Source organism: Rhizobium sp. SSA_523, from assembly GCF_030435705.1.
In the GTDB taxonomy this organism is placed as follows: Bacteria; Pseudomonadota; Alphaproteobacteria; order Rhizobiales; family Rhizobiaceae; genus Neorhizobium.
In genome coordinates this window covers 3574739-3630824 of sequence record NZ_CP129382.1, presented here as the reverse complement: position 1 = coordinate 3630824, position 56086 = coordinate 3574739, and the positions used below count along the sequence as shown (strand labels likewise).

Here is a 56086-nt window from a genome sequence, read left to right as displayed (position 1 = left end):
TTCCAGGCATTCAGGGCGCTGGCATAATCGGGGAAGATGCCGACGATGTCGAGCGCGTTCAGATCCTTGAACTCGACGCCCTGCAGGCTCTCCAGCTCGCCGCCGAACACCAGGTGAAGAAGTTGCTTTTTACCGCTCTGTTCGGTCATGTTCAGCCTCGCCAAGGTTCGAAAAACTGTTTCGTTCCTGCTGCATTCCGCCTCAAAGGTCAACCCGCACGGACGCTGCCGATCAGGCTTTCCAGCACATGTTCGGCGCCGCCGCACAAAACACCGTGCTGCACGCTCTTGCGGTTATAGGTCGGGCGCTCGCCTTCAAGATCGACGAGACGTCCGCCGGCCTGCTGCAGGATGAGGTCGGCGGCGGCCAGGTCCCAGTCATGGCTGTTGCGCATGACGACCGTGCCGTCGATGCGGCCATCGGCGACCATTGCCAGGCGATAGGCGAGCGACGGCACGTGGCGGACGCGCTCCAGGCCCTTGCGGTCCGGCGCCGGAAGGCGGGCAAACATCTCCTCGGCCACCGCGATGCGGCGCACGGCGCCTTCGGCCGGCGCGGAGACGTGAATGGGGCTGCCGTTCTTGCAGGCCTCGCCGCCGGTTACGGCATAAAATTCCTCCGCAAGCGCCGGGGCACACAGCACGCCCGCCACCGGCTTGCCCTGATGCACCACCGCGACGCTCACGCACCAGGTCTTCTCGCCATTGATGAAGGCGCGTGTCCCGTCGATCGGATCGACCACGAAGACCGTCTCGCACTCCAGGCGAAGCGGGTCGTCATCCGTTTCTTCCGAGAGCCAGCCGTAATTGGGACGCGCCTTGAGAAGCAGTCCCTGCAACCGGTCATTGGCGGCAAAATCGGCCGCGCTGACCGGCGAGCGCCCCTCCTGCTTCCACCAGACCTCGGGCGAGCGGCCGAAATAGCCGAGCGCGATCGCGCCGGCATCCGCCGCCGCGTCGCGGATGATGGCGAGATCCGCCTGCCAGCGGGAAGGCTCGTGCACCGTCAAGATCAACGTCCCGCCAGCGTCATGCCTTCGATGGCAAGGGTCGGGGAAGCAATGCCGAACTTGCGGTCGATGTCGCTTGCCGGGGTGATGGCCATGAACATGTCCTTCAGGTTCGAGGCGATCGTCACTTCCGAGACCGGATAGGCCAGTTCGCCATTCTCGATCCAGAAGCCGGTCGCGCCGCGGCTGTATTCCCCGGTGATCATGTTGACGCCCTGGCCGATGAGCTCGGTGATGTAGAAGCCGGTGCCGACCGAACGGATCAGCTCTTCCGGCGCGATATCGCCCGGCTCCAGAGCCAGATTGGTGGATGCGGGACTGACCATGGTGCCGCCGCGCACGCCGCGTCCATTGGTTTCAAGGCCGAGCTCGCGCGCCGTGGAGGTGGAGAGGAACCAGTGCTTGAGGACACCGTCCTCGATCATCACCATCCGCTGCCCACGCACGCCCTCACCGTCGAAGGGACGGGACGAGGAACCGCGCACGATCAGCGGGTCGTCGGTAATGTGGAGACCGGATTTGAGAACCTGCTGGCCCATCTTGTCGCGCAGGAAGCTGGTCTTGCGGGCGACCGAGGCGCCGTTGATGGCCCCGGCAATATGGCCGACAAAGCCGCGCGCGATGCGGGGATCGAAGACCACTGTCACATTGCTGCCGGTATCCACCTGGCGCGGATTGACGCGCCGCACCGCCCTTTCCCCGGCGCGCCGGCCGATTTCCTCCGGGGCATCGAGATCGGCGGCATAGAGGCGGCTGTCGAAATCATAATCCCGCTCCATCTTCGTGCCGTCGCCGGCGATGACGCTGACCGACCGGCCGAAGCGGCTGGCCATGTAGCTGCCGGAAAAGCCGTGCGAGGTGACGAGCACCAAGCCGCCGACCCCTGCCGATGCGCCGGCGCCGGAGGAATTGGTGACGCCCTGCACCGCAAGCCCTGCCGCCTCGGTGGCCAGAGCCGCATCGGTCAGCGCCTCGGTGGAGATCTCGGTCGGATCATAAAGCTCGAGATCGGGATAGGTCTTCGCCAGATCCTTTTCGTCCGCCAGGCAGGCAAAGGGATCGTTTGGCGAGACGCGCGCCATGGCCACGGCGCGCTCGGCCAGCGCCTTCAGGTCGAAACCCGGATTGGCCGAGACGCTCGCCACCCTGTTTCCGACAAAGACGCGCAGCGAGAAATCGTCGCTTTCAGAGGCTTCGGTGCCCTCGACCTTGCCCAGCCGGACGCTGACGGAGCGGGAACGGGAGCGCACCACGACGGCATCGGCCTGGTCGGCGCCTGCCTGTCTGGCAAGGTCGATGAGCTGGCTGGCGCGGGACAGGAGATCTTCGGATTGGATTTCAGAGGACATTGGCGGGGCCTTTCATTCCCGAACCATGTATTGTGGACTATAGGAACCATCAAGGGTGCGGGCACGATTCTTGCCGTCGCTTGGGGATCTGTCGAAAAAACTGCGAGGCCGTATGACAACAAGCGATCCGCTGCTGAATGAAGCGCTGCTCCTTCTGGGCGCGGCCGTGCTGGCTGCGCCGGTCTTCAAGAAGCTCGGGCTTGGCACCGTGCTCGGCTATCTCGCCGCCGGCATCGCGATCGGACCCGTCTTCAGGCTGATCAACGATCCGCAGGAGGTTCTGCATGTCTCCGAACTCGGCGTCGTCTTCCTGCTGTTCATCATCGGGCTGGAGTTGAAGCCATCGCGTCTCTGGAAGATGCGCGGCGACATATTCGGGCTGGGCACGGCTCAGGTGGTGATATCGGGTCTTGCCCTGACCGGCCTTGCCTGGCTGGTCGGCCTTGCCTCCTGGCAGGGCAGCGTGATTGCCGGCTTCGGCCTGGCGCTCTCCTCGACGGCCTTTGCGCTGCAGCTCCTCTCCGACAATGGCGAATCCAACAGTGCCTATGGCCGCCGCTCCTTTTCCGTCTTGCTGTTCCAGGATCTTGCCATCGTGCCGCTCTTGGCGCTGGTCACGCTTCTGGGCGCCGGCGAGGCGCAGAGCAGCACCCTGCTTGCCGATTTCGCCAAGGCGGGCGCGGCCGTGGCGCTGCTGGTGGTGGCCGGCCGCTATCTGCTGACGCCGATGTTCCAGATCATTGCCCGCACCGGCGCGCGCGAGGTGATGCTGGCGGCAGCGCTGCTGGTGGTGCTCGGCTCGGCCATTCTCATGCAGCTTGCCGGCCTCTCCATGGCCATGGGAGCCTTCCTGGCCGGCGTCATGCTGGCGGAATCCTCCTATCGCCATGAACTGGAGGCGGATATCGAGCCGTTTCGCGGCCTGCTGCTCGCCATGTTCTTCATTGCCGTCGGGCTGTCTCTGCAGCTCGATGCCGTTCTCGACAATCTGGCGCTGGTGCTGATCGGCGTGCCCTGCTTCATGGTGGTGAAGGCCCTGATCCTCTACGCCCTCACCCGGCTGTGGGGCTCCAACCATGAAGATGCCGTCAGCACCGCCTCGCTCCTGCCCCAGGGCGGCGAATTCGGCTTCGTGCTGTTCACCACCGCCGCGACGGCCGGGCTTCTGACGCCGGCGACTGCCTCGCTTCTTATCGCAAGCGTCACGCTGTCCATGGCGCTGACGCCGCTGGGCACTGTTCTCACGCGGCGGCTCCTGGTGCGGGAGGAGCGGGAGGAACTGGCGGAGGATTTCGACGGCGCCGGCTCGGACGTGCTGATGGTGGGCTTTTCGCGCTTCGGACAGATCGCCGCGCAGATCCTGCTGGCGGGCGGCAGCGATGTGACGGTCATCGACGATTCCGCCGACCGCATCCGTCAGGCCTCGACCTTCGGCTTCCGCATCTATTTCGGCGACGGCACGCGTCGCGAGGTTCTGGTCGCGGCCGGCATAGAGCGGGCCAAGATCGTTGCCGTGTGCACCCACAGGCCCGAAATCACCGACCGTGTCGTCGATCTTATCCGCTCCGAGTTTCCGGAGGTGCGCCTGTTCGTGCGCTCCTATGACCGCGTCCACACGCTTTCGCTGCGGGCGCGGGAAGTGGAATACGAGCTGCGCGAGACACTGGAATCGGGCTTTCTGTTTGGCCGCAAAATGCTGGAGGGGCTCGGCATTCCGGAGGCACAGGCCAGCGAGATCGGCGACGATATCCGCAAGCGCGACGAGGAGCGGCTGCAGATCCAGGCGGCGAAGGGACTGGCGGCCGGCGCCCATATGCTGCATTCGCGCCCGGTCCGCCCCGAGCCGCTGACCAAGCCCAAGCGCACGCCTGTTCCCGATGCCATGGCCGACACCATGGAAGCCGCCCAGGAAGCCGACACGCTGTAGCCGGACGCAAAAGCGCTGTCGCAGTTTTGCTAGACCTGCTTGTCTTATGATTTTCTTGCTTCTTGGTGAGATAAAGAAGCGCCGGAGAGGACGGCCCTCCTCTTCCGGCGATGGGGGACGGATCGTGGACATGCAGGCCGCCAGTCTTGCGAATGCCGGGCCGAGCTAGAGTGTGATCGCCCCCATCTTTTCCAATCGTCCTGAACGGATACCCGAGCTTTGGGCTCGGATGACAAGCATGGGAGATCAGAAAAGATGACGGATATTACCATCGGCGCAGACATCTCGAAAGACCATATCGATCTGCACAGCCTGCCGGATGGCCAATCACTGAAGGTTGCCAATGACCGCAAGGGATTTGCCGCCATTGTCAGATGGATCGGCGCAAAGACAGTGGCACGCATTGTCTATGAACCCACCGGCCCTTATCACAAGGCCTTCGAGCGCTTCATGATGGTGCAAGGCTTGGCCTCTCCAAGGTCAATCCCCGCCTTGCAAGGCGCTTCGCGCAAGCCACTGGCAGACTTGCCAAAACAGACCGGATCGATGCTGGACTGCTGGCGCGTTACGGCGCGCTTCTTCAACCGCGCATTCTTGAGACCGACACGCAAATCCGCAATGATCTGAAAGAGTTGCATATCGCTCGTCTGGCCCTGATCAAGGACAGGACCGCCGCGAAGAACAGGTCGAAGACCCTGTCCAACCTGCTCTTGAAGAGACAAAATATCGACAGGCTTCGGCAGATCGAGCGGCAGATCAAGGCCGTGGATGAGGCCATCATGGCCTTGATTATCGAAGATACGACCCTGAAGGCCAGGTTCGATATCCTTGTCTCGATCCCCGGCATATCTCAGGTCACGGCCTTCACGCTTCTTATCGAGATGCCGGAACTGGGCGAATTGGAGGAGAAAACAGCCGCAGCCCTTTGCGGTCTTGCCCCCATGAGCCGCCAGTCCGGACGATGGACCGGACGCGCTTTCATCGCTGGCGGGAGGGCCATCGTTCGGCAGGCACTTTACATGCCAGCCCTCGTTGCCTGTCGTTTCAACCCGGACCTCAGTGCCAAATACGACCAGCTCAAAGCCGCCGGAAAACCACCGAAAGTCGCCATAACAGCAGTCATGCGAAAGCTCATCGTGCTGGCAAACGCTCTCCTGCGGAAAAATCGAAAATGGACGCCAAAACCCACTTGATCAAAACGGATACTCTAGAGCAGGCTGCCCAGGCTGCGCTTCAGTTCCTCCTTGACGCCTTCGGTCTCGGCCAGGATCTCCCGCACTTTCAGAAAATCCATGACGCCGAAGCGGCTGACCGGCGGCCGCAGGAAAAGCTGCGGCGAGTGCAGCTTGAGTTTCAGCGCAATACAGGCCTGCATCATCAGCTGGCTGGCGCCGAACATGCTTTCGATCCGGTTGGGCGGATGTGTGCCATCCCCTTCCGGCCCGCCGACGACATCGACGCCGATGACGATATCGGCGCCATCCGCCACATGCTCGTAAGGAATGGGATTGAAAATGCCGCCATCGACCATGATGCGGCCATTGATCCGCACCGGCATGAACAGGCCCGGAATGGCCGCCGAGGCGGCAATGGCAAGGCGCAATTCGCCCTCTTCGAGGATGGCCTCCGACTGGCCGTAATAATCGGTCACGGCGATCTTCAGAGGGATCTGCAGGTCCTCGAAGGTCTGCGGCACCTGCTGCGGCAGGAAGGCGGTGAGGATGCGTTCCAGGTTGAAATGACCCAGCCGGAAGCCGCCGACCGTATCGCGCATGCTTCCCGGACCAAGCGACCACAAACGGTTGAGGACGGCGGCCCGATTGCCGAGCGTTTCGATGGAGAAGGCGCGCATCTCCGCGCCTGTCATGCCCGCCGCCATGCCCGCACCGAAAATCGCGCCGATCGATGAGCCGGCAATGGCGACGGGGCGAATGCCCATTTCGTCCAGCGCCTCGATGATGGCGATATGGGCAATGCCGCGCGCACCGCCGCCGCCCAACGCAAGCGCGACCCGCGGCGCTGAACCCGCCGGCCTCTCGGAGGCGTCACGCGGGTCGGGCAGCGACAACCTCGTGTTCATGCGCAGGCTCCTTCGGGACGGCTTGTTCAGCTGGCTTATTCAGGTGGTTTGGTCAGGTGGATTTGGTCAGGTGAATTTGGTCAGGTTGGGCCCTGCTCAGGTCAATCTGTCCAGGCGGATCAGGTCAGCTTGGCTTGTAGCGGAAGAAGTCGACGCGCGTATCGCCGAAACGCCGCTGCTCCAGCGGCTGAAAGACCGTATCGAGAGACAGCGTCACATCGCTTCGCTCCTCCAGCACGACCAGTGCGCCGGCAAGAAGCCAGCCGCCCTCATGCGCAGCCTTCACCGCCGCCTCCCCCAGGCCCTGGCCATAGGGCGGATCGGCAAACAGGAAATGACAGGGCTCCATGGTGCCGACATCACCAAGACGGGTCGCGTCGCGCCGGAGAATGCGGGCACGGCCGTGCAGGCCGAGATGGTCGATATTCTCCCATAGCAGACCGCGGCCCTCTATGCTGTTTTCGACGAAAAGGGCGCTGCGGCAACCGCGCGACAGGGCCTCCAGCCCGACCGCGCCTGTGCCGGCGAAAAGATCGATGATGCGCGTTCCCTCGACCGCGTCCGGATAGACGTGGTTGATGATGTTGAACAGGCTCTCGCGCGTCCGGTCGATGGTCGGCCGGATCGCGTTGGATTTGGGCGTGGCCAGCGCGCGGCCACGAAACTCACCACCTACGATCCGCACGTCGCATCATCCTCTCGGTGTTCTGGAACGCGAGCCGCCGCCGCCCCTCGAACCAGAGCCGGAACCGGGACCGCGGCCGCCCGAAGGCTTGCCCCCGAAGGGGCGCCCGCCGGAGGGAGAGCCGCCCGAAGGACGGCCTTCGGATTTGCCGCCGGAACCCTTGCCACCGAAACCTTTGCCGCCGAAACCTTTGCCCGGCGTTGCGCCAGAGGGCTTCCCACCGGAGGGCTTTCCGCCAGACGGCTTTCCACCCGAGGGCTTTGCGCCAAACGGCTTGCTGCCGAAAGGTTTTGCACCCGGCCTGCCGCCGGAGGGCCTTTCGCCGAAACCGCCACGGCCGCCTTCCGAACGCGCCTCGTCGGAGCGGTTGCCCGAGGAGCGATCTCCATAAGAACGCTCACCGGAGGGACGGCTGAAGGCCCGTTCGGCCGCTTCCCGCGGAGAGCGACCGGGACCGGAGCCCGATCCGTAGGGCTTGGAACGTGGCCTGTCGCCATCCTCGCGCGGCCTGCGGTCGGCGCGCGGGCGGTCCGATGCGGGACGCTCGCTACGATCGCCCCGTGCCGGACGATCACCACGACCCCCCCTGTCGCTGCGATCGCCACGCGCCGGACGGTCGCCTCTGTCGCCACGGTCACCTCTGTCGCGCCGGCCGGAACCCTCCTGGTCCTCATCGCGCGGGCGACGCACCGGCGCTTCGGCGCGGATCCAGTCGCTATCGCCTTCGACGCGGTTGATCGGGATGCTGGAGGTGCGGCGCTCGGGCTCACCACCCTTGTTGAAAAGGCGCTCGGCCTCGGCCCGGGCCGATTTCTTGGTGCCGCCATCGGCCGTCGGCCGGGCGCCGGGCGCCATCCAGACATTGGCGGTGCGGGAAGTGCCGAGCGGCAGACGCTTCTTGGCCTTGTCGTCGCCAAATTTGCCGTCGCCGAATTTGCCCTCGCCCGGCTTGCCGCCGCGCTTTGCAAAATCCTTGCCACCGCGATCCTGATCGCGGCCCTGATCCTTGCCGCGCGGGCGATCGCGCCCACCATCGCGGCCTTCGCCGTCACGCTCGGGCCGGGTGTCGAGACGACCCTTCGGCCGCTCCTGACGCTCCTCGGCACCCCAGCCGCCCTCATCGCGCCGTCCACCGGCGGCCTTCGGCTGCGGCGCCTCATCGTCTGCAGGACCGCTGCTATAGATCGGCGCGTCGAAATTCGCCTTGGATTCCTCGATCAGGCGCGGACCAAGCTGGTCGCGCAGCATGCGGCCGCGCACTTCCACCACATGGCCTTCCGGCAGGTCGCCAAGCTGGAAGGGCCCGTAGGAAATGCGGATGAGGCGGTTGACCTCGAGGCCGAGCGCGCCGAGCACGTTCTTGATCTCGCGGTTCTTGCCCTCGCGAAGACCCATGGTGATCCACACATTGTGCCCCTGGGTGCGGTCCAGCGTCGCGTCGATGGCGCCGTAGAGAATGCCGTCGACGGCAATGCCGTCCTTTAGTTTGTCGAGATCCTCCTGGCTGACATCGCCATGCGCGCGGACGCGGTAACGCCGCAGCCATCCCGTGGTCGGCAGTTCCAGAACGCGCGACAGGCCGCCATCATTGGTCAGGAGGAGCAGGCCCTCCGTATTGATATCGAGCCGGCCGACCGACATGACCCGCGGCAATTCGCCGGGCAGGTTGTCGAAGACCGTCGGCCGTCCTTCGGGATCCGCATTCGTCGTCACCAGGCCCGCAGGCTTGTGGTAGAGCCACAGGCGGGTACGCTCGATGCCGCGGATCGGTTCGCCATCGACCTCGATCTTGTCGGCCAGGGTGGCATTGACCACCGGCGTGTCGAGAAGCTGACCGTTCAGCCGCACGCGGCCATCCATGATCATCCGCTCCACGTCGCGACGCGACGCGACGCCGGCCCGCGCCAGGATCTTCGAAATGCGCTCGGGCTTGCCCTCGGAAGCGGGCTCTGCCGCCACGGCCTGGGCGGCCGGCTTGCGCGGCGCCCTGGCGGCAGCCTCGAAGGTCTTCTGCGCGCCTTCCGGCCGCTTGGCTTTGCCTTCGGGGCGCTTGTCGCCGCCGTCCGGCCGCTTGGCTTTGCCGTCCGGGCGTTTGCCGGCTGTGGTCTTCTTCGTGTCGCGACCGAAGGTTTTCCCCGCGTCGCGCTTCGGCTTGTCTTTGAAGCTCATTTGTTGTTTGCCTGAGGCGTCTGCCGGCGGGACACGGCCCGGGCATCGCGGTTGACTTGAAGTTGCGCCTGGTCGCTGACGAGATCACCTGCGCGCGACAAGAGGGTTGGACAAGGGAGTTGCTTCGTTGCTACCACTTCGCGTCCGCCGGGTTAAGAGGAAAAAAGCGGGATGAGCGGCACAAATCCTTTCATGGTTGCTGCGCTGGAAGAGGCGCGCAAGGCGGCAGAGCGAGATGAAGTGCCGATCGGCGCCGTGGTCGTTGTCAACGGCGCCATCATTGCACGCGCCGGCAACATGACCCGGCAGACCCACGACGTGACGGCCCATGCGGAAATCGCCGCCATCCGCTATGCCTGCGAGGCACTGGGACAGGAGCGGCTGGCCGGGGCCGATCTCTATGTCACGCTGGAACCCTGCACCATGTGCGCCGCCGCAATTTCCTTTGCCCGTATCCGGCGTCTCTATTATGGCGCCAGCGATCCGAAAGGCGGCGCGGTGGAAAGCGGCGTGCGCTTCTTCAACCAGCCGACCTGCCATCATGCGCCGGATGTCTATTCCGGCATTGCCGAAACGGAGGCAGCCTCTCTTCTGCTGAGGTTTTTTCAAACCAGGCGACGGGACGGTGGCGGAATCGGGCAAGATTGACCGCCTTGCAGGCCCAATATACCGCTTCGGCCGCAGCTTGATCGGAGAGAATCGTGCCAGCCGGAGCATGAAGGGAACCGCAGGCACGGCTTTCCTCAAGCTCGGCCCGGCTTTCCCTGGCTTCTGATGATAGCGGCAGGACCTTACTTGAAGGGGTTCCACCAGGAGGAGGTGTTGCTGGCGGCGGAGGCAGCGGATTTCTTGCGCTCGCGTTCCTTCTTCAGCTCCGGTTCGCCGAGATCCGTCAGGGCCGCATTGTCGGCCAGACGATATTGCGTCGGCGGCTCGGTCAGCGTCCGGCGCTGGCCGCTGATGCCGGGGCTTTCGGCATTGGCGCGCGCCTTGCGGAAGGCTTCCCAGCGCTGGGTTTCCGTCATCGTCCCCGCTGTGCCATTGCCGGCAAGCAGCGGCGAGCGATAATTCGGGTTATTCCTGTTCTCTTCCGCTTCCAGACGCAGGCGCGCGCGCGTCTCTTCCGGAGATTCCACCCAGTTGGGATTGTTGTCGCGCCCGGCCAGCGAGGCCTGCGGCGGCGGCAGCGAGCTTTCTGCCGACTTGCTGACGACGAGCTTCGGCCGCGGATTGTAGCGCGTATCCTTGTTGGCGGCATCCTGCGAGAACGCCAGGGACTGGCCAAGGTCGTCGACCAGTTGCTCGCCCGCCGTCTTGCTCGTGCCATAGGTCGGGCTGGACACGCAGCCGGAGACGCCCGCTGCAACAGCAGTGACAACGCAGATGCCAAGACCTGCACGAATTCCCTGCATCGTCTTCATTCAACCCCTTCCAGCGGCGTCCTTCACAACGCCTGCGAGCCAAAACGCCTATGCGCCCGTGAGCCCGCACCATGATTGCGCGAGCCATGACGGAAAAATCCGGCCAATTTCAGGCAGACCACCAATTCCGGCAAGACTTACCGGATGACGCGCCAAAGCGCAATCATCCGGCCCATGCTTGTCAGGCGATCTGCGCCAGCTCCCGCAAGGCCTTGGCATCGCGCGCCGAGACATCGGGATAATCGGGATCGGAGCCGACATCCTTCGTGATCTTCCACGACCGGGCGCAGCGCGTGCCTTCGGCAAGCTTCGGCTCCACCGCGACCCTGGCCGCGTCCTCCAGACGGAAGGCCTCTGCGGGGCCCTCGCCGGCCACCACAGAAATATCCGACGTGATGCAGATTTCGGCGAAATCCAGCCCTTCCAGCGCCTTCATGAGGTCCGGATCCGCCACATGCACGATCGGTGCGGCCTCCAGGGACGAGCCGATGCGCTTTTCCCTGCGCTCGATTTCCAGCGCGCCGGTCACGGCACGGCGCACCGTGCGGACATGCTTCCATTTCTCCGCAACCTGGCCGTTTTCCCATTCCGCGGGGATGACCGGGAACTGTTCCAGATGGACCGAGCCGGCCGAGGGATCGCGGCTCAGCCAGGCCTCTTCCGTGGTGAAGGGCATCATCGGGGCAAACCACAGGACCAGGCAGTCGAAGAGCTTGCGGATGACATGCAGGGCGGCGCGGCGTTTCAGGCTGGAAGGCGCCTCGCAATAGAGCGTGTCCTTGCGGATATCGAAATAGAAGGCCGACAATTCCACATTGGCGAAATCCGAGAGCGCCCGGACGATGCGCTTGAAATCGAAATCGTCATAGCCCTTGCGCACCAGCTGGTCGAGCTCGGAGAGCCGGTGCAGCATCAGCTTTTCCAGCTCCGGCAGATCGGCGTAGGCGATTTCTTCGCCCTTGTCGTGGGCGAGCGTGCCGAGCATCCAGCGGATCGTGTTGCGGATCTTGCGATAGGCATCGATATTGGTCTGGATGATCGTCTTGCCGAGGCGCTGATCCTCCGCATAATCGGTCGACATGACCCAGAGGCGCAGGATATCGGCGCCGGATTCCTTCATCACATCCTGCGGCGTCACCGTATTGCCGAGCGATTTCGACATTTTGCGGCCGTCTTCGGCCATGGTGAAGCCGTGCGTGACGACCGCGTTGTACGGTGCGCGACCGCGCGTGGCGCAGCTTTCCAGAAGCGAGGAATGGAACCAGCCGCGATGCTGGTCTGACCCTTCCAGATAGACATCGGCCGGCCATTTCAGATCCGGGCGATCTTCCAGCGTGAAGGTGTGGGTGGAGCCACTATCGAACCAGACGTCGAGAATGTCGGTGACCATCTGCCACGTTTCGCCATCATGCTCGTTGCCGAGGAAGCGCTCCTTGGCGCCTTGGGCGAACCAGGCATCCGCCCCTTCCTTCTCGAAAGCTTCGAGAATGCGGGCATTCACCTTCTCGTCCCGCAGCACATTGCCCTCTGCATCCGCAAAGACGCAGATCGGCACGCCCCAGGCGCGCTGGCGGGAAAGGACCCAATCCGGCCGCTGCTCGATCATGGCGCGCAGGCGGTTCTGGCCGCCGGCCGGCACGAAGCGGGTGTCGTCGATGGCGGAAAGGGCGCGCGAACGCAGCGTCGTACCGTCCCCCAGCTCCTTGTCCATGTAGACGAACCATTGCGGCGTATTGCGGAAGATGACCGGCTTCTTCGAGCGCCAGGAATGCGGGTATTCGTGCTTGATGCGGCCACGGGCAAACAAAGTGTTCGTGGCGATCAGCGCCTCGATGACCCGCTTGTTGGCATCGCCCTTCTTGCCATTGTCGTCAAGCACGCGGGCGGCACCGCCTTCGGCCGAAGGGCCGAAACCGGGAGCATCCTCGGTATAGAAACCGGCATCATCGACCGGGAACGGGATCTTGGTGTCGATGCCCCGAGCCTCGAGCGCGCGGAGATTGGCCATCCAGGCCTCGAAGTCCTCGCGGCCGTGGCTGGGCGCCGTGTGGACGAAACCGGTGCCGGCATCATCGGTGACATGATCGCCATCGAGCAGCGGGACTTTGAAGTCATAGCCGAGCGAGGCCAGCGGATGGGCGCAGGTGATGGCGGCGAGATCCTGCGCCCACACCTGACGCAGACGCTTGAACTCCAGCTTTGCCTTGGCAAAGGCCTCGGCTGCCAGCTTGTCGGCGAAGATCAGCTTTTCGCCCGGCTGCGGACCGAAATCATTGGCCGCGGCCGTGACCTTGTAAAGACCGTATTCGATCTTCCCCGAATAGGAGATGGCCCTGTTGCCCGGAATCGTCCAGGGCGTGGTCGTCCAGATGACGACGCAGGCGCCGGCGAGATCGCCCTTGCCCGCTTCGATCGGGAACTTCACCCAGATCGTGTCGCTTTCGACCTCGTGATATTCGACTTCGGCTTCGGCAAGCGCCGTGCGCTCCACCACCGACCACATGATCGGCTTGGAGCCGCGATAGAGCTGGCCGCTCATGGCGAGCTTCAGCAATTCCCCGGCGATGCGGGCTTCCGAATGGAAGGCCATGGTGGTGTAGGGATTGTCGAAATCGCCCTCGATGCCGAGGCGGCGGAATTCCTCCGACTGGATATCGATCCAGCCTTGCGCGAATTCACGGCATTCCTGCCGGAATTCGTTGATCGGCACCTCGTCCTTATCCTTGCCCCTGGCGCGATAGGCTTCCTCGATCTTCCATTCGATCGGCAGGCCATGGCAATCCCAGCCGGGCACGTAATTGGAGTCGAAGCCCCGCATCTGGAACGAGCGGGTGATGACGTCCTTCAGCACCTTGTTCAGCGCATGGCCGATATGGATATTGCCATTGGCATAGGGCGGGCCGTCATGCAGCACGAATTTCTCGCGGCCGGCGGCCGATGCGCGCAGCTTCTTGTAGAGACCCATCTCCTTCCACTTCTTTGCCATTTCCGGCTCCTTCTGGGGAAGGCCGGCACGCATGGGGAAATCCGTCTGCGGCAAATAGAGGGTGGAGGAATAATCGGTCTTGTCGGAGCTGGCGGTCTTGTTGTCGGTTCTAGTGTCGGTCATGGATCAACCATTTCGATGGGCGACGGCGAAGGTCGCGCGGATGAAACTCGGCGAGGCGTTTGAACTGGGCCGGACCTCACGCTTGTCCCGGCACCGAAAACCCGGACCTTCCCGCGCGATCACGCTGCGAGGAAGGCCGGGCCGATAATTCGAAGGATGCGGACCGCGGTAGGATTCATCATGGTGCCGCGTCTTTAAGGGTTTTTGGCTGCGAAAGGAAGGGGCAAGATAGCGGGCAATTGGACACAGCGCGAGGCTTGGCCTAGACTGGGCTCCGGATCTCATATCCTCGAAACCTCGGGAACAGCACCGACATGCGACGCAAAGCCCAACTTCAGATCGATCTCGATGCGAGCCTTGCCCAAGAGTTTTCTGCGGCAGTGGGTTCGGCTCGGACTTCCGAGGCCGAGGTAATTCGGGAAATGGTGCAGGATTACGTCGACAGGCAGAAGATGGATGGTGACTATCGCCGCTTCCTGGAAGCCAAGGTGCTGCGCGCACGTGACGATATAGCTGCCGGCAGGCTAATCTCCGCTGAGGAAACCGAGCGGCTGTTTGCCGAACGGCGGCGGAAGGCGATGAAGCAAGGCGGCGCTATATGATCGTCCACTGGACGCTGCAGGCGGTCGATGACCGCGCGTCCATCTTCGACTACTTGCTCGGCCACAATCCCTCGGCGGCGCTCGCCATTGACCAGGCCTTCGAACAGGCTGCGAGACGTCTCCAGGATTTTCCCCGTTGCGGCAAGATCGGGGTCATCACCGGCACCCGCGAGCTCATCCCCTATCCAAACTATCGCCTCGTCTACGAGGTCTCTCCGGAGGCCGTCAGGATCTTGACGATCCTCCACACTGCTCGGCAATGGCCGCCGGCGACGCCCGCGTAACACGCGGAATCCCCCTTCAACGGTGCCCGATCGCATCAATGCTCGTCAAAACGCGATCGTCGCATCCAGTTCGCTCAGCGGCGAAATGCCGGATAGCAGCGCGCGCGCCTCTTCCTCGTCGCGCTTCATCTGGGCGACCAGCGAGTCCAGCCCGTCGAATTTCAGCTCCTCGCGCAGGAAGCCGAAGAAGGAGACCGAGCAGAGTTCGCCATACAGGCTGTCGGAAAAATCGAAGAGGAAGGTTTCCAGAAGCGGCGCGCCGTTTTCCGTCACCGTCGGGCGCCGTCCATAGCTTGCCACGCCATCGAAAAGCGCGCCGTTCTGCCGACGGAAGCGCACCGCGTAAATGCCGGCCCTGAGCCCGGCCTCCGGGGGAAGCTGCATATTGGCCGTGGGATAGCCGAGCTTGCGCCCCAGCTTCTCGCCGGAGATCACCTCCGCCTCCACCGTGTAGCGGTAGCCGAGCTGGCCGGCCGCCTCGGCCACCTCTCCCGTAGACAAAAGATCGCGGATGCGGCTCGACGAGATCACCTCGGCACCCTCGTCGCGGAAGGCATCGACCAGCGAGACCTCGAAGCCATGGCGGCGGCCGGCCTCCATCAGGAAGGCGGGGCCGCCCTCGCGGGCGCGACCGAAATGGAAGTCGAAACCGGTGACCACGGCGCAGGCCTTCAGCCAGCCGGCCAGGATCGAGGACACGAAATCCTCGGCGGACCGTTGCGAGAAGGCCCGGTCGAAAGGATATTCGATGACGGAGCGGAAGCCCATGGCCTCCAGCAGGCGGGCCTTGAGCGGCGCCGGCGTCAGCCGGAAGACCGGCTGGTCCGGCCTGAAGACCGTGCGGGGATGCGGTTCGAAGGTCAGCACCAGGGCCGGCACGCCGCGCTGGCGGGCAATGTCCAGCGCCCGCTCCAGGACGCTGCGATGGCCGCGATGCACGCCATCGAAATTGCCGATGGCAACCACGCCGCCCTCCAGTTCCGGCGGCAGCGGCTCCTTGGTCTCGTTGCGGTAGAAAACGGTCATCGGCAGTCTTCCGTCAAGCCAGGCGCGGCATCCACCATTTGGGCGTGGCGCCCTCGCGCTGCAGATAGGCATTCAGGAGCGCTTCGTCCGTCTGGCCGTTCAGCGTATATTCGGCGGCATGGATGCCACCGGAAATGTAAAGCAGGTCGAGGCCATAGCTGAGCGCGCCCTTCACATCGGTCGGCATGCCATCGCCCACCGCGATGACCTTGGCAAGGTCGATCTCGCCGCAAACCTCGCGCGCCGCCGCAAGCGCTGCCTCGTAGATCGGCTTATGCGGCTTGCCGGCGATCCGCGTCGATCCGCCCAGCTGCTCGTAATAGGCGGCAACGGCACCGGCGCAGGGAATGATGCGATGGCCACGCTCGACGACCAGATCCGGATTGGCGCAGATCAGCGGCGCGTCCTTCTTGACGAACCGCGTCAACATGTCGTGATAGTCTTCCGGGACCTCGGTCTCGTCGTCGAAGAAGCCGGTGCAGACGATGGCATCGGCCTGCGCCTCGCCGGTCACGGTGACATCCAGCCCGTCGAAGAGCGGCATGTCGCGTTCGGGGCCAAGCAGGAAGACATTCTTCGGGCCTTCGGCAATGAGGGCCCGGGTCACATCGCCCGAGGTGACGATCCGGTCATAGGCCTGGTCCGGCACGCCGATCGCCCGCAATTGCTCGATCACGCCCGGCGCCGGACGCGGCGAATTGGTGATCAGCACCACGCAAAGCCCGGCCTTGCGGGCTTCCTCCAGAGCGACGCAGGCCGCCGGAAAGGCATCGATACCGTTGTGCAGCACACCCCACACATCGGAGAGCACGAGCTGGTAACCCGCCGTAATCGTCATGAGGTTCTGAATGCGGTTTGCCATGATCACCCGATGGAGTTTTGAACAAGATCTGGCGCTGACATGGCAAAGCTCTTCGGCGAAGGCAAGGAGTTTTGCTGAATGAGGGAGCCGGGACCAGGCCTCAGAAGCCGGCCAGGCGCCATAAAAGGCCACCCAATGCGGCGGAAACGAGCACCTTCACCATTCCGATGTTCAGCCGCAGGAGGGCAAGGGCGGAGATGAGGAACAGGACCAGTGCTGCGGGATCGAGCGTTGCGGGATCAGGCAGCCAGAGGCCGGGCGCCCCCTCGCCTGTCCAGCCGGGCACCAGCGTCACCCGCTCGACGCGTCCGAAGAGGACGTGCAGGGCGAACCACAGAGCCAGATTGGCGATGACGCCGACCACTGCGGCGGTGATGGCCGACAGCGCCGCGGCGATTTGCGGCTTTCCGCGCAGCCGCTCGATATACGGCGCGCCGGCGAAGATCCAGATGAAGCTCGGGACGAAGGTGGCCCAGGCCGTCAGAAGCGCACCGATGATCCCGCCGATGACGGGATCCAGCCCCGGCACGGTGCGGAAGCCGGTCAGATAGCCGACATAGGAAAGAACCAGAACCAGCGGTCCGGGCGTCGTCTCCGCCAGCGCCAGGCCATCCAACATTTCCCCGGGCTGCAGCCAGCCGTAATCCTCGACGGCAACCTGGGCGACATAGGACAGGACCGCATAGGCGCCGCCGAAGGTGACGAGCGCCATCTGCGAGAAGAAGGCATACATGGTGGCAAGGCTTGCCGCGCCGCTGATCGCCAGCAGGATGACGAAGGGCAATTGCCAGACCGCCACCCAGAAGCCGAGCTGAAGCAGCGAGCGCAGCAGCGGCGGCTTTTGCGGCGACACATCTTCCGGCACAAGGACTGCGGCCGGCTTGGCGGCAGCGGACACAGCGCCATGGCGGGCGCGCAGATAGCCGGCAAGACCTGCCACCAGAACCACCAGCGGAAAGGGCAGCGCCAGCACGAAAAGCGACAGGAAGGCCAGAACCGCAATCACGACGAGGACCCTGTCGGTCAGCGTGCGGCGGGCCAGGCGGACCACGGCCTGCAGCACGATGGTGAGAACGGCCGCCTTCAAGCCGAAGAACAGGCCGGCCAGCCAGTCCGCCTGCTGGTAAAGGGCATAGGCGGTCGACAGGGCGATGATGACGAAGAGCCCGGGAAGGACGAACAGCAGCCCGGCCAGCATGCCTCCCCTCACGCCATGCGTCAGCCAGCCGATATAGGTCGCAAGCTGCTGCGCCTCCGGTCCGGGCAGAAGCATGCAGTAATTGAGCGCGTGGAGATAGCGATCTTCAAGGATCCAGCGCTTCTCCTCCACGCAGATGCGGTGCATGAGCCCGATCTGGGCCGCCGGACCGCCGAAACTCAGGCAGCCGATGCGCGCGAAGACGAGGACAAGCTCCCTCAGCGAGGGCTGGTTTTGCCGCTTCCCGAGGGGCGGTTGCAGGGCCTCGGCTTGATCAGGCTTCACTGACATTGTGTCCCGCTGCGCGCTCTAGACATGGATCGGAATGGCTTCGAAATGACCGATGCTCCCGGCCGGCGCGCGACCGCGGCCTGCCCTCGCGCGTCCCTCGAGCGGCTCTCCGTTCCAGCGGCGGCCCGAATCTGAGCAGATTTTGCGCATAAGGTCATCGAACAGGGCATAATTTCTTTGCACATGTTCTTGACTCATCCTTCGCCCGATCTTATCTGAGCCTCGTTAGCACTCCCACAGGGTGAGTGCTAACACAGGGACACGGGCCACCTCAAAGCCCGTAAAGGTCATTTGATCGAGGGATTAGACAATGGCAAGCACCAATTTCCGCCCGCTTCACGACCGCGTCGTCGTTCGTCGCGTTGAATCTGAAGCCAAGACGAAGGGCGGCATCATCATTCCCGATACCGCCAAGGAAAAGCCGCAGGAAGGCGAGATCGTCGCCGTTGGTTCCGGTGCACGTGATGAGGCCGGCAAGATCGTTGCGCTCGACGTCAAGGTTGGCGATCGCGTTCTGTTCGGCAAGTGGTCCGGCACGGAAGTCAAGCTCGACGGCGAAGACCTTCTGATCATGAAGGAAGCCGATATCATGGGTATCATCGGCTGATCTCGGCCGACGTTTCGTCCATCATCAACAGATTGAACGAATTGGGCTATCACGCCCTGAGGAGTTTCTAAAATGGCTGCTAAAGAAGTCAAATTCGGCCGCAACGCGCGCGAAAAAATGCTGCGTGGCGTCGATATTCTCGCTGATGCCGTCAAGGTAACGCTCGGCCCGAAGGGTCGTAACGTCGTTATCGACAAGTCCTTCGGCGCTCCGCGCATCACCAAGGACGGCGTTTCGGTCGCCAAGGAAATCGAACTGGAAGACAAGTTCGAGAACATGGGCGCCCAGATGGTCCGCGAAGTCGCTTCGAAGACCAATGACATCGCCGGCGACGGCACCACCACCGCAACCGTTCTTGCCCAGGCAATCGTTCGCGAAGGCCAGAAGGCCGTTGCTGCCGGCATGAACCCGATGGACCTGAAGCGCGGCATCGATCTCGCCGTTGCCGAAGTGGTCAAGGATCTCCAGGCCAAGGCCAAGAAGATCAACACCTCGGAAGAAGTTGCCCAGGTCGGCACGATCTCGGCAAACGGCGACACGCAGGTCGGCAAGGACATCGCCGAAGCCATGCAGAAGGTCGGCAACGAAGGCGTCATCACGGTTGAAGAAGCCAAGACCGCCGAGACCGAGCTGGAAGTCGTCGAAGGCATGCAGTTCGACCGCGGCTACCTCTCGCCCTACTTCGTCACCAACCCGGAGAAGATGGTTGCTGACCTGGAAGATGCCTTCATTCTCCTGCACGAGAAGAAGCTCTCCAACCTGCAGGCCATGCTGCCGGTTCTCGAAGCCGTCGTCCAGACCGGCAAGCCGCTCGTCATCATCGCTGAAGACGTCGAAGGCGAAGCTCTTGCAACGCTCGTCGTCAACAAGCTGCGTGGCGGCCTGAAGATTGCTGCCGTCAAGGCTCCGGGCTTCGGCGATCGCCGCAAGGCCATGCTGGAAGACATCGCCATCCTCACCGGCGGCACCGTGATCTCCGAAGATCTCGGCATCAAGCTCGAAAATGTCACGCTCGACATGCTCGGCCGCTCGAAGAAGGTCTCGATCTCCAAGGAAAACACGACGATCGTCGACGGCGCCGGCCAGAAGGCCGACATCGAAGGCCGCGTTGCCCAGATCAAGGCCCAGATCGAAGAAACCACCTCCGACTACGACCGCGAGAAGCTGCAGGAACGTCTTGCCAAGCTCGCCGGCGGCGTTGCCGTGATCCGCGTTGGCGGTGCAACGGAAGTGGAAGTGAAGGAGCGCAAGGATCGTATCGACGACGCTCTGAACGCGACCCGCGCTGCCGTTCAGGAAGGCATCGTACCGGGCGGTGGTACCGCTCTCCTGCGTTCCTCCACGAAGATCACCGTCAAGGGTGTGAACGACGACCAGGAAGCCGGCATCAACATCGTTCGCCGCGCCCTGCAGTCGCTGGTTCGCCAGATCGCCGACAATGCCGGTGACGAAGCTTCGATCGTGGTTGGCAAGATCCTCGAAAAGAACGACGACAACTACGGCTACAACGCCCAGACGTCCGAGTATGGCGACATGATCGCCATGGGTATCGTCGATCCGGTCAAGGTCGTCCGCACGGCTCTGCAGAACGCTGCTTCGGTTGCTTCGCTGCTGATCACGACGGAAGCCATGATCGCCGAACTGCCGAAGAAGGACTCTCCGGCCGGCATGCCTGGCGGCATGGGCGGAATGGGCGGAATGGACATGATGTGATAGGCGCCAAGCCTATCGCAAAGTGACCAGCCGAGCCGCCCATCCTTCAAGTGGTTCAGCGCGTCAAGCGCGCTGAACTGGCGGCATGGGCGGAATGGACATGATGTAAGGCCTTTCGAGGTCTTCACACCTGGACCATCCGGTTCGGAATACGGAAAGGGCGGCTCGCAAGGCCGCCTTTTCTGCGTTATGCAGCGGCGCAGATCTTTGGGGGCGTCGATGATGGATGATTGCATTGGGTTTCGGACAGGGCTTCTTTTCGACGAGGCTCGCCCGAACTGGAGCGGCGACGGGCCACGGCCGCTGCGCTGGTCCGCCTGGTATCCTGGCGCAGCGGGAACGCCCGTGACGGATATTGCGATACCGCCCGGCCGGCCGCTCTACTCTCTGGGGCTCCTGGCAGCCGAGGCGGATCTTTTGCACGAGCGGGCGCGCTTTCCCGTGGTGCTGATCTCGCACGGCACCGGCGGATCGGCCTCTGGCCTTGGCTGGCTCGCCGCGTTTCTGGCACGGCAGGGCTGTGTCGTGCTGGGCGTTGACCACCACGGCAATACAGGTGTGGAGGCCTACCGCCCCGAGGGATTTCTGTGCTGGTGGGAAAGGGCGCGGGATTTGACCGTCCTCCTCGATCGGCTTTCGACACAGGGACCTTTTGCCGGACGGCTCGATCTGAGCGATGTCACCGCGGCGGGTTTCTCGCTCGGCGGCTATACCGCTTTGGCTCTGGCGGGCGCCGTGACGGAGACGGACCGGGTGATTGCCTTTGCCAGACAATATCCCTTCAGCGGCGGTCCGCGCGAAATGCCCGATCTTGCAGGCCAGATCGAGCCGCTGCTCGCGTCGAGCGATAGTTTTCGCGCATCATGGCAGAGGCAATCGCATTCCTATCGCGATCCGCGGGTGCGGGCCATCGTGGCCATTGCCCCGGCGCCGCCGGTGCGCGGCTTTACCGAGGAGAGCCTGCGCGAAATCGGCCTTGAGGTAACCCTGCTCTGCGGCGAGGCTGATGAGGAAGCCCCGTTCGATCTCTGCTCCCGATGGCTTGCTGAACGCCTGCCCAAGAGCAGCCTGACGAGCCTCGGCAAGCATGTCGGCCACTATACCCTGTTGCCGGTGGGAACGCCGACGGCATCGCGCTCCAATCCGCATTACTGGTGCGATGGGCCGGAGATCGACCGGGCGGCCGTGCATGCGCGTGCTGCACGGCTGGCCGCGGCGGCACTTGTGCGGCCGCATACCGACAAGGCGGAGGCGATGCGAAACGCCTGACGCGAAAAGGGCGGCCGTGCGCCGCCCCTGTCACCAAGTGGTCTGATTTTGCCGTTGATCTTCGAGATCGCTGCATAGGGAGAGCGAATATCAAATTCACTCCCCCTGATCCGCAATCATGCTTAGATGCGAAGACCGCGCCGATGCTCAATAATAGCCGTAGCCGTTATTGCTCTTGCGCTGGATGTTGCGCGAGGCGCGATCCTGCATCCGCTCGATCTTCCGGCGCTCCTGTCGCGAGACATGTCCGTCGCGAACGGCGCGGGCCTTTTCGCGGTCGATACGGTGCTGCTGACGCGCCAGCTGTCGGGTTTCGCGCGGGGTCAGCTCTCCATGGCGCAAGGCGCGGTTGATGCGATATTCCTGGCGGTTTTCCCGGGCTTCGCTGCGATAGGTCTGGGCAAAGACCGGCACGGAGGATGCCATGACAAGCGCAAGGGTAGCGATGAGGATCTTCTTCATACGATATTTCCTTCGACGATCTTCCAATAGCCGCATGATGCGGCTGCCAAAATGAATGTGAGATGAAGTCAGCATTCATGTCGGCTTCCCTAACGCCCACAGGACCATCACGTTCCCATAGCAGGCCCATCACGCGCCCATCACGGGCCTATCACACGATCGTCGTCTCCAAATATCGAACAATATGTATCCGGTTGTTCATCTTTCCCGGCGCGACGATCTGGCGCATATCTATCGCCAGACAGACACCCTGCCTCCCAGCCCCTCGGCTCTGGCAATCCTTTGGAGCACTTCCATGTCGACCACCGCGACCAATGCGCTGATCCTTCTCGCACGCATCCTCCTCTCCTTCATCTTCATCACCTCCGGCTTCGGCAAGCTTACCGATCCTGCCGGGACGGCAGGCATGATCGCCGGTGCCGGCCTGCCGGCCGCAACCGCGCTTGCCTATCTTGCCGGTCTCTTCGAATTCCTGGCGGGCCTCGCCGTCCTCATCGGGTTCCAAACCAGGATCGCCGCCTTTGCGCTGGCAGTCTTCTGCATTTTCACCGGCGCCGTCTTCCATTCCGGCACGATCGCCGTTCCCGGCTGGCCGGAAGCCGCGCTTGGCTGGCTGAACACGCTCAACAGCATCATGATGATGAAGAACTTCACTTTGGCCGGCGGCTATCTGCTGCTCGCCACCGTCGGTGCCGGCGCCTACTCCCTGGATGCCCGCCGCGGCGCAGCGACAGTCGTCCCTGCCTGATATCCACCGCCTCCCAAGGCTGACACGCAAGAACCCGCCGGAGCGATCCGGCGGGTTCTATGCATGTGTGAAATTGCGCAGGCCTCGCAGGCAAAATGCCGCTCAAACCGCTCCGCGCACAGCCTCGATGATCCGCGAAATCATGGCATTGCTCTCATGCTCGGGCTTTCTCGCCCGCACGAGGCAGGCTTGCGAGCGCAGGATCACCCCGTCGGCGAGCACTTTCAGGTGGTTGGCCTTGAGGGTGGAGCCGGTGGAGGTGATGTCGACGATGATATCCGCCTGGCCGGCCGCCGGCGCGCCTTCGGTGGCGCCGAGGCTTTCCACGATGCGGTAGAGCTGGATGCCGTGGCTTCCGGAAAAATGCTGCTGGGTGAGGCGCCAGTATTTGGTGGCAATCGCCAGGCGGCGGCCGTGACGGGCGCGAAATTCCGCCGCAACGTCTCCCAGATCCGCCATGCCCTCCACATCCAGCCAGATATCCGGCACCGCAACGACCACATCCGCATGGCCGAAACCGAGGCGCGCGGCGATCTCCACCCGCGCGTCGGCATCCGCCAGCCCCTCGCGGATCAGGTCTTCGCCGGTCACGCCGAAATCGACGGTGCCATTGCCGATCTCGCGGGAGATTTCCGAGGCGGACAGGAAGGCGACTTCCACATCGTCGAAGCCTTCGACGCGGCCGCGATAGGAGCGGTCATTGCCGACGGCGACAATCCGCATCCCGGCGCGTTCGAACACGGCGGAGGCGTCCTCCTTCATGCGGCCCTTGGAGGGGAGTCCGATGGTGATGGTCATCGCAGGTCTCCGCTCTTGCGCGGAATCGGCCTATGCAGACCGGTATCCGCCTGCCGGCCGGCCGCGGCATCCTTGGCCTTCTCGATCCGGTCCAGCCACATCGAAAAGCCGACGGCGGGAATGTGATCCCTGGCGCCGAGCAGGGTCAGCATGCGGTCATAGCGCCCGCCCCCGACCAGCACATCATGCTCGCCGCGCACGGTCACCTCGAAGACGAGGCCGGTGTAATAATCGAGCGGACGCCCGAAGGCGGCCCGCCAGGTGATATCGGCAAGCGCCGCGCCGGCATTCTGCAAGGCGGCAACCCGCGCATCGAAGCCTTCGATCGCCGCCTTCAACGGCAGGCTGGCGGAGCGGGCGAAATCGGCCAGCACGCCCGGCGCATAGCGCAGCGAAACATTGATGGAGAGGAATTCCTTCAGGGCATCGAGCTTTGCGGCATCGAGCGAGGCGCCGGCCAGCAACCGCTTCTCCTTCAGCCGCCGGACGATCTCTTCCGGCGTGCGGCTGGCATTGGTGAGCGTGCCGGTGCGCTCCATCTCGTCGCGCAGATGGGCGCAGAGCGCCACATCATCTCCCGCCTCCAGCAGGATCTCGACCTCCGGCGGAAGGCCCGCCACCGGCTCCGGCCGCGCCAGGCGCGCGATGATCGCCTCCAGCACATCCGTCTGGCCGAAGGCGCGCACGAGGCGGCGCTGCCAGCCGGTGGGCAGGCCGAGCGCTGCCACCACCGCTTCGAAGACGGCCTGATCGCCGATGGTGACGGCAAAGCTGCGGCCCGGCAGGACCGTATCGAGGCAGGCCAGCGCATCGGCGATGACGCGGGCATCGGCGCCGGCCGCATCGGTATCGCCGAGATCCTCCAGGCCCGCCTGGTAGAATTCATTGGCGCCTTCGCGGCGCTGGCGGAAGACCTCGCCCAGATAGGCATAGCGCTTCGGCGTGCCTGTGACCGTCTCGATATGGCGAAGGCAGACGGGAATGGTGAATTCCGGACGCAGGCAGAGGCTGGCCCCCCGCTCGTTCTCCGTCAGGAAGATGCGGCGACGCAGGTCCTCTCCCGCCATGTCCAGGAAGGGCTCGGCTGGCTGGATGACCGGCGTATCGACACGCGTGGTGTTGCGGCGGGAAAATTCCGCCAGGATCGCCGGGGCGAAATCGGGCATGTCGATCAGGGGCATGACGGTGTGCCTCCTGGGAAATACCCCCCTTTGTCACGTCGTGACATCTCCCCCTCAGGAAGGAAGATCAGCGGGAGAATGCGGCGCTCACCACGAGTCGATCTCCCCCCTTGAGGGGGAGATGCCCGGCAGGGCAGAGGGGGGTAAACCACAGGCATGCAATCAAACACCCTTTTCCCGGCGGCGGTCTTCCGCCTGATGCGCCAGGATTTCCTTCACCTTGTCCACCAGCTCCGCTTCCGGCACCACGACCTGGGCGACGCGCGCCTCCCGCCATTGCGTGTTGTCGGTGATCTCGCCGGAAAGCCGCTTGCCCTCGATCAGGTCCTTGATCTGCACGACACCCTGTTCGCGCTCGTCACCGCCCTGGATGATTGCAATCGGCGAGCCGCGCCGATCGGCATATTTCAGCTGATTGCCGAATTTCTTCCAGTTGCCCTGATACATCTCGGCGCGGATGCCGGCCTTGCGCAGGTCCTGGGTGAAACGCTGATAACGCCCCATGGCCTCGATATCGCCATCCATGACGGTGACGAGAACCGGTGCCAGAACCTCGTCCTGTCCCAGCTTGCCGAGGTTTTTCAAGGCCGTCATCAGGCGCGACACGCCGATGGAGAAGCCTGTGGCTGGAACGGGTTGGCCCATGAAGCGTGACACGAGACCGTCATATCGACCGCCGCCGCCGACCGAGCCGAAGACGACCTTTTCGCCCTTTTCATTGGTCACGTCGAAGGTCAGTTCGGCCTCGTAGACCGGCCCGGTGTAATATTCCAGGCCGCGCACGACCGAGGGGTCGATCTTGATGCGGGAGGCGTCGTAGCCGGCGCCGGCCACCAGCGCGCCGATCATGTTGAGTTCGTCGACGCCTTCTTCGCCGCGCGATGTGCCGGCGACCAGAGCCGCCAACTCTTCAGCGCTTTGCGCGTAATCCTGAATGCCGACGAAGAACAGGACCTTCTGGATCTGCTCCTCGCCCAGCCCTGCACCCTTGGTGAAGTCTCCGCTCTCGTCCTTGCGGCCTTCGCCCAGCAGAAGCTTCACCCCTTCCGGACCGAACTTGTCGAGCTTGTCGATCGCCCGCAAAACGCTCAAGCGCCGCCCGGAATTCTCCTCGCCGCCAAGCCCAATGGCTTCCATCACGCCATCCAGAACCTTGCGGTTGTTCACCCGGATCACGTAGTCCCCGCGTCTGATGCCGAGCGCTTCCAGCGTATCAGCCATCATCATGCACATTTCGGCATCCGCCTGCACGCCCGGCGCCCCGACAGTGTCGGCATCGAACTGCATGAACTGGCGGAAGCGGCCGGGACCCGGCTTTTCGTTGCGAAAGACATAGCCGGCGCGATAGGTGCGGTAAGGCAGCTGGATCTCGTTGAAATTCTCCGCCACATGGCGCGCCAGCGGTGCCGTCAAATCATAACGAGCAGACATCCACTGCTCGTCATCGTCCTGCAGCGAGAACACGCCCTCGTTCGGCCTGTCGCTGTCGGGCAGGAACTTGCCCAGCGCATCGGTATATTCGAAGAGCGGCGTCTCGATCGGGTCGAAGCCGTAATGCTCGTAGACGGCGCGGATCTTGGCGACCATTTCATTGGTGGCATGGATATCGGCGGCAGTGCGATCGACGAAGCCGCGCGGCAGGCGGGCCCTGAGTTTCTGCGGTTTTTGTCTCTTGTCGCTCATGATGATCTTCCTTGCCGCCGGCCCATGGAAAAAGGCCGGGATTTTGAGCGGTTTCTTAGAGGATCACGCCAGACGCGGCAAGGGTGAAGGCTGGCGAAGAGACATGCCGGATGGTATAAAGCCGCAAACGACAAGGGCCACGCCATGAACAAACGCGTTACATTGGACATGCCGGAAAACATGCACCGCCTGGCGCTGAAACACGCGACAGAGGCTGGCGCAGAGCTGGACACTTATATTCTCGACCTTATCGAGGAAAAGCTGGAAGACGCCTATTTCTTCGAGCGTGCCAAGGAGGTGCTGGAGGCGCGGGCGCGCGGCGAAAGCAGAACCTACACCTGGGAAGAAATGGAGCGCGAACTTGGCCTGGACGATTGAGTTCGACACCAAGGCAATCAAGCAACTCCAGAAGATGGGAGACCGCGAGGCGCGCCGCGTCCGGGATTACCTTCACGAGCGGATCAAACCGCTCGACAATCCGCGTGACGCAGGCCTTGCCATGCAGGGAACCAAATTTGCCCATTTGTGGCGCTACAAGGTGGGCGATTACCGCATCATCTGCGAGATCAAGGACAAGAAGCTGATCGTGCTCGTCGTCGAGGTCGGCCATCGCCGCGAGATTTACCGGTGATCCTCGAAGCTCTTGACTACGCCGCAAGCCTGCCGCTGACGCCTGCCGCCTTTCGTCCGCACATTGCCTCTTCCGTCAGCCTGTCGGCCCGCGCCAGGCGTTGCGCCAAAGCCTGGGCGGAGCATGAGGCAAACAGCCAGGCGCAGGTGCTGGAGACGGTGAAGACCCTGCGGGAGCGACGCACCGCCGTGGTGCTGGGCTCCGGCCTCTTGCGCGACGTGCCGATCCAGGCCCTGTCAAAGGCCTTCGACACGGTGGTGCTGGTCGATCTCGTGCATCTTGCAAGCGTGCGCCTGTGGCTTGCCGCCAAAGGCCTGCGCAATACGCGGCTGATCCATCGGGACCTGTCCGGCTTTACCGCGGTAAGCGCCGGCCAGACACCGGAACCTTTGGCGTTCCTTCGTCAGGTTCCCTATCTCGATCTGGTCGTTTCGGCCAATATCCTGTCGCAGATCGGCGTCGCTGCGCGCGCCCGGCTGGCGCGCGAGGGCGGCCTGGAACGCCAGGCGGACATATTGCCGGTGCTGATCAAGGCGCATCTGGAAGGGCTTTGCGGCCTGCCCTGCCATACGTGCCTGATCACCGACGTGGCCTATCGCGTGAGCGACCGGCAGGGCCGGGTGATGGAGGAGGACGATCTTCTGGCTGGCATGGCCATGCCGGCGCATCGCACCTCCTGGGATTGGCCCGTCGTGCCCTTTGGCGAGGGAACAGGCGATTATCAGGCGGTGCACCGCGTGATCGCAGGGTAACGGAATTTCACTGGATTTTCCGTCAAAGCGGGGTCATCTTCAGGCCATGCGCCGCTTCGCCTTCCTCATCGCCCTCATCGCCTGGCTGTTTTCCAGCCTGATGCCGGCGCTTGCGCTGTCAGGGCCGCACGACCATTCCGGTCCTGCGCCCGTGCTGGAGGCGATGCCGCATTCGCTCGCACGATCCGGTCACCCGCAGATGAGCGAAGGCGCGCATGACCGAAGCAGGCTTGCATTGGCCGCCCAACGCTTCGTCCGCTTCGTGTGTTGTTCTGACGCAGGTTCTGGTCGGAAAACCGCGGGACATTTGTCCGGAACCGGCTTGGGGGACATCAAGACGGCACCGGCCTGTCAGAATTGCGCCGACAAGCCGGCGAAACCCGCCTGCGCCATGAGCCTCTGTGCCGCCTGCACATCCCTTGTCCCGGCGTTGATGCTCACGCCATTCCGTCCGGCGACGGCCGATCGTCCGGCTCGCCTTGCTGTTTCGCCCATGGCCGGCTTGGCACCCGGTCCAGTCGATCCCCCTCCCCGCGTTTGACGCGCAAGACGGCACTTTCTTCTCAATTGCGTCACAACGGGAGAGACCCATGACCGCCAAAACCCTTTCGGCTGCCTTTCTGGCCGCCAGTCTTCTTGCCCTGCCCGCCACTGCCCAGGACAGCAGCGCGCCCAAAGCCATGCCGGGCGGCAGCCATGCAATGCATGGGGCGCAGGCGAACACGACAGCGTCACCTTCGACACAGGCATTCGAAGCGGCGAACAAGAAAATGCATGCCGACATGGCCATCGCCTATTCCGGCAATCCGGATGTCGACTTCGTCCGATCGATGATCCCGCATCACCAGGGGGCGATCGACATGGCGAAAATCGAGCTCGCGCATGGCAAGGATCCGGAGCTCCGAAAACTGGCGCAGGAGGTCATCAGCGCCCAGGAGGGCGAGATCGCCATGATGCGCGCCTGGCTTGCCGAACACGGCCAGTGACGGGACAATGACGGCAATGCAATGGCGCGGCCGCGCCATTGCATTGCCGCATCGGAAGATTAGGGTAAAGGCTGATATCGCAAGGAGAGGAGAGGCCCGTCATGACCCTGCGTCCCTTGACCCTTATCGGCTTTGATGCCGATGACACGCTCTGGCAGAACGAGCAGTATTACAAGCTGACCGAAGCGCATTTTCGCGATCTCCTGGCGGAGTTTGCCGAGGGCACGCATGTCTCGGAACGGTTGCTCGAGGCGGAGAAGCGCAATCTCGCCTTCTACGGGTTCGGCATCAAGGGGTTCACCCTGTCGATGATCGAGACCGCCCTCGAGGTGACCGAGGGAAAGGCTCCGGCGGAGGTGATCGGCAAGATCCTCGCCATCGGCCGCGAGCTTCTCTCGCATCCGGTGGAATGTCTTCCGCATGCGCGCGAGGCGCTGGAAGCCCTGTGCGGCCATTACTTCCTGGTTCTGATCACCAAAGGCGACCTGTTCGACCAGGAGCGCAAGCTGGCGCAATCGGGTCTCGGGGAATATTTCGATGCCGTGGAAATCGTGTCCGACAAGACGGCCACCACCTATCGGCGGATCTTCCTCCAGCATGGCGAGGGACCCGAACAGGCGATGATGATCGGCAATTCCCTGAAATCGGATGTGGTGCCGGCGCTGGCCTCGGGCGCCTGGGGCGTGCTTGTGCCGCACGACCTGACCTGGGTGCTGGAGCATGTGGAAAAGCCGGCCGAGGCGCCGCGCTTCCGCGAAATCGCCGATCTTTCCGGGATTGCGCCGCTGATCGACGAGATTTGTGGCGGAAGGCCGTGATGCGCAGTTTCGACGAAATCTGGTCGCTCGCGGTGAGGCGCAAAGGCGAGACGGCGATACAGGCGGCCTTCAACACCTGGAAAGCGCAATCCGGCCGCGCGCTGACGGAAATCAGCCGCGTGCTGGCGCTCAGCATCGACTGACGCCAGCCCGTCGATGCCACTCGTTCAGGGCCGCGTGTTTGGAGCCGCTGGTTCAGGGCCGCGCGAAAGCCTGCCGTTGCGCCTCCACGACCGGCTGCAGATAGCAGCCGTCCAGATGATCGTTGACGAGGCCCATAGCCTGCATGAAGGCATAGACCGTTGTGGGGCCGACAAAGGTCCAGCCGCGCTTCTTCAGGTCCTTCGACAGGCGGATGGAGACCGCCGTGGTGGGATTGGCCCGCAAGGTTTCGAGATCCATCACCGCGGGACGGTCTTGCGGCTGCGGCTCAAAGGACCAGAAGAACTGCGCCAGCGAGCCGAATTCCTGCCGCAAGGCAATGGCCCGTCTGGCATTGTTGATGGTGGAGACGATCTTGCCGCGATGGCGGATGATGCCGGCATCGGCCAGGCAGCGGGTCACGTCCTCGTCCGTGAAGGCTGCGACCTTTTCGAAATCGAAGCCTGCAAAGGCGGCGCGGAAATTGTCCCGCTTGCGCAGGATGGTCAGCCAGGAGAGGCCGGATTGAAAGCCTTCCAGGCAGATCTTTTCGAAGAGGCGGATGTCGTCTGTCACCGGACGGCCCCATTCCTCATCATGATAGCGCTCGTAATCGGCAAGGCCCTGGTGCCAGGCACAGCGGCAGCGGCCATCGGCACCCTCGATCACTCCTGATTGCACGATCTCGTCTCCCTCGCCCGGCCCATCCCGCATTCACGACGCGGATTTCAACGCATCGTCAACCATGTCTTCGAACAGAGCATTAACCTTGCGAAAAGCTTTCCGGCAAGAGCGGCATTTGCCCGGTCCCGCATTTACCTTTCTCTTGCCAGTTCGGCGCACGGTCTTTGCGAGTGGGCGCGCGCGCCCTAAATGTCATTGTCATGGAGTGAGCCATCGATGAGAAAGATGCTGCTGATCGCCGCGACCTTCCTGGCCGCATTGTCTATGTCCGCTGAGGCCAATGATCGCTATCGCGAACGGCCGCCGGTCGTCGTCAGTCCGGACCTCACGGCCCCCTGGATCCTGCAGCTGGGTCGCGAGCAGCGCCCGGTTCACAATTACCGGGCAAGACCGCCGGAGCCGCGCGTTCTTTATCGGGCGCGCCCACAGCCGCTGGTGCAGGAACGGCCAACCTATCGCCGCGATGCCACGCAGCCGGATTTTCCGCCGGATCGTCCGCGAATCCTTGCTCCGCGGCCCATCCTGCCGCAGGCCCGCGCACCGCGTCCCGTTCAGACGGCAGCCATGCGCGTTCCCGTCATCCGCGGGCAACTGCATCCGCAATACCTGCCGCAGATCGTCGATTACCAGAGCAATCGGGCGCCGGGCACCATCATCATCGATACCAATAATCGCTTCCTCTACCTCGTGATGGAAGGCGGCAAGGCGCGGCGCTACGGCGTCGGCGTCGGCAAGCCGGGCTTCGAATGGGCCGGAACCCATACCGTGACCCGCAAGGCGGAATGGCCAAGCTGGCATCCGCCGAAGGAGATGATTGCGCGCGAAGCCGCCAAGGGCCATTTCCTGCCGGTCAAGATGGAAGGCGGACCGGAAAATCCGCTGGGTGCCCGCGCCCTCTATCTCGGGTCGACGCTCTACCGCATCCATGGCACCAATGCGCCCTGGACGATCGGCAATGCGGTCTCCTCCGGCTGTATCCGTATGCGCAACGAAGATGTGACGGACCTCTACCAGCGCGTCGATGTCGGCACCAAGGTCGTGGTGATGTGATCGCTGCCGCCGCCTCGCGCGACAGGCCGTGACGGCATCGGGACCCTGCTTCCGATGCCGAACTCCGTTTTCTTCGAAGATGCTTGCATTCCTGCGGGAATCCGGGAAACCTCCGTCTCTCGTTTCATCGAAGACAAGGGGGCCGGAATGCCACGCAGACGGATTGCACATGCAGGACTGATCGTTTTGACCCTGGCGGCGCTCGCCATGCCGGGCGTGATGCCGCAGCCGGCTGAGGCGTTCCAGCGCGCGGCGCTGCCGCAGATCGCGCGCACGGACGTCACCACAGTCGCCCAGCGCCGCGAGCCGGACGAGAAGTTCCAGCGCCGCGTCGTGCGTTTCCGCACCAATGAGGCGCCCGGCACCATCATCATCGATACGAATAACAAGTTCCTCTATTACGTCGACGGGCCCAACCGGGCGACCCGCTACGGCGTGGGCGTCGGGCGCGAGGGATTTGGCTGGTCGGGCGTCGTGTCGATCGGCCGCAAGCAGGAATGGCCGGAATGGCGCCCGCCGGCCGAAATGCGCCGCCGCGAAGCCGCCAAGGGGCATATCCTGCCGGTGGTGCAGAAGGGCGGCATCGACAACCCGCTCGGCGCGCGCGCCATGTATCTCTATCGCAACGGACACGACACGATCTTCCGCATCCACGGCACCAACCAGCCCTGGACGATCGGCCTCAACATGTCGTCCGGCTGCATCCGCATGATGAACAAGGATGTCGAGCACCTCTACAATCGCGCCCAGATCGGCGCCAAGGTGATCGTCATCGGCCCCGGCAACCGCCAGGGCACCGTCGCCTTCGAAGATCGCGGCCTGGATTTCTTCCGGACGATTTTCGGGGGATGAGGGTTGGCAGTAGCGAGTAGCGAATACGGAAAGGGAGGGCAGCAGGCAGGAGCCGGAAAGTGCCCTCATCCGCCCTTCGGGCACCTTCTCCCCGAGGGGAGAAGGGATTTGCCGCAAATGCACTGCCCCTTGCCTCTAAGGTGGGAAGGGATTTGCCGCAGCGGCTGCGGTTCCCCTCTGCCTGAAACGGGATTTGCCGCAGCGGCTGCGGTCCCCCTCTGCCTGAAGCGGGATTTGCCGCGGCGCCTGCGGTTCCCCTCTGCCTGAAACGGGATTTGCCGCGGCGGCTGCGGTTCCCCTCTCCCCTTGGGGAGAGGTTCCGCCGAGCTTTAGCGGAGGCGGGGTGAGGGGGCCAGCTCCCCCTATTGCCTATTGCCTATTGCCTACTGCCTACTGCCTATTGCCTATTCCCTATTCCCTATTCGCTATTCGCTAAATCCCACTGCCTACCCCCTACCCCCTACCCCAGCTTGGCCGGCTTCTCCCCGCCATAGGCCCAGTCGAGAAGCTCGACCGTATGCAGGATGGGAAGGGCGGTGGCGGAGCCGATCTGCGTCATGCAGCCAATATTGCCGGTCGCGATGATATCCGGCCGGACAGCCTCGATATTCTTCACCTTGCGCGCCTTCAGCATTTCGGAAATCTCCGGCTGGAGGATGTTGTAGGTGCCGGCCGAGCCGCAACAGAGATGGCCTTCCGGCGGATCCTTCACTGCAAAGCCGGCCGCCCGCAGCAGAAGTTTCGGCTGCAGCGTGATCTTCTGGCCATGCTGCATGGAGCAGGCCGAATGATAGGCGACCGTCAGCCCCCTGGATGGTTGCGGCGGCAGGTCGAGGCCCGCCAGATATTCCGTCACATCCTGGGCGAGTGCCGAGATCCGCGCCGCCTTTTCCGCATAATCGGGATCGAGCCGCAGCATGTGGCCGTAATCCTTGATCGTCGTGCCGCAGCCCGAGGCGGTGATCAGGATCGCATCCAGTCCTTCGGCCTCGATTTCACGGGTCCAGGCATCGATATTGCGCCTGGCAAAATCGAGCGCCGCCTCTTCGCGCCCCATATGATGCACAAGGGCGCCGCAGCAGCCCTCCTCCTTCTGCGGGGCGACGACGTCGACGCCGAGCCTGGCCAGGAGACGGCGCGTGGCGGCATTGATACCGGGATCGAGCACCGGCTGCGCACAGCCCTCCAGCATGGCCACCCGGCCGCGGCGCGGTGCGGCACCGGGCACCGGTGCGCTGCGGGCCAGGGCGGCGGGCGGAACGGATTTCGGCGCAAGATCCAGCATGGCGCCGAACGGCCGCAAGGCCTCGACCTTCTTCAACAAAGGCGCGAGGGGCCGGCCGAGCGCGGCAAGCTTCAGCGCCAGCCGGAAGCGGCCGGGATAAGGCAGGACCGCTGCCAGAAGCGCGCGTGTGAGGCGGTCGAGAAGCGGGCGTCTGTAGGTCTCCTCGATGTGGATGCGGGCGTGGTCCACCAGATGCATATAGTCGACGCCGGAGGGACAGGTGGTGGTGCAGGCCAGGCAGGAGAGACAGCGATCGATATGCTTGACCACCTGCGCATCCGCCGGGCGGTCGTTCTCCAGCATGTCCTTGATGAGGTAGATGCGCCCGCGCGGACTGTCGAGCTCGTTGCCGAGCGTTACATAGGTGGGACAGGTTGCCGTGCAGAAGCCGCAATGCACGCAGCGCCGAAGAATGCTTTCGGAGAAAGCCACCTGCGGGTCGGCCAACTGGTCAGGGCGAAACGTCGTCTGCATGCTTCAAGCCTTTATCATCATGCCCGAATTGAAAACGCCGGCCGGGTCGAGGGAGGCCCGTACCCGCTCCGTCAGGGCGGCAAGCGGCGCCGGAAGCGGCTCGAAGGCCGGCACGGACTGGCGGATCGCATCCGGCGCGCGCAGGAGCGTCGCATGGCCGCCCCCGTGCCGGCGGATCATCTGGCGCAGCAGATCGGCCTCGGGATCGGCTTCCATGCGCATCCAGACCAGGCCGCCCTGCCAATCGTAGAAAGCATCGATGCCGGCTTCGAGCCGCAACTGGGCAACGAGCGCCGCACCGGCCATGGGCGCGACCGACACGCGCCAGAGCGGCCTCTGGCTCTGATCGGCATAGGGTGCGACGTCGCGGATCTCGCGCCAGAGGGCGGCGCTGTCCTCGGCATCCAGCCTTTGCAGCGGCCCCAGCGAAGCGAGCGCCGCAGCCAGTTTCTCAGTCCGCACAGGAACCGAAGCCGTCAGCCCCTCCAGGCGGAAGACCGTCGCCGCGCCCTCCGGCAGCGCCCGGCCGAGGAACCGGCCGCGCACGCTTTCGGGAAGATGGGCGGCACCGGAGACGTCCAGCGGCAGGCTCATGGCGAGCGCCATGGCCCGCGCCGCATCCTCATCGGCCAGACCGCTCAGAACGAGCGTCTCCTGCGTCTGCGGACGGGGCAGCACGCGGAAGGTGACTTCCGTCATCAGCCCAAGCGTGCCGAAGGACCCGGCCAGGAGCTTTACGAGGTCCAGCCCGGTGACATTCTTCATGACCCGCCCGCCGGCGCGGATCACCTCGCCCATGCCGTTGACAAAGCGGATGCCGAGCAGGCTGTCGCGCGCCGCGCCGGCGGCAATGCGCCGGGGGCCGGACGCGTTGCAGGCAAACAGGCCGCCCATTGTGGGCTCGCCCTCCGTGCCCATCAGCCCGCGATGATCGATCGGCTCGAAGGAGAGCATCTGGCCGTTTTCGGCCAGCGCCTCCTCCACCTCCGCCACCGGCGTCCCCGCCTTGACGGTCATGACCATCTCGGCCGGATCATAGGCGACGATGCCGGCAAGCCCGGCCGTGCGCAGCATGGCCTCGGCCTTCGCCGCATGGCCGAAGCCCGAGCGGGTATGACCGCCGGCAATGGCAAGCCGGCGTCCGGCGGCAGCGGCCGCCCGCACCATATCGGCAGCCTCACCCTCGGTGGTGGGAACGAGAAGCGCCCTCATGCCGCGGGCCTTCCATCCAGCGGATAGACCTTGGACGGGTTCATCAGCCATTGCTTGTCGAAGGCGGCGCGCACCGCCATCTGCTGGTCGAGATCGGCCTTGGAATATTGATGCCGCATCAGATCGCGCTTTTCGATGCCGACGCCGTGTTCGCCCGTCAGGCAGCCGCCGGCATCGACGCACAGTTTCAGGATCTCGTTGCCGGCCGCCTCCGCCTTGGCCGCCTCCTGCGGATCATTGGCGTTGAACAGGATCAGCGGATGCATATTGCCATCGCCGGCGTGGAAGACATTGGCGACCCGCAGGCCGAAGCTTTTGGCGATCTCGCCGGTCCGCTTCAGCACATGGGAGAGCTGGCTGAGCGGCACGGTGCCGTCCATGCAGATGTAATCCGCGATCCGGCCGGTGGCGCCGAAGGCCGATTTGCGGCCCTTCCAGATCAGCGCCGCTTCGGTGGCCGACTGGCACTGTTTCACCGTCTTGACGCCGTGACGCCCGGCAATCTCGACGATCAGGCCCAGCATGGCGTCCATCTCGGCCTCCGACCCTTCGACCTCCACGATCAGAAGCGCCCCGACATCCAGCGGATAGCCGGCCTTGGCGAAGGCCTCGCAGATCTCGATCGCCGGCTTGTCCATGAATTCGATCGCCACCGGAATGATGCCGGAGCCGATCACATCCGCCACGCAGGCGCCCGCTTCTTCCGAGGTTTCGAAGCCGAAAAGGACAGGTCGTGCCCCTTCCGGCCGGGCGAGAAGCCGCACCACCGCCTCTGTGACGATGCCGAGCTGGCCTTCCGAGCCGCAGACCAGGCCAAGCAGGTCATAGCCCCCGGCATCCAGATGCTTGCCGCCGATCTCGATAACGGTGCCGTCGACCAGAACCAGCGTCACGCCCAGGAGATTATTGGTGGTGACGCCGTATTTCAGACAGTGTGCGCCGCCGGAATTCATGCCGATATTGCCGCCGATGGTGCAGGCAAGCTGCGAACTCGGGTCGGGCGCGTAGAAGAAGCCCTCCGGTGCCACCGCATCCGAAATCGACAGATTGGTCACGCCGGCCTGCACCCTTGCGGTTCGGTTGGCGGTATCGACCTCGAGGATCTTCGCCATCTTGGAGAGGCCGATCACCACCGCATCCTCCTGCGGAATGGCGCCGCCGCACAAGGAGGTGCCGGCACCGCGCGGGACGACGGGTATGCCGTAGCGATGGCAATATTTGAGCACGGCGGCAACTTGCGCCGTGGTTTCCGGCAGGGCGACCGCCAGCGGCAGCCGACGATAGGCGACGAAGGCATCCGTCTCGAAGGGCACCAGTTCGCGCGGCTCGTGGACCAGGCAATCCTTCGGCAAAAGCTCTGTCAGATCGGCAATGATCACAGAGCGGCGCGACAGGACATCGGCGCGCGGCTTCAGGAATTCGATGCTGCTGGACACCTCGTCTCCTCCATATACTCCCTGCCCTTCATACTCCCCGCCTTTCCTCTCACGCCTTCGCCCGCACATCAAGCTCCGCGGCCCGGGCGGCGCCGCTAATCGGTCCGGCCCTGCCTCCCCCGCGCCTTTCGAAATCGAAGCCTGCCGGCAACTTTCGGGCGCGCTTGCCGGTTGTAGATGGCGAGAAGACATGCAGTCGCCTTTGCGGCATGATGTGCGGGACGAGCGAGGCCTTGCCGCCCCGGCTCCCGCGTTTGCCTTGTGCCGAACCGGCAAGACAGCGGCACAATGCGGCCCAAGGCTGCCGGAAACTTTCGATGACACAGCAGTGAACACCTGTGCAAACAGTAAAATGTGTTATAATGTTCTAACCATCAAGGAGATAACCGTCCATTGAGCCTGCTCGACCGCATCACATCCAATCTGGCCTTGCTTCTGCGCCGCCCGCCGCTGCAGCAGTATGCCGCCCTGTGCTACCGGATGGATGCCACGGCGGGGCTTCAGGTCTTGCTTTTGACGAGTCGCGAGACGCGACGCTGGGTGATTCCCAAAGGCTGGCCGATGAAAAAGAAGAAGCCGCATGCGGTGGCCGAGCGGGAAGCCTATGAGGAAGCAGGCGTCAGCGGCAAGGCCGACAAGCAGGCTTTCGGCTTTTTCACCTATCTGAAGCGCCGCAAGAGCGGGTTGCTGGTTCCGGTCCGGGTGCAGGTGCACACGCTGTGCGTTGAGGCCATGCTCGAGGACTTTCCGGAAAAGGGCACTCGCGACCTGGAATGGGTGAGCTGCGACGAGGCTGCAAAGCGGGTGCGCGAATCCGGCTTGAGCGCACTTTTCCTGGAATTTTCCCGCCGTTTCTCGCCGCCGGCCCAGCCGAAGATGCGCGCTGTCGGACACTGATGATCTGATTTTGCCGATCGAACCATGGGCGCGGCAATAGCACCGCCATGTTTGGGGCTCTATCGCCGGTTCATTTCTGACGAGCGCGCCGCGCATTCCACCAAGACCTGGACTTGGCTGCGCTCTCCGAAGCCGGGCAAGGCGCCCTCGCATCCGAAAATCGCATGCGAGGGCGCGATGTCTGTGTCATACAGGCAGCAGCCCAGATCGGGTAAGAATCGAGTCAAGCTCGGCAAAAGCAAGGCTTGCGCGACAGGCGCGAGCGACAGGTTCGCCGGAGGCGGATCATCGACCATTCGCGCATGTGTGAGAAGCCATGCCAAGCACAGGGATGACGTGACCAGACGTGACTGCCGCTTCCAATGATTCGAATCAGACCCGGATGAAAGCCCGCCGCAAGGATACGCTCGACAAGGATCTCGAAAAGATCACCTATGTCGAATATGCCTCTCTCAGCATATCGCGCCGCATTGCCGTGCCGGGTCTCGCATGTCTGTTTCTGATCGCCGTCATCCTGGTGGCAAGCCTGTCGCAGCTCGGCCAGCCGGCCCTCGGCGTCGTGGTGATCGCTTCGGTGCTGGCGGCCTATATGGCCGTCAATATCGGCGCCAATGACGTCGCCAACAATATCGGCGCGGCCGTCGGGGCGCGCGCCTTCAGCCTGACGCTCGGCCTTGCGATCGCGGCTGTCTGCGAAATTTCGGGCGCGCTGGTCGCCGGCCATTCCGTGGTCAATACCATTGCCAGCGGCATTGTCGATCTCAGCCAGCTGCAGGGTCCCCAGCAGATCGTCTGGATGATGATGGGGGCCCTGCTATCGGCAGCGCTCTGGGTGAACATCGCCACCTGGATCGGCGCGCCGATTTCCACCACCCATTCGATCGTCGGCGGCGTGATGGGCGCCGGCATCGCGGCGGCGGGCATGGCTTCCGTCAACTGGAGCATGCTGGCCGGGATTGCCCTCAGCTGGGTCGCTTCGCCTTTGCTCGGGGCGATCATCGCAGTGGCCGTGCTCGCCTTCATCAAGACGACGATCATCTACACGGCCGACAAGATCGCCGCCGCGCGGCGCTGGGTGCCGGTGCTGATCGGCACAATGTTCGGCGCCTTCACCACCTATCTGGCGATCGAACTCTCCGTCACGCCCGCCACGTCCGGCCTTCCCCTGTTCCTGCTGTCCGGTATGGCCGTCGGGCTCCTGTCCTGGGGCCTCTCCGTCCCCCTGGTCCGCAGGCAATCGCTCGGCCTGGAAAACCGCAACCAATCCTTGCGGGTGCTCTTCAAGCTGCCGCTGATCTTCTCCGCCGCGCTTCTTTCCTTCGCGCATGGGGCCAATGACGTGGCCAATGCGATTGGGCCGCTCGCCGCCATTGTCAGCGCGACGCGCGGCGTCACGGCCGGAGCGAATGTGGCGGTCCCCTTCTGGGAACTGCTGATCGGCGGGGCGGGCATCTCCATCGGCCTCCTGCTGTTCGGGCCGAAGCTCATTCATCTGGTCGGCAAGGAGATCACCAAGCTCAATCCGATGCGGGCCTATTGCGTGGCGCTGTCGGCGGCGGTGACGGTGATCCTCGCCTCCTCCGTCGGCATGCCTGTCAGCTCGACCCATGTGGCGGTCGGCTCGATCTTCGGCGTCGGCCTGTTCCGCGAATGGTATATCCGCAATTCCAAACGCCGGCAGGCCTATCTGCGCATGCGGGCCGCCGGCGAGCTGCCGCCCGCCAAGGAAGACGGCGAAGCCAATCCGGAAGAGGCGCAGCGCCGTTATCTCGTGCGCCGATCGCATCTTCTGACGATCCTGGCCGCCTGGACCATCACGGTTCCCGCCGCCGCCGGGCTTGCCGCCATTTTGACCCTGATTATGTTCCGCCTTTTCATCTGAGCAGGAGCCTTTGATGCGCGCCAATTTCCGCATGCAGCGGCTATTCATCGACGCCCCGCTTGGCCGCGGCGCCAGCCTTGAGGCGTCGAGCGAGCATTTCAACTACCTCATCAACGTGCTGCGCATGCAGGAAGGTCAGACGGTGCTCGTCTTCAACGGCCGCGATGGCGAATGGCGCGCCCGCCTGCGCCTGCCGAGCCGCAAGCGGCTGATGCTCGAAATGGAGGAGCAGACGCGCGCGCAAACGCCGAACCCCGATCTTCATTATCTGTTTGCGCCTCTGAAAGTGGGGCGGCTCGACTATATGGTGCAGAAGGCGGTGGAAATGGGGGCGGGCCTGCTGCAGCCGGTGATGACCCAGCATGTGCAGGGCAAGATCACCAGCCTTGAGCGCCTTCAGGCCAATGTCATCGAGGCGGCGGAACAATGCGGCGTGCTGGCCGTGCCGCAGGTCAAGGCGCCGGTAAAGCTGCGCGACCTGCTGGACGCCTGGCCGCCTGGCCGCCGCATCATCTTCTGCGACGAAGGGGCCGAGAGCCAAAATCCGCTGCCCATTCTGCAGGCGATCACCGAACGGGAGCTTGCGCTTCTCGTCGGTCCGGAAGGCGGGTTTTCCGAGGAGGAACGGCAGCTGCTGCACAGTCTTGACCATGTCAGCGCCATTCCGCTGGGGCCGCGCATACTCAGGGCCGACACGGCCGCCGTGGCGGCCCTTGCCGTGGTGCAGGCAAGCCTCGGCGACTGGCGCTGAACCGGCCCCAGCGCGTCTGACGCTGCTTTCAGAGAAATTCACTTGCGCGACAGAATGATCCGGTACAAGCAGCATGTCCCGGCAGCATGTCCCGGATGCTCTGCCGTCCGGACCTGATATTTCAAGGACTAGGTCAACGTCATGGCCCGCGATACCACCGATCACACACCCGTTTCCTCCATTGGCGATCTGACGGCCTATATCGCGACGGGCTGCAAGCCGGCCGAGGATTTCCGCATCGGCACCGAGCACGAGAAATTCGCCTTCTTCCAGGCCGATCACACGCCGGTTCCCTATTTCGGCCCCCGCAGCATTTCGGCGCTTCTCACCGGCATGCAGGAGAAGCTCGGCTGGCAGCCGATCATGGACGGCGACAATATCATCGGCCTGGCAGAGACCGGCGGCATGGGGGCGATCTCCATCGAGCCGGGCGGCCAGTTCGAACTGTCCGGCGCGCCGCTGGAAACGCTGCACGAGACCTGTCGCGAATCGAACCAGCACCTTGCCGTCCTGCGCGATATTGCCGAGCCCATGGGAATCCGCTTTCTCGGCATTGGCGGCAGCCCGAGCTGGACGCTGGCGCAGACGCCGCGCATGCCGAAATCGCGCTACGAGATCATGACCCGCTACATGCCGAAGGTCGGCACCAAGGGGCTGGACATGATGTATCGCACCTGCACGATCCAGGTGAATCTCGACTTTTCCTCGGAAGCCGACATGGCCCGCAAGATGCAGCTTTCGCTGAAGCTGCAGCCGCTGGCAACCGCCCTGTTTGCCTCCTCCCCCTTCACCGAAGGCAAGCCGAACGGCTTGAAGTCCTGGCGCGGCGATATCTGGCGCGACACCGACAATGCCCGCGCCGGACTGCTGCCGGACGCGTTCCAGCCGGGCTTCGGGTTCGAACGCTATGTGGAATGGGCGCTGGACGTGCCGATGTATTTCATCGTCCGCGACGGGCGCTATCACGACTGCACCCATGTGACCTTCCGCCAGTTCATGAACGGTGCCCTGAAGGGCGAGGTGACGGATTACGAGCCGACGCTTGGCGACTGGACCAATCACCTCGGCACGCTGTTTCCCGATGTGCGGCTGAAGCGCTATCTGGAAATGCGCGGTGCCGATGGCGGACCCTGGCGGCGGATCTGCGCCCTTCCCGCCTTCTGGGTGGGTCTGCTCTATGACGAGACGGCCATGGCCGCGGCGGAAGATCTGACGCGCGACTGGACCTATGAGGATGTTCTTTCGCTGCGCAATGAGGTGCCGGCCAAGGCTTTGTCCGCCGAACTCGGCGAGCGCAGCCTGCTCGAGATTTCGCGCGAGGTGATCAAGATCTCCAGTGCCGGGCTGAAGGCGCGGGCGCGGCTGAATGGCGATGGGCAGGATGAATCGATCTTCCTGCAGACGCTGGATGAGATCCTCGCCAAGAAGCGCACGCTGGCCGATGATCTGCTCGCTCTGTACAACGGGCGCTGGAATGGCAGTGTCGAGCCGGTTTTCGACGAATTCCAGTATTGAGCCCCAGTTGCGGCGGCTTTGAACAAAGCGGTTCCGTCGGGCTCTTTTCCAGCTATAGTGGCGGGACAACAAGAGATGCCCGAAGGAGCCGATGCGGATGCTGCCCCTGTTCGACATGATGCTGAAAGCCCAGAATGGTGCTGCCATGGATACCATGGCCAAGCAGTTCAATCTGGCGCAGGAACAGGCCGCGCAGGCCATGGCCGCGCTGATGCCTGCCTTCTCCTCCGGTTTCAAGCGCACGGCGAGCAATCCCTATGACTTCACGAGCCTGATGAGCGGCTTGTTCAGCGGCAGCTATGCGCGGTATTTCGAGGATGTGAGCAAGGCCTTCACCCCGCAGGGCATGGCCGATGGCAATGCCGTTCTGGAGCGCCTGTTCGGCTCGAAGGAGGTTTCCCGGGCGATTGCCGAGCAGGCGGCGCAACTGACCGGCATCGGCCAGGAGGTTCTGAAGACCATGATGCCGGCCATGGCCGACGCCCTGATGGGTGGCCTGTTCAAGCAGATGACGGGGCAGATGGGAGGCCAGATGGGAGGCCAGATGCCGCAGAACGCCTTCACGCCCGAGGGCATGAACCAGATGACGCAGCAATGGCTGCAGGCGATCGGCTTTGCGCCGAAACCCAAGCCGCAGCCGGCCGCCATTCCCTTCGACAATCCGATGTTCCAGGCCATGCGCAGCATGTGGGGCATGGGCAAGCCGGCTCCGGCGCCTGCAGCTGCCGGCAATCCGTTCCTTGACAATGCCTTCATGGACAATCCCTTCACCAAGGCCTTCCAGGACATGATGTCGGGAAGCTTTGCCTCCATGACCGGCGCGGGAAGCGGGGCTGCGAGAACACCGGATGCCGCTCCGCAGGCTGCGTCGACAGGCTCACAGAAGCCCGCACAGCAGGCCGGCAACCAGGCCGGCAATCAGGCCGGGAGACAGGCAAATCCGCAGGAGGCCTCGGAAGCGGCCGAGCAATCCGCCAGACCTTCCTCGGCTGCGACCCCGGATCTTGCAGGTTTCCAGGCCGTGCTGAACACGATGTTCGACAGCGGCATCGAGGTGCAGAAAGCCTACCAGAAGAATATGGAAGCGATTTTCGACGGCTATCGGCGCGGCGCGGCGACCGATACATCCGGATCCTGACCGATCCGGCAAAAGCCCGGATCCTGAAACGAAAAAGCCCCTCCTCTTGAAACGAAAAGGCCCGGCACGGTGCAAACCGGCCGGGCAAAAGCAGGGCTATTGGCGTGACCCTGCGGGGGGAAACTCTGGCAGCTGAGCGGGATGGCGAAGGGTTCCGAGGCTATCGCCACCGATCCCGCTCGAAGCCTGGAACAGCGTCTGGTCTTACGCGCTGCGACCGATCCTCTCCGGATGCCTTGCGAAAGATCCGTTGCGGCGCGGCAGAACCGTGCAGCGCGAGCCGCGCAGGCGTGCCGTCGGCGGCAGGAGCTTGAAGGGATCGTCCATGAGGCCCGAATGGTTCAAGGCACGATCGACATCGCTTCGGGTGAGGCCGATATCCTGAAGCTGGTAGTCATCGAGCTCGTTGAGAACAGTCATCGCGCGGCGATTGCGCCAGGCGCGCAGCACCGATTTCAGGAAGGTCACGGCGGTGATCACGACGCGCGTCTGCGCGCTCCGGCTTTCCGGCGGCAGGACGGGCTGCAAGCGGGTGGTCATCCGGTGGATCGTGCTCATGACAAAGTCCTTTCTGGCGGCACGAGTAAAGGCATCCCTTCCGGCAGGCCGGAAGGGGGACAGCTGGGCGGTGGAAACCCTTTCGGATTCTGCTGACATTTGATGTATGCAAAATCCTGGTTGATCAGTCTAACGAATGTTTTTAATGTTATGCATCAATCAACCTGATGGGTCCCTTCCATGTCAGCGCCACTCGATATCGACCAGTTGCAGACTTTCATTGCCATCGTGGATACAGGCAGCTTCACCAAGGCCGCCGATCGGGTGTTCAAGACCCAGAGCGCGGTTTCCATGCAGATGCGGCGGCTGGAGGAGCGGGTCGGCAAGCAGCTGTTCGCCAAGGATGGCCGCGGCAACCGGCTGACGGCGGAAGGCGAGAAGCTCTTGAACTATGCCCGGCGCATCATCCGGCTGAACAACGAGGCGATCGCGGCCTTCGACGACAACCGCCTGGAGGGTACGCTGAGGATCGGCACGCCGGACGATTATGCCGACCGCTACATGCCGGAAATCATCGGCCGCTTCGCCAAGACGCATCCGAATGTCGAGCTCTATATCGTCTGCGAACCTTCGGTGGACCTGGCGGAGAAAATGGCGCGCGGCGAGCTGGATATTGCACTGGTGACCCACAATCCGCGGGCGCGGCAATCGGATGTCGTCAGAACCGAACCGCTCTGCTGGGTCGCTTCTGCCAACCATCCCTTGCGCGATGATGCGCCGGTGCCGCTCGCAGTGGGCCGGCGCGATTGCAACTGGCGGCAGCTCGCCTGTTCGGCGCTGGATGCCGATGGCCGCGAGTATCAGGTTCTGTTCACCAGCTGGTCATCCACGGTGGTGGCGGCTGCCGTTCTGGCCGGCATGGCCGTTTCGGTTCTGCCGGAATCGGCGCTGCGGCCGGGCATGAAGGTGCTCAGCCAGTCGGACGGTTTCCCGCCGCTGCCGCCGGTGCAGATCGGCCTGATGAAACGGCCGGGCCTGTCGACCTCGCTGATGACGGCGATCACCGATCACATCACCGCCTGTCTCGACAATATTTCGCCGGCCGTCGCTCCCGACGACCTCGATACCGACATGAAGGCCTATGGGCGCTCCGCCCTGCGCATGCGCACGGCGCAACTGATGCCCGGCTGGTAAAGCGACGGGAGAGGAGATCCTCTCCCGGCCATTCCCAGTCTCAGCCCATATGCCAGCCATGGCTGACGGTGATGGACTGGCCGGTCAGGGCATTGGTCTCGAAGGCGGCGAGGAAGAGCGCCACCTCGGCCACGTCGCCCACCGTGGTGAACTCGCCATCCACGGTTTCGCCAAGCATGACCTTCTTGACCACCTCATCTTCGGAAATGCCGAGGGTCGCCGCCTGTTCGGGGATCTGCTTGTCGACGAGCGGCGTGCGGACGAAGCCGGGGCAGATGACATTGGCGCGGATCTTGTGCTCGCCGCCCTCCTTGGCCAGAACCCGGGCCAGGCCCAGCAGCCCATGCTTTGCCGTGACATAGGCCGATTTCAGCGGCGATGCCTCATGCGAGTGGACCGAGCCCATATAGATCACCGCGCCGCCGCCCTGTGCCTTCATGTGCGGCACGCAGGCCTTCGTCGTCAGGAAGGCGCCATCGAGGTGGATGGCCAGCATCTTCTTCCAGTCGGCAAAGGGGAAATCCTCGATGCGGTGGACGATCTGGATGCCGGCATTGGAGACCAGGATATCGACGCGGCCGAACTGCTCGACGGTCTTTGCGACACCGGCATTGACGGCGTCCTCGCTGGTGACGTCCATCTCGACGCCGATCGCCTTGCCCGGCCCCATGGCAGTCAGTTCCTGCGCCTTGGCCGCCGCCGCATCCAGCCTGAGATCAGCGATTACGACATTTGCCCCTTCCTGCACATAGCGCTTGGCAATTTCCGCGCCGATTCCGCTGGCAGATCCGGTGATCAGCGCCACTTTTGCGTCGAGTTTCATAACACAGTCTCCGTTGTTCAGGCCGATTTGCGTGTCGGGCGAGCCTCGACACTGTCAGCCGCTTCATCGCGATCGCGCGCAGTGTCCTGTGCGAGGTCGAAGATCTGAATGCCGTTTCTGGGGCGGCCGCGTCTTGTCCATTTCGGGTGCGTCAGGGTGCGCACCACATCGTCATAACCGGCCCTCCAGTTCTCCTCGATGGTGGCACGGGAAAATTCCGCATCCATGGCATGCGAACTATAGGCGGCGCTGCGGTGAATGAGATGGACGAGCGTGACGTCATATTCCACGCCGACCGAGCGCAGGAAGGCCGCATCCTCGTCATCCTGCAATTCGGGCGGCAGTTTCTGCAAGAGCCGGCGCGCGGCGCGGCGAAAGACCTGCTTGCGGGCAAATTCATCCGTATTCATGCGGGTTCGGCTGGAATAGCGGATTTCCTTGATGCGGGCGTCGACCTCCAGCATATCGCGCGGCATGGCGCCGCGGGCGGAAAACAGATCCACCTGGAAGATGCACAGATCGGATTGGTTGTGATCGGCGGCCAGCACATATTGCAGCGGCGTATTGGAGACGAGGCCGCCGTCCCAATAGAATTCGCCGTCGATCTCGACCGGCGGAAAACCCGGCGGCAGGGCGCCGGAGGCGGCGACATGATGCGCTGTCAGCTGCGTGTGGGACGTATCGAAATAGGCGAAATTGCCGGTGCGCACATTCACGGCGCCGAGGCTGAGGCGGATGGATCCGCGATTGATGCGATCGAAATCGACCAGCCGGTCGAGCGACTTGATCAGGGGATCGGTGTCGTAATGACTGATGCGGAAATCCGGGTTCAGCAACATCTGGTAGGGGGTCGGCAAGCGCGGCGAGAAGAAGCCGGGAATGCCGGTCAAGGCGCCGGTGAGAACCGACCAATCCTTCAGCATGCGGCGCGCCATGTCGTCCGGCGGCTGGAAACCATGATCGAGGCCCGACGACACCATGTCCCAGAAATCACGCAGATTGCGCACCCGCTCATCCGGCGCGCTGCCGGCAATGATGGCGGAGTTGATGGCACCGATGGAAATTCCCGCCAGCCATTCGGGCTCCACGCCATGCTTGTGCAAAGCCTCGAAGGTTCCGGCCTGATAGGCGCCGAGCGCGCCTCCACCCTGAAAGACAATCACATTCCGCGTATCGCGCATCGTCGAGGCTCCGTGCCGGCTCTGGTTTTATCGCACTGCAACATCATCCTGAACATGGTGCATCGCAATGCATTTTTCATCGGCGCCTGGATTAAACTTGTGTCACGAAGCGGACAAAGCAGCGCCGCCCACGGCAGCAGTGCCATGGGCGGCGTCAAGCCGAGTGCGGGGTGCGGCAGCGCCAAGGCTGCCGAGGGTGCTGAAAGCGGGCGGTCAGGCGGCGAGATCGAGAACGATGCGGCCGTCGATCTTGCCCTCTTCCATGCGATGGAAGATGGCGTTGATGTTTTCGATCTTGTCCCAGGAGAAATGCGAGGCCACCTTGCCCTCACCGGCAAACATCAGGCTTTCCTCCAGATCCTGGCGGGTGCCGACGATGGAGCCGCGAACCGTGATGCGTTTCAGCACCGTCTCGAAGACCGGCAGGGAGACGAAGCCGGGCGGCAGGCCGACCAGCGCCATCGTGCCCTTGGAGCGCAGGAAGCCATAGGCCTGTTCCATGGCTTTCGGAGAGACGGCCGTGACCAAGGCGCCATGCGCTCCTCCGGTTGCCTTCTGCACCTGTTCGATCGCATCGGCATCCCGGCCGTTCACCGTGACGTCGGCACCGAGCTTGCGGGCAAGATCGAGCTTTTCATCGAAAATATCTGCTGCGACCACATGCATGCCCATGGCCTTGGCATATTGCACGGCCATGTGGCCGAGACCGCCGATACCGGAAATGACCACCCATTCGCCGGGCCGCACCTCGGTTTCCTTCAGGCCCTTGTAGACGGTGACGCCGGCGCAGAGAACGGGTGCGGCCGGGCCGAATTCCAAATTATCCGGCAGACGGCCGCAGAAATCGGGATCCGCCAGGCCGTATTGCGCAAAAGTACCGTTGACCGAATAGCCGGTGTTCTGCTGCGAGCCGCAAAGGGTCTCCCAGCCGGTCCGGCAGGGATTGCAGCAGCCGCAGGCGGTGTGCAGCCACGGCACCCCGACCCGATCCCCTTCCTTGACGCGCGAGACGCCGGCGCCGAGCTTTGCCACATAGCCGACCCCTTCATGGCCGGGAATGAAAGGCGGATTGGGCTTGACCGGCCAATCGCCATTGGCGGCATGCAGATCCGTATGGCAAACGCCCGTCGCTTCGTATTTGACGAGAATCTGGCCCGGGCCGGGATCCGGGATCGGCATCTCCTCGATCACCAGCGGCTTGCCGAATTCGCGCACCACTGCTGCCTTCATCATCTGCGCCATGATCATCATCCTTTCGAGAGACGGGCCTGCGCTCCTCTGCACAAGCAACCCGGACGGGTCCTGACACCCGATCCTGCCCTCTTCTAGTGGAAGACCGATGGCTTGCCTTTGATCTGCAGCAAATTTCGGCTCACGAATATCGATCAGGTCATCGCCAGCCAGACGGCGAGCCAGGCCCAGAGCAGCGCGAGGCATGCAAAGCCGGCGATGAAGGCGGGGCGGCGATAACGGATGCGATTGCTGGTGACATGGATATAGGCATGCACATAGCGCGACAGGACGAAGGCCCAGGCCAAAAGGACCGTGCCGATATTATCGCCCTGCACCACGTAAAGCGTAATGCAGACCACGTGGAAGAGGATCGGCAGCTCGAACTGGTTCTTCAGATTGTTGTGGACGAAGAGGCTGTCATCGGGCTCCTTCAGGTTCTCGCGAAATTGCGCCACGGTGGCGCGCCCTGCCCTGACCGCCGCCACACGACGCCCCGACAGGATGAAATACAGCAGGAAGACCAACGCCACATGGGCAATCATCGGCCAGATCATGGCTTCGTTGGTGGTCATGGATGCGCTCTCTCCCTGCAGAAATCGACGGCCGCGGGCCAGGCGCCCGCAGCCTCTTATGGCCCGTTTACCTGCGCAGACGCAAGATCTCGGTTCCGGCGCCGTCTTCGCCGGATATGGTCCAGACCCCATCCAGAACGCCGCCGCGCTTCACCTGGTAGATGATGAGCCCGACACTGTCGCCCAGCACATAGCCCGCCGCGAAGGCATCCTCATGCAGCATGCAGATGCCGGTGGAGGTCGTGGTGCCGGTCTTCCATTCGATGGAGCAGGTCGTCTCGCTCATCAGCTGGATCCGCGCCGTTCCCGAATATTGCGATCCGTCGAGATTGGTCCCCGACACATCGTAAAGGCCGGCCTCCACCGTCTGCGCCACGGCATGCGAAAGCGGCGCCGCAGCAAAAGCCAGAGCCAGAGCCAGGGACGCACAAGCAATCAATCGTTTCATGAAAACCCCCGAAGAAACCGGCACGATTGCCGGCGGGGTCAGAATAGCCAAGCGCCGGCGGCTTTCAATCATTCGGCCGCCGGCGGTAGGGGCAGAAGGATCAGCTGCTGGCGCCGGGATAATTGGGGCTTTCGCGTGTGATCGTCACGCCGTGCGGATGGCTTTCGCGCAGGCCGGCGCCGGAGATGCGGACAAAGGTCGCCCGCTCCTGGAATTCCTTGAGATCGCGTCCGCCGACATAGCCCATGGCTGCCTTCAGGCCGCCGGCCAGCTGGTGCAGCACGGCCGAGACCGGGCCCTTGTAGGGCACCTGGCCTTCGATGCCTTCCGGCACCAGCTTCAGCGTGTCGCGCACCTCGGCCTGGAAATAGCGATCGGCCGAGCCGCGTGCCATGGCGCCCACCGAGCCCATGCCGCGATAGGCCTTGAAGGAACGGCCCTGGTAGAGATAGACCTCGCCCGGGCTTTCATCCGTGCCGGCCAGCAGCGAGCCGACCATGACGGCGGAGGCGCCGGCGGCGATCGCCTTGGCCACGTCGCCGGAAAACTTGATGCCGCCATCGGCAATCACCGGGATGCCGTGCTTGTTGGCCTCCTCGACGGCGGCCATCACGGCCGCCAGCTGCGGAACGCCGACGCCGGCCACCACGCGGGTGGTGCAGATCGATCCCGGACCGATGCCGACCTTGATGCAATCCGCCCCGGCATCGATCAGCGCGCGGGTGCCCTCGCCGGTCGCGACATTGCCGGCGATGATGCGGACCGAATTGGTCATCTTCTTCACTTCGGCGACGGCATCGAGAACCTTCTGGCTGTGGCCATGCGCGGTGTCGACGACGATGACATCGACCCCTGCCTCGATCAGGCGTTCGGCACGCTCGCGTCCGTCATCGCCGGTCGAGATGGCGGCGGCGACCCGCAGGCGGCCCTGCACGTCCTTCGAGGCATTCGGGTTGAGCTGCGACTTCTCGATGTCCTTGACGGTGATCAGACCGACGCAATGGCCCTGGCCGTCGACCACCAGAAGCTTTTCGATGCGATGCTGGTGCAGGAGCCGCTTGGCTTCGGCCTGCTCGACGCTTTCCTTGACGGTGATCAGGTTTTCGCGCGTCATCAGCTCATAGATCTTCTGGCCCGGATCGGAGGCGAAGCGCACGTCGCGATTGGTCAGGATGCCGACCAGGCGGCCGGTCTTGTGGCCGCCATTGCCGCCGTTTTCCACCACCGGAATGCCGGAGATGCCATGCGCCTTCATCAGGGACTTGGCTTCCGCCAGCGTGGCATCGGGACCGATGGTCACCGGATTGACGACCATGCCGCTTTCGAACTTCTTCACCTGCCGCACTTCTTCCGCCTGTTCGACGGGCGTGAGATTGCGGTGGATGACGCCCATTCCGCCGGATTGCGCCATGGCGATCGCCAGGCGGCTCTCGGTGACCGTATCCATGGCAGAGGAAATGATCGGCAGGTTGAGCTCGATATCCTGGGCAATGCGGGTGGCGATATTGGTCTGACCCGGCATGACTTCGGAATGACCGGGCTGCAGCAGCACGTCGTCGAAGGTGAGCGCATCTGCGCCGGTTGCGGATTCTACAATGCGAGCCATGCCAATTTCCTTCAGTAAAGGAAGTCCGTCCGGTTGGGAGGCTACCGGATGCGGTCTTCGGGAATGGGAAGTTGGCGAGGGCTGGTAACACGGTTATGACGGGAAGGAAATACAAAAAATCCGTGCACCGCTTTCCGGCCTTCCGCCGGTGCCCGTCAGCCTTTCCTCGCCTTGACCAGCGCGCGAATACGGTCCGCATCCTGCGCCTGTACCGGATTATAGACGACAAGCCCGAGATCCGGACGGCCATCGACGGAGAAGCCGGAATATTCGAGCTCGATCGGACCGAGGATCGCATGGTTCAGCCGCTTGGTGCCCTCGCCGTGCTGCGTGACATCATGCGCGGTCCAGAGGCGGGCGAAATCCGGGCTCTTGGCGCTCAGTTCGGCGACCAGATCGGTGATTTCGGCATTGGCGCCGGCGCGGGCCGCATCGGCCCGGAAGGCGGCGACGACGAAGCGGGCAATGCCGGCGAAATCCTGCTGCGCCGCGCGAACCCTCGGATTGCAGAAGACCAGCCGCAGGATATTGCGCTCCGACGGCGGCAGCGCGGCATAATCGGTCATCACCACACAGGCCGCGGCATTCCAGGCCACCACATCCCAGGTGGCCGTCCGAACGATGGCGGGCGTGGTGTCCATCGCATCCAGAAGCCGCTGCAGCCGGGGCGAGATCCCCTCGACCGGCCGGTAGCGCGCCTCGGGCGGATGGCCGAGCCCCAGCATGAAGAGATGCTGACGCTCCGGCTCCGTCAGCATCAGGCCGGCGGCGATGCGGTTGAGGACATCTGCCGAGGGAGCACCGCCGCGTCCCTGCTCCAGCCAGGTGTACCAGGTGGGGCTGATATTGGCGCGCTGCGCCACCTCTTCCCGCCTCAGCCCTGTGGTCCTGCGGCGGCTGCCGGTGAAGCCGAAGGCCGCCGGATCAAGCCTGAGGCGCCGGTCCCGAAGATAGCCGGCCAATGTATCTTGCGCTTTGGTCATTGCGAGGCTGTTAGATCCTATACCATGATAAAGTCACTACTTTAACAGGATACAGTCTAGGTCCATGACGCTCTCCGAACAAGACAGGAGATATGACATGCGGATCTTTCTGACGGGAGCAACGGGCTTTATCGGCCTCAACGTGGCGCAAGAACTGCTGCGTGCAGGGCACCAGGTGGTGGGCCTTGCACGGTCCCAGACGGGCGCCGAGCGTCTCGCGGCGATCGGCGCCTCGGCCTTTCACGGCGATCTGGACCGGGCCGAGAGCCTCACCGAAGGCGCGCGCGGCTGCGACGGCGTCATTCACACGGCCTTCGACCATGACTTTTCGAATTACGCCGCCAATTGCGAAAAGGATGCGCGCATTATCGAAGCGCTGGGCACGGCCCTTAACGGTTCGCAGCGACCGCTGATCATCACCTCGATCACCGCCTTTGGAACTATGGAGCCCGGCAAGCCCGCCATCGAGGACCATTTCGACAGCCACTATCCAAGCCCGCGCATTCTCTCGGAACGCGCCGGCCGCAGCCTGCTCGATCGCGGCCTCAACATCTCCTTCGTGCGCCTCTCGCAGATCCACGATACCCGCAAGCAGGGGCTTGTCACGGAGCTCATCACGCTTGCCCGCAAGACGGGCGTTTCGGCCATGGTGGGGGATGGTGCATGCCGCTGGTCGGCAGCACCCGTGAAGGATACGGCCCGGCTCTACCGGCTGGCGCTCGAGCGGCAGAGCGCAGGCGGATGCTATCACGCGGTTGCCGAGGACGGCATTCCCCTTCACGCGATCGCGGCAGCCGTGGGCGAGCGTCTGGCGCTTCCGGTGGCCTCGCTGCACGGCAATGCCGCGGCAACGCATTTCGGCTGGCTTTCGCATTTCATGCAGAGCGACATGTATGCGTCTGGTGAGGCGACCCGCCGGCGGCTGGACTGGCATCCGGCCGGACCGGGCCTCCTCGACGATATCCGCGGACTGGAGGAGGAGGAGGCTGCGGCGTGACCGGCCAAAGCCGCAACCGAAGATCCCCATCTTCGCAATCCCGCCGTCGGCGGATCCTGCGGTGACAAGATCCTCCTGTGAACAGGCTCCCGCGACGACGATCGCGGGAGCCTTTCTGCCGTCACAATGTCAGATGTCGAACTGGTAGCTCTTGGGCACGAAGCGGTAGCCGCTATCCTGCTTTTCCACGAAGCCGACCGAGGGGAAGGGCATGTGATAGCCGAGGAAGGCCACCTTGTCGGTCGCCAGCATGTCGAAGACGCGCTTGCGCGTGGCGGCGGCCGCGGCCTTGTCCATGTCGAAGCGTACCTCCCATTCCGGCCTTTGCAGCGACAGGACGTAATGATTGGCCGTATCGGCAGTGAGCACCAGTTGTCGGCCCGCCGATTCCAGCGTGTAGATCATGTGGCCAGGCGTATGGCCGAAAGCATTCATGCCGGTGATGCCGGAGATTATCGAGCCGCCTTCGTCGATGAAGGTCATCTTCTCGGCCAGCGGCTTCACATTGGCCATGACCGCCTTCTGGCCGCCTTCTGCCGGCGTGCCGGCACGCTCGGCGCTGGTCCAGAAATCATATTCGCGCTGTCCCGTCACATAGCGGGCATTGGGAAAGGCAGCTTTGCCGTTCTCCATCAACCCGCCGATATGGTCGCCATGCAGATGGGTCAGCACGACGATCGTGACATCCTCGGGCGCATAGCCCGCAAGCTTCATGCCGTCCTGAAGGCGGCCCATGCCATTGGCGCGGCCTGCGGCGCCAAAGCCGGTATCGAAGAGGACAAGCTCATTGCCCGCTTTGACCAAGGTCGGCGAGAAGGAATTGACGAAATTGTCCGCGGGCAGGAAGTTTTCCTCAAGCAGTTCTCCCACGGCCTCGGCGCTCTGATTGGTGCCGAAGGTCTCGTTCGGCTTGCCGGAAGGGCGCGCGCCGTCGCGCACGACCAGAACCTCGAAATCGCCCAGCTTGAAGCCGTCGACCGGCGGCGGCATTTGCGTCGTCATAGCTTTGTCCATCGTCGCCGTCTGGCCACCTGTTGTCTGGCCACCCGTCTGGGCACCCGTCTGGGCGCCTGCCTGCGTTGCCGTTTGGGCATGTGCCCGGCCCGAGAGGATGGCCGGTGCCGCCAGCACGCCCACCCCCGCGGTTCCCAACAGAAACCGCCGTCCCAACTTCACCTGCGCCATTTGAACCTCCGATGCGCGCGACCGTTCGCGCTTTTCTATAAGAATTGGCCCCTATGCCATTCGGTCCCGGCTTGAGATATGCCGCGCTCGGCGTTGGAGAACGCCTCTCACGCAGTCGTGATTCGCCGTCTGCCCGTTCTGATTGTTGTGGCGGTCCCGGCGCGTTGAGCGTAGGGAGAAGCCACCTGACCTCGTGATGATCCTGCCCATGAATCGCATCGTCCCGCTTATCCTCGCTGTCGCGCTCTTCATGGAGCAGATGGATTCCACGGTGATTTCCACGGCACTGCCGGCGATCGCCACCGATCTGGGCGTCGGCCCCATCACGCTGAAGCTGGCGCTGACATCCTATATGGTGGCGCTGGCCGTGTTCATTCCGATCAGCGGCTGGATGGCCGACAAATTCGGCGCAAAGACGATCTTCCGGCTGGCGATCATCGTCTTCATGGTCGGGTCGCTCTGTTGCGCGGTCTCCGGCTCGGTCGTGGAATTCGTCGTCTCGCGCTTCCTGCAGGGCATGGGTGGAGCAATGATGACGCCGGTGGGCCGGCTGGTTCTGCTGCGCACGACAGAGAAGAAGGACCTGGTCTCGGCCATGGCGCTCTTGACCATTCCGGCGCTTGTCGGACCCTTGACCGGTCCGCCGGTCGGCGGCTTCATCACCACCTATTTCACCTGGCACTGGATCTTTCTCATCAACCTGCCGGTCGGCGTGATCGGCATCTGGCTTGCCAGCATCCACCTGCCCGAGATCGAGAAGCGGGTGACGCCGCCCCTGGACGTGACGGGCTTCCTGCTGATCTCGCTTGCAGCATCCGGCACCGTTTTCGGCCTGTCCGTCGTCAGCCTGCCGGCGCTTCCACCTGCGGTCGGCGTGGTCACCACGGCCATTGGCCTTGTCTGCGGCGCGCTTTATCTGCGCCACCAGAGGCGCCATCCTGCACCGATCCTCAGGCTTTCCCTGTTTGCCAACCAGGCCTTCCGCGCCGCGATCACCAGCGGCACCCTGTTCCGCATCGCCACGGGCGCCGTTCCCTTTCTGATGCCGCTGATGCTGCAGCTTGCCTTCGGCATGACGCCGTTCCAATCCGGACTCACCACCTTTGCCGGAGCGCTCGGCGCATTGACGGTGAAATTCGTGGCCAAGCGGCTGTTTGCGGCCACCGGCTTCCGCACCACGCTGATCGGCGCCAGCATTGCCGGCGCGGCGACCACGGCCGTCAACGGCTTGTTTACCGAAGCCACGCCGCAGGCGCTGATCATCCTGTTCCTGTTTGCCTCCGGCCTGGCGCGCTCGATGTTCTTCACCGGCACCAATGCGCTGAGCTATTCGGAGATCGGCGATGACGAGGCCAGCCAGGCAACCTCGATCAGTTCGGTGATGCAGCAGGTGAGCCTGGCACTGGGCGTGGCCTTTGCCGCCTTCGTGCTGGAGGCATCATCCTATCTGTCCGGCTCGCACCTGCAGCTGCAGGATTTCCACCTGGCCTTCTATCTTGTCTCGGCCATTTCGCTGGCCGCCCTATTGCCCTTGCTGAAGCTGCCGGCGGATGCCGGGGCCGGCGTCTCCGGCCATCGGCGCCCTACCGCGACGGCGGAGGCACCCGGGGAATGAGCCCCCGAGCCGAAGCAGCGCGGATGAGGTGAAGGCATTGACGCCCCGACCGGGACAGGGCGCGTTACGCCCGGTCCGCTGAGAGTTCCTCATCGGCTGCGAGGTCCCGATCCGCCGCCAAATCCTCATCGGCTGCGGCATCTTCGTCCGCCGCCAGTTCCGGCCGGGCCGCGCGGCGTCCCTTGAAGCCCTTGGCGAGCAGGAACATTTCCACCGATTCCGAGCGGGACGAGGCAGGCTTGATATGCAGGACCTGGCGGAAATTCTGCTTGAGCAGGGTCAGAAGCTCACGTTCCGTGCCGCCTTGGAAGGTCTTGGCCAGGAAGTGTCCGCCTTCTCCCAGAACCTCGATGGCGAAATGCGCCGCCACCTCGCACAGATGCATGGTGCGCAGGTGATCGGTCTTCTGATGGCCGGTGGTCGGCGCTGCCATGTCGGACATTACGAGATCCGGCGTGCCGCCGACCGCCTCAAGCAGGAGGTCCGGCGCGGTGGGATCGAGAAAATCGAGCTGCAGGATCTTCACGCCCGGGATCGGCACGACCTCCAGGAAATCGATCGCCGCGACACGGATATCGTCTTCCGTGGAGCCAGTGACCTTTGCGGCGATCTGCGACCAGCTGCCCGGCGCCGCGCCCAGATCGATGATGCGCCTTGCCCCCTTCAGGACCTGGTGCTTCTCGTCGATCTCCAGAAGCTTGAAGGCGGCGCGGGCGCGGTAGCCTTCCAGCTTGGCGCGCTGCACATAGGGATCATTGATATGGCGTTCGAGCC

At 63.7% G+C, this 56086-nt stretch carries 53 protein-coding genes and 1 pseudogene (2 of these 54 cut by a window edge); 25 read left to right on the top strand and 29 right to left on the bottom strand.

Annotated elements, in window-relative coordinates; genetic code table 11:
• The 3 genes in view from QTJ18_RS25460 to QTJ18_RS25450 are tightly spaced (at most 59 nt apart) and all read right to left on the bottom strand, a layout consistent with a single transcriptional unit that may run on beyond the window.
• Positions 1 to 149, bottom strand: the 5' portion of a protein-coding gene (locus QTJ18_RS25460) for a DUF4170 domain-containing protein (RefSeq protein ID WP_252751881.1). It extends 91 nt beyond the left edge of the window; 149 of the gene's 240 nt are visible here — the first part of the coding sequence; the start codon lies at positions 147 to 149; its stop codon lies beyond the left edge, outside the window.
• A 59-nt stretch (positions 150 to 208) separates the two neighbouring features.
• Positions 209 to 1009 carry a 3'(2'),5'-bisphosphate nucleotidase CysQ gene (locus QTJ18_RS25455; protein ID WP_252751882.1) on the bottom strand — a complete coding sequence of 267 codons (801 nt, stop codon included), beginning with the start codon at positions 1007 to 1009 and terminating at the stop codon, positions 209 to 211.
• Between the two features lie 2 nt (positions 1010 to 1011).
• Entirely contained in the window at positions 1012 to 2358 is a 1347-nt protein-coding gene (locus tag QTJ18_RS25450; RefSeq protein ID WP_252751883.1) for a TldD/PmbA family protein, read from the bottom strand.
• Positions 2359 to 2470: 112 nt separating this feature from the next.
• Between QTJ18_RS25450 and QTJ18_RS25445 the strand changes: the two genes are divergently transcribed.
• Both QTJ18_RS25445 and QTJ18_RS25440 read left to right on the top strand, forming a co-directional pair.
• On the top strand, positions 2471 to 4285 hold the full coding sequence (locus QTJ18_RS25445; RefSeq protein ID WP_252751884.1) for a monovalent cation:proton antiporter-2 (CPA2) family protein: 1815 nt from the start codon (positions 2471 to 2473) through the stop codon (positions 4283 to 4285).
• 255 nt (positions 4286 to 4540) lie between these two features.
• A pseudogene (locus QTJ18_RS25440) lies at positions 4541 to 5478 on the top strand (IS110 family transposase).
• Between the two features lie 14 nt (positions 5479 to 5492).
• On the opposite strand, the gene QTJ18_RS25435 reads toward QTJ18_RS25440, so the two are convergent.
• From QTJ18_RS25435 to QTJ18_RS25425, 3 genes are all read right to left on the bottom strand, one after another.
• Positions 5493 to 6365: a patatin-like phospholipase family protein gene (locus tag QTJ18_RS25435; RefSeq protein ID WP_252753940.1), complete on the bottom strand. Its 873-nt coding sequence runs from the start codon at positions 6363 to 6365 to the stop codon at positions 5493 to 5495.
• A 124-nt stretch (positions 6366 to 6489) separates the two neighbouring features.
• Positions 6490 to 7050: a 16S rRNA (guanine(966)-N(2))-methyltransferase RsmD gene (gene rsmD / locus QTJ18_RS25430; RefSeq protein WP_252753939.1), complete on the bottom strand. Its 561-nt coding sequence runs from the start codon at positions 7048 to 7050 to the stop codon at positions 6490 to 6492.
• A 6-nt stretch (positions 7051 to 7056) separates the two neighbouring features.
• Positions 7057 to 9219 (bottom strand): pseudouridine synthase, encoded by a 2163-nt coding sequence (locus QTJ18_RS25425; protein ID WP_252753938.1) that lies wholly within the window; start codon positions 9217 to 9219, stop codon positions 7057 to 7059.
• Between the two features lie 171 nt (positions 9220 to 9390).
• Between QTJ18_RS25425 and QTJ18_RS25420 the strand changes: the two genes are divergently transcribed.
• Positions 9391 to 9867 (top strand): nucleoside deaminase, encoded by a 477-nt coding sequence (locus QTJ18_RS25420; RefSeq protein WP_252753937.1) that lies wholly within the window; start codon positions 9391 to 9393, stop codon positions 9865 to 9867.
• Positions 9868 to 10010: 143 nt separating this feature from the next.
• Here QTJ18_RS25420 and QTJ18_RS25415 read toward each other — a convergent pair whose 3' ends face one another.
• Positions 10011 to 10640 (bottom strand): hypothetical protein, encoded by a 630-nt coding sequence (locus QTJ18_RS25415; RefSeq protein ID WP_252753936.1) that lies wholly within the window; start codon positions 10638 to 10640, stop codon positions 10011 to 10013.
• Between the two features lie 181 nt (positions 10641 to 10821).
• The gene (gene ileS, locus QTJ18_RS25410) at positions 10822 to 13749 is read right to left on the bottom strand and encodes an isoleucine--tRNA ligase (protein WP_252753935.1); all 2928 of its coding nucleotides are present in this window, start codon (positions 13747 to 13749) and stop codon (positions 10822 to 10824) included.
• Between the two features lie 314 nt (positions 13750 to 14063).
• Here ileS and QTJ18_RS25405 point away from each other — a divergent pair, with 314 nt between their 5' ends.
• Both QTJ18_RS25405 and QTJ18_RS25400 read left to right on the top strand, forming a co-directional pair.
• On the top strand, positions 14064 to 14351 hold the full coding sequence (locus QTJ18_RS25405) for a hypothetical protein (RefSeq protein WP_252753934.1): 288 nt from the start codon (positions 14064 to 14066) through the stop codon (positions 14349 to 14351).
• A complete protein-coding gene (locus QTJ18_RS25400) occupies positions 14348 to 14635 on the top strand; it encodes a type II toxin-antitoxin system RelE/ParE family toxin (protein WP_252753933.1) in 288 nt (95 codons plus the stop codon). Before QTJ18_RS25405 ends, QTJ18_RS25400 begins: the two co-directional genes overlap by 4 nt.
• A 45-nt stretch (positions 14636 to 14680) precedes the next feature.
• On the opposite strand, the gene QTJ18_RS25395 is transcribed toward QTJ18_RS25400, so the two are convergent.
• The 3 genes from QTJ18_RS25395 to chrA all read right to left on the bottom strand — a co-directional run bounded on the left by QTJ18_RS25395 (position 14681) and on the right by chrA (position 18012).
• Positions 14681 to 15661 carry a bifunctional riboflavin kinase/FAD synthetase gene (locus tag QTJ18_RS25395; RefSeq protein ID WP_252753932.1) on the bottom strand — a complete coding sequence of 327 codons (981 nt, stop codon included), beginning with the start codon at positions 15659 to 15661 and terminating at the stop codon, positions 14681 to 14683.
• Positions 15662 to 15674: 13 nt separating this feature from the next.
• A complete protein-coding gene (locus QTJ18_RS25390; RefSeq protein WP_252753931.1) occupies positions 15675 to 16523 on the bottom strand; it encodes a TIGR01459 family HAD-type hydrolase in 849 nt (282 codons plus the stop codon).
• A gap of 100 nt (positions 16524 to 16623) precedes the next feature.
• Entirely contained in the window at positions 16624 to 18012 is a 1389-nt protein-coding gene (gene chrA, locus QTJ18_RS25385; protein WP_489667238.1) for a chromate efflux transporter, read from the bottom strand.
• A 310-nt stretch (positions 18013 to 18322) separates the two neighbouring features.
• Between chrA and groES the strand changes: the two genes are divergently transcribed.
• The 3 genes from groES (at position 18323) to QTJ18_RS25370 (ending at position 21601) form a co-directional block, all read left to right on the top strand.
• A complete protein-coding gene (gene groES / locus QTJ18_RS25380; protein WP_252753929.1) occupies positions 18323 to 18619 on the top strand; it encodes a co-chaperone GroES in 297 nt (98 codons plus the stop codon).
• Between the two features lie 72 nt (positions 18620 to 18691).
• A complete protein-coding gene (groL, locus tag QTJ18_RS25375) occupies positions 18692 to 20332 on the top strand; it encodes a chaperonin GroEL (RefSeq protein ID WP_252753928.1) in 1641 nt (546 codons plus the stop codon).
• Positions 20333 to 20551: 219 nt separating this feature from the next.
• Positions 20552 to 21601, top strand: a complete 1050-nt coding sequence (locus QTJ18_RS25370; RefSeq protein WP_252753927.1) for an alpha/beta hydrolase family protein — start codon at positions 20552 to 20554, stop codon at positions 21599 to 21601.
• Positions 21602 to 21748: 147 nt separating this feature from the next.
• Here QTJ18_RS25370 and QTJ18_RS25365 read toward each other — a convergent pair whose 3' ends face one another.
• Positions 21749 to 22063: a hypothetical protein gene (locus tag QTJ18_RS25365; protein WP_252753926.1), complete on the bottom strand. Its 315-nt coding sequence runs from the start codon at positions 22061 to 22063 to the stop codon at positions 21749 to 21751.
• A gap of 295 nt (positions 22064 to 22358) precedes the next feature.
• Here QTJ18_RS25365 and QTJ18_RS25360 point away from each other — a divergent pair, with 295 nt between their 5' ends.
• Positions 22359 to 22811 carry a DoxX family protein gene (locus QTJ18_RS25360; protein WP_252753925.1) on the top strand — a complete coding sequence of 151 codons (453 nt, stop codon included), beginning with the start codon at positions 22359 to 22361 and terminating at the stop codon, positions 22809 to 22811.
• A 102-nt stretch (positions 22812 to 22913) separates the two neighbouring features.
• Here QTJ18_RS25360 and hisG read toward each other — a convergent pair whose 3' ends face one another.
• From hisG to hisS, 3 genes are all read right to left on the bottom strand, one after another.
• Positions 22914 to 23609 (bottom strand): ATP phosphoribosyltransferase, encoded by a 696-nt coding sequence (gene hisG / locus QTJ18_RS25355; protein WP_252753924.1) that lies wholly within the window; start codon positions 23607 to 23609, stop codon positions 22914 to 22916.
• On the bottom strand, positions 23606 to 24790 hold the full coding sequence (locus tag QTJ18_RS25350; RefSeq protein WP_252753923.1) for an ATP phosphoribosyltransferase regulatory subunit: 1185 nt from the start codon (positions 24788 to 24790) through the stop codon (positions 23606 to 23608). Before QTJ18_RS25350 ends, hisG begins: the two co-directional genes overlap by 4 nt.
• A 162-nt stretch (positions 24791 to 24952) precedes the next feature.
• On the bottom strand, positions 24953 to 26473 hold the full coding sequence (hisS, locus tag QTJ18_RS25345) for a histidine--tRNA ligase (protein WP_252753922.1): 1521 nt from the start codon (positions 26471 to 26473) through the stop codon (positions 24953 to 24955).
• A gap of 144 nt (positions 26474 to 26617) precedes the next feature.
• On the opposite strand from hisS, the gene QTJ18_RS25340 reads away from it, so the two are divergent.
• The 6 genes from QTJ18_RS25340 (at position 26618) to QTJ18_RS25315 (ending at position 29803) form a co-directional block, all read left to right on the top strand.
• The gene (locus tag QTJ18_RS25340; RefSeq protein WP_252753921.1) at positions 26618 to 26851 is read left to right on the top strand and encodes a DUF6290 family protein; all 234 of its coding nucleotides are present in this window, start codon (positions 26618 to 26620) and stop codon (positions 26849 to 26851) included.
• A complete protein-coding gene (locus QTJ18_RS25335) occupies positions 26835 to 27104 on the top strand; it encodes a type II toxin-antitoxin system RelE family toxin (RefSeq protein WP_252753920.1) in 270 nt (89 codons plus the stop codon). Before QTJ18_RS25340 ends, QTJ18_RS25335 begins: the two co-directional genes overlap by 17 nt.
• Entirely contained in the window at positions 27101 to 27856 is a 756-nt protein-coding gene (locus QTJ18_RS25330) for a hypothetical protein (RefSeq protein WP_252753919.1), read from the top strand. Before QTJ18_RS25335 ends, QTJ18_RS25330 begins: the two co-directional genes overlap by 4 nt.
• Before the next feature lie 590 nt (positions 27857 to 28446).
• On the top strand, positions 28447 to 28842 hold the full coding sequence (copM, locus tag QTJ18_RS25325) for a CopM family metallochaperone (RefSeq protein WP_252753918.1): 396 nt from the start codon (positions 28447 to 28449) through the stop codon (positions 28840 to 28842).
• Between the two features lie 101 nt (positions 28843 to 28943).
• Positions 28944 to 29660, top strand: coding sequence for an HAD family hydrolase (locus QTJ18_RS25320; RefSeq protein WP_252753917.1), 717 nt, complete (start codon positions 28944 to 28946; stop codon positions 29658 to 29660).
• The gene (locus QTJ18_RS25315; protein ID WP_252753916.1) at positions 29660 to 29803 is read left to right on the top strand and encodes a hypothetical protein; all 144 of its coding nucleotides are present in this window, start codon (positions 29660 to 29662) and stop codon (positions 29801 to 29803) included. Before QTJ18_RS25320 ends, QTJ18_RS25315 begins: the two co-directional genes overlap by 1 nt.
• A gap of 52 nt (positions 29804 to 29855) precedes the next feature.
• Here the strand turns inward: QTJ18_RS25315 and QTJ18_RS25310 are convergent, their stop codons facing one another.
• Entirely contained in the window at positions 29856 to 30515 is a 660-nt protein-coding gene (locus QTJ18_RS25310) for a DNA-3-methyladenine glycosylase I (RefSeq protein WP_289852130.1), read from the bottom strand.
• A gap of 186 nt (positions 30516 to 30701) precedes the next feature.
• On the opposite strand from QTJ18_RS25310, the gene QTJ18_RS25305 reads away from it, so the two are divergent.
• Together QTJ18_RS25305 and QTJ18_RS25300 are read left to right on the top strand one after the other, a co-directional pair.
• Entirely contained in the window at positions 30702 to 31535 is an 834-nt protein-coding gene (locus QTJ18_RS25305) for a L,D-transpeptidase (protein WP_252753915.1), read from the top strand.
• A 147-nt stretch (positions 31536 to 31682) separates the two neighbouring features.
• Positions 31683 to 32387, top strand: coding sequence for a L,D-transpeptidase (locus tag QTJ18_RS25300; RefSeq protein ID WP_489667237.1), 705 nt, complete (start codon positions 31683 to 31685; stop codon positions 32385 to 32387).
• Positions 32388 to 32847: 460 nt separating this feature from the next.
• Here QTJ18_RS25300 and glcF read toward each other — a convergent pair whose 3' ends face one another.
• Genes glcF through QTJ18_RS25285 form a run of 3 tightly spaced genes read right to left on the bottom strand, consistent with a single transcriptional unit; the run spans position 32848 to position 36794 of the window.
• A complete protein-coding gene (glcF, locus tag QTJ18_RS25295) occupies positions 32848 to 34146 on the bottom strand; it encodes a glycolate oxidase subunit GlcF (protein ID WP_252753914.1) in 1299 nt (432 codons plus the stop codon).
• A 3-nt stretch (positions 34147 to 34149) separates the two neighbouring features.
• Positions 34150 to 35358, bottom strand: a complete 1209-nt coding sequence (glcE, locus tag QTJ18_RS25290; protein WP_252753913.1) for a glycolate oxidase subunit GlcE — start codon at positions 35356 to 35358, stop codon at positions 34150 to 34152.
• Entirely contained in the window at positions 35355 to 36794 is a 1440-nt protein-coding gene (locus QTJ18_RS25285) for an FAD-binding oxidoreductase (protein ID WP_252753912.1), read from the bottom strand. The genes glcE and QTJ18_RS25285 overlap by 4 nt, the downstream gene beginning before the upstream one ends.
• Positions 36795 to 37187: 393 nt before the next feature.
• On the opposite strand from QTJ18_RS25285, the gene QTJ18_RS25280 reads away from it, so the two are divergent.
• The 5 genes from QTJ18_RS25280 to QTJ18_RS25260 all read left to right on the top strand — a co-directional run bounded on the left by QTJ18_RS25280 (position 37188) and on the right by QTJ18_RS25260 (position 42977).
• Positions 37188 to 37691: an NUDIX hydrolase gene (locus QTJ18_RS25280; RefSeq protein WP_252753911.1), complete on the top strand. Its 504-nt coding sequence runs from the start codon at positions 37188 to 37190 to the stop codon at positions 37689 to 37691.
• A gap of 382 nt (positions 37692 to 38073) precedes the next feature.
• Positions 38074 to 39573 (top strand): inorganic phosphate transporter, encoded by a 1500-nt coding sequence (locus QTJ18_RS25275; protein ID WP_252753910.1) that lies wholly within the window; start codon positions 38074 to 38076, stop codon positions 39571 to 39573.
• A 13-nt stretch (positions 39574 to 39586) separates the two neighbouring features.
• Positions 39587 to 40324 carry a 16S rRNA (uracil(1498)-N(3))-methyltransferase gene (locus tag QTJ18_RS25270; protein ID WP_252753909.1) on the top strand — a complete coding sequence of 246 codons (738 nt, stop codon included), beginning with the start codon at positions 39587 to 39589 and terminating at the stop codon, positions 40322 to 40324.
• A gap of 141 nt (positions 40325 to 40465) precedes the next feature.
• Positions 40466 to 41839, top strand: a complete 1374-nt coding sequence (locus QTJ18_RS25265; protein ID WP_252753908.1) for a glutamate--cysteine ligase — start codon at positions 40466 to 40468, stop codon at positions 41837 to 41839.
• A gap of 97 nt (positions 41840 to 41936) precedes the next feature.
• The gene (locus tag QTJ18_RS25260) at positions 41937 to 42977 is read left to right on the top strand and encodes a DUF937 domain-containing protein (RefSeq protein WP_252753958.1); all 1041 of its coding nucleotides are present in this window, start codon (positions 41937 to 41939) and stop codon (positions 42975 to 42977) included.
• Positions 42978 to 43181: 204 nt separating this feature from the next.
• Here QTJ18_RS25260 and QTJ18_RS25255 read toward each other — a convergent pair whose 3' ends face one another.
• The gene (locus QTJ18_RS25255) at positions 43182 to 43535 is read right to left on the bottom strand and encodes a DUF1127 domain-containing protein (RefSeq protein WP_252753907.1); all 354 of its coding nucleotides are present in this window, start codon (positions 43533 to 43535) and stop codon (positions 43182 to 43184) included.
• 180 nt (positions 43536 to 43715) lie between these two features.
• On the opposite strand from QTJ18_RS25255, the gene QTJ18_RS25250 reads away from it, so the two are divergent.
• Positions 43716 to 44669, top strand: a complete 954-nt coding sequence (locus QTJ18_RS25250; RefSeq protein ID WP_252753906.1) for a LysR substrate-binding domain-containing protein — start codon at positions 43716 to 43718, stop codon at positions 44667 to 44669.
• A 40-nt stretch (positions 44670 to 44709) separates the two neighbouring features.
• Here QTJ18_RS25250 and QTJ18_RS25245 read toward each other — a convergent pair whose 3' ends face one another.
• From QTJ18_RS25245 to QTJ18_RS25215, 7 genes are all read right to left on the bottom strand, one after another.
• On the bottom strand, positions 44710 to 45492 hold the full coding sequence (locus tag QTJ18_RS25245; RefSeq protein ID WP_252753905.1) for a 3-hydroxybutyrate dehydrogenase: 783 nt from the start codon (positions 45490 to 45492) through the stop codon (positions 44710 to 44712).
• 17 nt (positions 45493 to 45509) lie between these two features.
• Positions 45510 to 46673: a DUF3734 domain-containing protein gene (locus tag QTJ18_RS25240; RefSeq protein WP_252753904.1), complete on the bottom strand. Its 1164-nt coding sequence runs from the start codon at positions 46671 to 46673 to the stop codon at positions 45510 to 45512.
• A 213-nt stretch (positions 46674 to 46886) separates the two neighbouring features.
• On the bottom strand, positions 46887 to 47915 hold the full coding sequence (gene adhP, locus QTJ18_RS25235; protein WP_252753903.1) for an alcohol dehydrogenase AdhP: 1029 nt from the start codon (positions 47913 to 47915) through the stop codon (positions 46887 to 46889).
• Positions 47916 to 48058: 143 nt separating this feature from the next.
• Positions 48059 to 48478, bottom strand: a complete 420-nt coding sequence (locus QTJ18_RS25230) for an MAPEG family protein (RefSeq protein WP_252753902.1) — start codon at positions 48476 to 48478, stop codon at positions 48059 to 48061.
• A gap of 67 nt (positions 48479 to 48545) precedes the next feature.
• Positions 48546 to 48926 (bottom strand): hypothetical protein, encoded by a 381-nt coding sequence (locus tag QTJ18_RS25225; protein ID WP_252753901.1) that lies wholly within the window; start codon positions 48924 to 48926, stop codon positions 48546 to 48548.
• Between the two features lie 100 nt (positions 48927 to 49026).
• The gene (guaB, locus tag QTJ18_RS25220; protein ID WP_252753900.1) at positions 49027 to 50532 is read right to left on the bottom strand and encodes an IMP dehydrogenase; all 1506 of its coding nucleotides are present in this window, start codon (positions 50530 to 50532) and stop codon (positions 49027 to 49029) included.
• 155 nt (positions 50533 to 50687) lie between these two features.
• Positions 50688 to 51515, bottom strand: coding sequence for a helix-turn-helix transcriptional regulator (locus QTJ18_RS25215; RefSeq protein WP_252753899.1), 828 nt, complete (start codon positions 51513 to 51515; stop codon positions 50688 to 50690).
• Between the two features lie 97 nt (positions 51516 to 51612).
• Here QTJ18_RS25215 and QTJ18_RS25210 point away from each other — a divergent pair, with 97 nt between their 5' ends.
• Complete coding sequence (locus QTJ18_RS25210; RefSeq protein ID WP_252753898.1) at positions 51613 to 52512, top strand: SDR family oxidoreductase; 900 nt, start codon at positions 51613 to 51615, stop codon at positions 52510 to 52512.
• Between the two features lie 129 nt (positions 52513 to 52641).
• Here the strand turns inward: QTJ18_RS25210 and QTJ18_RS25205 are convergent, their stop codons facing one another.
• On the bottom strand, positions 52642 to 53697 hold the full coding sequence (locus QTJ18_RS25205) for an MBL fold metallo-hydrolase (RefSeq protein WP_252753897.1): 1056 nt from the start codon (positions 53695 to 53697) through the stop codon (positions 52642 to 52644).
• A 208-nt stretch (positions 53698 to 53905) separates the two neighbouring features.
• Here QTJ18_RS25205 and QTJ18_RS25200 point away from each other — a divergent pair, with 208 nt between their 5' ends.
• Positions 53906 to 55312 (top strand): DHA2 family efflux MFS transporter permease subunit, encoded by a 1407-nt coding sequence (locus tag QTJ18_RS25200; protein ID WP_252753896.1) that lies wholly within the window; start codon positions 53906 to 53908, stop codon positions 55310 to 55312.
• 64 nt (positions 55313 to 55376) lie between these two features.
• On the opposite strand, the gene QTJ18_RS25195 is transcribed toward QTJ18_RS25200, so the two are convergent.
• On the bottom strand, positions 55377 to 56086 hold the 3' portion of the coding sequence (locus QTJ18_RS25195) for an RlmE family RNA methyltransferase (RefSeq protein WP_252753895.1). 76 nt of this gene lie beyond the right edge of the window; only the last 710 of its 786 coding nucleotides appear in the window; the start codon falls outside the window, past its right edge — the gene reads right to left on this strand; it ends in the stop codon at positions 55377 to 55379.

Bases quoted from the DNA above. Each gene is read 5' to 3' on its own strand.
- QTJ18_RS25250 (WP_252753906.1), top strand. From the start codon at position 43,716: ATGTCAGCGCCACTCGATATCGACCAGTTGCAGACTTTCATTGCCATC.
- QTJ18_RS25270 (WP_252753909.1), top strand. From the start codon at position 39,587: ATGCGCGCCAATTTCCGCATGCAGCGGCTATTCATCGACGCCCCGCTT.
- QTJ18_RS25265 (WP_252753908.1), top strand. From the start codon at position 40,466: ATGGCCCGCGATACCACCGATCACACACCCGTTTCCTCCATTGGCGAT.
- QTJ18_RS25245 (WP_252753905.1), bottom strand. From the start codon at position 45,492: ATGAAACTCGACGCAAAAGTGGCGCTGATCACCGGATCTGCCAGCGGA.
- groES (WP_252753929.1), top strand. From the start codon at position 18,323: ATGGCAAGCACCAATTTCCGCCCGCTTCACGACCGCGTCGTCGTTCGT.
- hisS (WP_252753922.1), bottom strand. From the start codon at position 26,473: ATGAGCGACAAGAGACAAAAACCGCAGAAACTCAGGGCCCGCCTGCCG.
- copM (WP_252753918.1), top strand. From the start codon at position 28,447: ATGACCGCCAAAACCCTTTCGGCTGCCTTTCTGGCCGCCAGTCTTCTT.
- QTJ18_RS25315 (WP_252753916.1), top strand. From the start codon at position 29,660: ATGCGCAGTTTCGACGAAATCTGGTCGCTCGCGGTGAGGCGCAAAGGC.
- QTJ18_RS25370 (WP_252753927.1), top strand. From the start codon at position 20,552: ATGATGGATGATTGCATTGGGTTTCGGACAGGGCTTCTTTTCGACGAG.
- QTJ18_RS25230 (WP_252753902.1), bottom strand. From the start codon at position 48,478: ATGACCACCAACGAAGCCATGATCTGGCCGATGATTGCCCATGTGGCG.
- groL (WP_252753928.1), top strand. From the start codon at position 18,692: ATGGCTGCTAAAGAAGTCAAATTCGGCCGCAACGCGCGCGAAAAAATG.
- QTJ18_RS25275 (WP_252753910.1), top strand. From the start codon at position 38,074: ATGAAAGCCCGCCGCAAGGATACGCTCGACAAGGATCTCGAAAAGATC.
- QTJ18_RS25400 (WP_252753933.1), top strand. From the start codon at position 14,348: ATGATCGTCCACTGGACGCTGCAGGCGGTCGATGACCGCGCGTCCATC.
- QTJ18_RS25255 (WP_252753907.1), bottom strand. From the start codon at position 43,535: ATGAGCACGATCCACCGGATGACCACCCGCTTGCAGCCCGTCCTGCCG.
- QTJ18_RS25420 (WP_252753937.1), top strand. From the start codon at position 9,391: ATGAGCGGCACAAATCCTTTCATGGTTGCTGCGCTGGAAGAGGCGCGC.
- adhP (WP_252753903.1), bottom strand. From the start codon at position 47,915: ATGGCGCAGATGATGAAGGCAGCAGTGGTGCGCGAATTCGGCAAGCCG.
- QTJ18_RS25395 (WP_252753932.1), bottom strand. From the start codon at position 15,661: ATGACCGTTTTCTACCGCAACGAGACCAAGGAGCCGCTGCCGCCGGAA.
- QTJ18_RS25310 (WP_289852130.1), bottom strand. From the start codon at position 30,515: ATGCGGGATGGGCCGGGCGAGGGAGACGAGATCGTGCAATCAGGAGTG.
- QTJ18_RS25300 (WP_489667237.1), top strand. From the start codon at position 31,683: ATGCCACGCAGACGGATTGCACATGCAGGACTGATCGTTTTGACCCTG.
- chrA (WP_489667238.1), bottom strand. From the start codon at position 18,012: ATGTCAGTGAAGCCTGATCAAGCCGAGGCCCTGCAACCGCCCCTCGGG.
- QTJ18_RS25340 (WP_252753921.1), top strand. From the start codon at position 26,618: ATGAACAAACGCGTTACATTGGACATGCCGGAAAACATGCACCGCCTG.
- ileS (WP_252753935.1), bottom strand. From the start codon at position 13,749: ATGACCGACACTAGAACCGACAACAAGACCGCCAGCTCCGACAAGACC.
- QTJ18_RS25415 (WP_252753936.1), bottom strand. From the start codon at position 10,640: ATGAAGACGATGCAGGGAATTCGTGCAGGTCTTGGCATCTGCGTTGTC.
- QTJ18_RS25425 (WP_252753938.1), bottom strand. From the start codon at position 9,219: ATGAGCTTCAAAGACAAGCCGAAGCGCGACGCGGGGAAAACCTTCGGT.
- QTJ18_RS25450 (WP_252751883.1), bottom strand. From the start codon at position 2,358: ATGTCCTCTGAAATCCAATCCGAAGATCTCCTGTCCCGCGCCAGCCAG.
- QTJ18_RS25390 (WP_252753931.1), bottom strand. From the start codon at position 16,523: ATGGCAAACCGCATTCAGAACCTCATGACGATTACGGCGGGTTACCAG.
- QTJ18_RS25320 (WP_252753917.1), top strand. From the start codon at position 28,944: ATGACCCTGCGTCCCTTGACCCTTATCGGCTTTGATGCCGATGACACG.
- QTJ18_RS25215 (WP_252753899.1), bottom strand. From the start codon at position 51,515: ATGACCAAAGCGCAAGATACATTGGCCGGCTATCTTCGGGACCGGCGC.
- QTJ18_RS25360 (WP_252753925.1), top strand. From the start codon at position 22,359: ATGTCGACCACCGCGACCAATGCGCTGATCCTTCTCGCACGCATCCTC.
- QTJ18_RS25260 (WP_252753958.1), top strand. From the start codon at position 41,937: ATGCTGCCCCTGTTCGACATGATGCTGAAAGCCCAGAATGGTGCTGCC.
- glcE (WP_252753913.1), bottom strand. From the start codon at position 35,358: ATGAGGGCGCTTCTCGTTCCCACCACCGAGGGTGAGGCTGCCGATATG.
- QTJ18_RS25365 (WP_252753926.1), bottom strand. From the start codon at position 22,063: ATGAAGAAGATCCTCATCGCTACCCTTGCGCTTGTCATGGCATCCTCC.
- glcF (WP_252753914.1), bottom strand. From the start codon at position 34,146: ATGCAGACGACGTTTCGCCCTGACCAGTTGGCCGACCCGCAGGTGGCT.
- QTJ18_RS25350 (WP_252753923.1), bottom strand. From the start codon at position 24,790: ATGCCCCTGATCGACATGCCCGATTTCGCCCCGGCGATCCTGGCGGAA.
- QTJ18_RS25205 (WP_252753897.1), bottom strand. From the start codon at position 53,697: ATGGCGCAGGTGAAGTTGGGACGGCGGTTTCTGTTGGGAACCGCGGGG.
- QTJ18_RS25240 (WP_252753904.1), bottom strand. From the start codon at position 46,673: ATGCGCGATACGCGGAATGTGATTGTCTTTCAGGGTGGAGGCGCGCTC.
- QTJ18_RS25200 (WP_252753896.1), top strand. From the start codon at position 53,906: ATGAATCGCATCGTCCCGCTTATCCTCGCTGTCGCGCTCTTCATGGAG.
- QTJ18_RS25225 (WP_252753901.1), bottom strand. From the start codon at position 48,926: ATGAAACGATTGATTGCTTGTGCGTCCCTGGCTCTGGCTCTGGCTTTT.
- hisG (WP_252753924.1), bottom strand. From the start codon at position 23,609: ATGACCATCACCATCGGACTCCCCTCCAAGGGCCGCATGAAGGAGGAC.
- QTJ18_RS25405 (WP_252753934.1), top strand. From the start codon at position 14,064: ATGCGACGCAAAGCCCAACTTCAGATCGATCTCGATGCGAGCCTTGCC.
- guaB (WP_252753900.1), bottom strand. From the start codon at position 50,532: ATGGCTCGCATTGTAGAATCCGCAACCGGCGCAGATGCGCTCACCTTC.
- QTJ18_RS25445 (WP_252751884.1), top strand. From the start codon at position 2,471: ATGACAACAAGCGATCCGCTGCTGAATGAAGCGCTGCTCCTTCTGGGC.
- QTJ18_RS25305 (WP_252753915.1), top strand. From the start codon at position 30,702: ATGAGAAAGATGCTGCTGATCGCCGCGACCTTCCTGGCCGCATTGTCT.
- QTJ18_RS25435 (WP_252753940.1), bottom strand. From the start codon at position 6,365: ATGAACACGAGGTTGTCGCTGCCCGACCCGCGTGACGCCTCCGAGAGG.
- QTJ18_RS25210 (WP_252753898.1), top strand. From the start codon at position 51,613: ATGCGGATCTTTCTGACGGGAGCAACGGGCTTTATCGGCCTCAACGTG.